A 57,671-nucleotide genomic window follows, 5' to 3' on the forward strand; every position below is an offset into this window, starting at 1 on the left:
TCGGGCGACTGCCCGGTCACGCCTCCCCGTCCCCGTCCCGTCCGCGTCCGCTCGGTCTCCGGCACCCGGCACCGCGACCACGACATCGGCCGGCACTCTTCCTTCCGCCCCGCAGCCGGCCAAGAAGTCTGCCCCGGGTTCACCACGGCCCGAGCCTGGGGCAGACCCCACCCGTCCCGCGCAGGAGGCCGGGCACCCAACCATCCGCTCAGTCCCAGCAGTTCGCCGCGGCAACGCGAGCCGACGCTGCGTCCGGCCCCGCCCCGCAACTACTCTCCGGCGCGGAAGTCGTCCCTGCGGCCGGTGACATCCGCCGCCACCTCGGTGACGGTCCTGCCCAGCGAGAACGCACGTGCCCGAAGCCTCGTCATCGCTTCCTCGGCGTCCACGCCGAGCCGCACCATCAGCATCCCGACGGCCCGGTGGACCTCCTCGTGATTGGCCTCCGCGTCCAGCCACCAGGCCAATCGGGCCTGTTCGTCCGCCGGCGACTCACCCCGGTGGAGGCTGACGAGTGTCAGACACAGGACGTCGGCCGCGCGCATGCCGAGCCGGAAGTCAGGCTCCTCCAAGGTGCTGGGTTCGGCGTTGTAGAAGTCGACCGTGCCCAGTACGTGGCTGCCCTGGCTCATCGGGAACGAGAAGGCAGAGCCGGCGCCCGCTTCGACGGCGTGGCGGGCGAAGACCGGCCACCGCCGGGTGTCCGGTCCGGCTGTGAGGTCGGCGGCGGCCACCGGCGCTCCCGACCGGGTCGCACAGTGCCATGGGCCCTCGCCCAGCGTGTACTGGATCTCCGCCAGTTGTGCGGCGACGTCGTCGCTCGCGGACAGGGTCACAAGTGACCGTCGGGCTCCGCCGGTCAGCGAAAGGGACCCGCCGGCCACCGGGAGCAGCCGCACGCATGCGGCGCAGAGCCGCGCCGGCATGCCGTCCGCGGACTCGTCCGGCGGCGGGGTGGCCGCCTCGGCCACGAAACCGCGCCACCGGCCGTCGTGGTCGTCCTCTTCCGGCTGTGCGGGCCCCTCCTCCGACTCGTCGGGGTCCATGCCGTCAGGGTCCCCGCCGGGTCGCAATGTCTTCACCTCCGCCTTCGTCGTCACTACCGATCCGCCACCTCGGGACTGTGAACAGCTGCGCCGCCGACGGCCCGAGCACTTCGCGTACTTCCGGCGCCGGAGCGGAGGAGGCCAGGCGGCGGGCCGGCTGCGTCCCCGCCGTGGCGCCGGCGAGATGGTCGTTGAGACAGATGCGGAGCTCACCCCGGACGCGGGCCCTGCCCGGCTCTCTGCAGGGACGGTTCACGGGTTCGTCGGCGGGCTCCTTCACGGGCTGTGCTCCTGTACTCGTTGCTGCACACGGCGCGCACGGCGATTCGTGCGCGCCACGTCACGGACTTCCGCGGGCCGGGGCCCTGGTGGCTTCCGGCCGCCGCACCGGACGGGTCGGTGGTCCGGTGCGGTCTATTCCTCCTGCCTGTCGACGACTTTCGGCCCCGAGTGCCCCGCATGCACAGGACACACGTGAGGGCCGGACATCTCTGCCGGCCTGTGCTCGCCGGGCAGGGCGGCCGGGCCTCCGTGCCGCATTCGTGGACTCTTCGACGAGTCGGGCCCACCCGCCGAAGCAGGCCTCGCGGGAGGTCAGTCGGGCCGGTTGCCGTCGTCCTCCTCCAGACAGAGGAGCTCGCCGACGTACTGCAACTCGTCCATGAGGCCGACGGCTTCCACGAGAAGCAGCCCGTACGGCCGGGGGTGGTCACCGCGCGGAACCGGACGGCGGCCGCGTCACGAGCCCCCGGAGGGCGCCGCGTCCCCGGTTTGAACGTCTCATACGGGGTCAACCGGATGTGAACGTCGGACGTATGGACGAGCTTCCAGGCAGAACGGACACTTAAGTCCCAGCCGTACCCGAACGGTGTGGGCGGCGGCAGGTGCCCCCTGCGACGAGCACTCTGGAGGGTGCGCAATGGACTGGCGGTACCAGGCCGCGTGCCGGGACGAAGACCCGGAGTTGTTCTTTCCGATCGGCTCGTCGGGCCCGGCGCTCATGCAGATTCAGGAGGCCAAGGCGGTCTGCAACGCCTGCCTTGTGAGAAGCCAGTGCGAGGCCTTCGGGTTCGGCGAGTACGACGGAGTGTGGGGCGGCCTTTCGCCCGCCGAGCGGCGACTGGCCAAAGAGACCGACGGGACCCGGGGCTCCCGGCGGGTGACATGACCGAGGTGCCGGGCCCCGCGGGGTCCGGGGTCCGGGGTCCGGGGTCCGGCCTGAGGGTGGCAGTCCGGTTCTCTCCCGCCACGACAGCCACCTCGCCCGGGGGAGCCCCGCCGCCCCCCGACCTGTCCGCAACTGCGGAAGCCTCTGACCGGAAGCCGGTGCGAAGAGGCCGGTGACCGGAAGCCGGTGCCAAGAGGCCGGTGACCGGAAGCCGGTGCCAAGAGGCCGGTGACCGGAAGCTGCGGCGGTCCTGCCGCGAGGGACCGCGGCCCGCCCCCGGCGGACCTCGCGCCCCCGTCCCGGTCATCCGGCGGCCACGGTAGTTATCCGCGGGACGATACGGGGTACCCAGGCGCCTTCCCCCGGCCCCAGAGGAGGCGCACGATGCCCGGAACCGATTCGGATCACCCTGTGGAGCAGCAGCCGAAGCCGCCTTTCCCCCAGCAGGACGACGAACACCCCGGCTACACCGACCGGATGAGCCCGCGCCCCGACCACGGGGAGTCCAGCTACGAGGGCAGCGGCCGCCTCACCGGCCGCAAGTGCGTGATCACGGGTGGGGACTCCGGAATCGGCCGCGCGGTGGCGTTGGCGTTCGCGCGTGAGGGCGCGGACGTGCTGCTGACGTACCTGCCGGAGGAGGAGGGCGAGGCGGAGGAGACGGTGCGCCTCGTGGAGGACGCCGGCCGCCAAGCCGTGTCCCTGGCGTGCGACATCAGGGAGGAGGACGAGTGCCGACGCGTGATCGACACGGCTGTCGGCGAGTTCGGCCGCATCGACGTCCTGGTCAACAACGCGGCGTATCAGATGTCCCAGCCGGACGGCATCGAGGCCATCACGACCGAGCAGTTCGACCGGGTCGTACGCACCAACCTCTACGGCATGTTCTGGCTGTCCAAGCTCGCCCTTCCGCACATCCCCGAGGGCGGGACCATCATCAACACCACGTCGGTGCAGGCGTACAAGCCCAGTCCGCATCTGCTGGACTACGCCATGACGAAGGGCGGGATCGTCAACTTCACCCAGGGGCTGGCGGCGATGCTCATGGAGCGGGGCATCCGTGTCAACGCGGTGGCGCCGGGCCCGGTGTGGACGCCGCTGATCCCCGCGACGCTTCCCGACACCTCGGAGTTCGGCAAGCAGGCCCCCATCGGCCGTGCGGGCCAGCCCGCCGAGATGGCACCGGCCTACGTGTTCCTCGCCTCACCGGAATCCAGCTACATCACCGCCGAGATCATCAACGCGACCGGCGGGACCCCGCTCCCGTGATGTCCCGAAGCGCGACCGTACGGATGGCGGCGGCAGGTCCCGCGGGTCCGGCGTCCGTTCGTAGGCCCCTCTCAGCGCGCTCGCCGCGCCGGACTGCTCGCACCCCGGCCAGGTCCCGTCCCTGCTGCGCGGAACCCCACGTCTTCCGCCCAAGTGCCGGCCGGTGAAAGGCTGTTGAGACATCCCACGGCCACGCCCCGCTGCACCTGCTCGGGCACCGCCAGGCAGCCGAAGCCGGCTGATCGGCCGCTGCAACCGTCCGCGGGTCTCCCCGGCCCCAACCGCATGGCGACGAAGGGGCGTTCGACGTCGGGCGGGCCCCCGGCGACGTCGGAACTCCGCGGACATTCGCAGGCGGAGTGCTTGCGCCCGGTGTGGACCGTGCCGGAGCGGCGTCGGAACGACGGGCCGTCTGCGGTTCGTGCGCGTGCCCCGGGCCGCCGGACGCCCCGCCGCCGGAAAATCCGTTCCTTCGGCCGGGGAAAGGGCGGAGACTGCTCGCATGGACGGCATGGGGGCGTTCCGGGAGGCGGTCACCGCATGGGCGGCAGGTGGCCACGGCGGCCCCGCGCGCGAGCTCGCCGCGCGACTGCCCGTCCGGACAGCCGTCCTGCTGGAGGGGCCGAGCGACGTCGCAGCGGTCAGCGCCCTGGCCGCGGCCCGCGGCAGGAACCTGGAGGCGGAAGGAGTCTGCGTCCTGCCGGTCGGCGGTGCGATGAGCGTGGGACGCTTCACCCGCATCCTCGGGCGTTCCGGCCTGCGCCTTCGCCTGACGGGCCTGTGCGACGAGGCGGAGCGCCGCTACTACGCCCGCGGCCTGGAGCAGGAGAGCGCGGCCCGGCCGGGGTTCTTCGTCTGCGCCGCGGACCTGGAGGACGAACTCATCCGCGCGCTGGGCGTGGAACGGGTGTATGAACTCGTCCGCGCGGAGGGCGACCTGCGTTCTCTGCAGATCTTCCTGCGCCAGCCCGCACAGCGCGGACGCACCTCGCAGCAGCAGCTGCGGCGCTTCCTCGGCACGAAGAAAGGACGCAAGATCCGCTACGGCCGCGTCCTCGTCGAGGCCCTCGACCCCGACCGCACACCCGCCCCACTCGACGGGCTGCTCGCCGGCCTCTGACTCCCGGGCGGTGTCGGGAGGCGTCTTCCTCGACGTCGGGAAGACGCGTGAGCTCAAGGCCGTACATGGCCACCACGCCGCGCACGGGCCGGGGTTCCAGGGGCGGGCGCTACTGCCCGACCCGGCCGTCGATGCGTTCGCGCAGCAGGTCGGCGTGCCCGCAGTGACGGGCGTACTCCTCGATCCGGTGGACCCACAACTCCCGTACAGCGGTGCCGTCCTGCCCCACCACCCGCGCGCCCAGGTCTGCGTACTCGGCCAACGCCGCGTCGGTTTCCGCCTGTTCCCGCTCGAGGTGGGCGAACGCGCCCTCGACCACCGCCTGTTCCGCGACGGCCTGCTCGAAGTCGGCGTCACGCGCCCCGTACAGCTTCGGTGCCGGGTCGTCCGGAGTGATCCAGTTGCGCCAGTCCCGCTCCACCTCGGCGAGATGACGGACCAGACCGAGCAAGGACATCGTCGACGGCGGCACCGACCTGCGCGCCAGTTCGTGCGGACCCAGCCCTTCGCACTTCATCCGCAGGGTCAGCCGGTAGTCGCTCAGGAAGTCCCGCAGCGTCGCCAACTCACCGTCGGGGGCGGCTCCGTCCTTGTTGCGGGGATCCTCGTCGGGGTCCGCCCACATGTCGGGGTGGACAGCGGCCTGACTCCAGCGTTCGGGTACGTCGCTCACCAGGTTCACGATGCTGAGCGGCGGCCCGGCGTGCAAACGATTATCCCGGCCCTCCGGTCGGCGCAGCCCGGGCCAGTTCGGGAGACGACCGGGAACGACCGATGCCGGCGGAGGCCACCGCGCTCAACCCCAACCGAAGTCACGGCAGGGCCGGTTGACGGGCCGGACCGGCCGGCTCACACACCACGGCCCCGGCATGGCCCCCGGCACGGCCGCCGCCCGGCCGCACAGCCCGGGCGGCGGCCGTCGAGCGGAACTCCGCCCGCGGCGCGCGTGTTTCAGGAGAGGGTCAGGCCGTAGGCCGCGAGAACTTCCCCGATGGGCTGGTAGAAGGTCGCCCCGCTGCCGGCCCCGACGATGAAGCCGAGCGCGGTGCCGCCGGAGAAGGCGGGGCCGCCCTCGTCGCCCGGCTCAGAGTGCGCGGTGGAGCGGAAAAGGCCGCTGACGGTGCCCTCCGGGTAGTTGACCGAGACGTTGACCGCCTGGACGGTGCCGCACTGCAGGCCGCTCACGCGTCCCACGTGGCACATCGACTGGCCGACGGTGGGCGAGGCACTGCGGGTGATGCCGACCGGTCCGCCTGCCCCGGTGTCGACCTCGCCCGGCCGCGCGACGTCGGGGTTCGTGTAGCGGATCAGCCCGTAGTCGTTGCCGGGGAAGGACGATCCGGCCGTCGAGCCGACGGGGACGGTCATCGCGGGATCGGCATACCAGGTGTCCGCACCCGTCACGCAGCGCCCCGGGACGATGGCGTAGTCGGTGCCGCCGCTGGTGGCGTTGAAGCTGACGGTGCAGACGCGCCCCGCCGCGTAGACGGAGTTGCCGCCTCGGACGGCCACCTGGTCGGCGGCGGGGCCCCTGTCCCGGTCCTGCGTGGCGGGGTCGGCCGTGCCGGGAGCGCCCACATCCGCCGCGGCGTGCGCGGCGTGCGCGGGCAGCGCCCCGAGCAGCATCACGACGAGCAGGGCAGCACCTGCGGCGAGGCGCCCGCGCAGCGCGCCGCGCCGGCCCGCGTCAGGTCTTCGGGATCTGCGTGTTCTCATGTCGAGTCCTCCTGGGCTGTTGGAGCCGATGGTCCGACGGGCAGTCCGGCCGGTCCGGGGAGCCCGGCCGGTCCGGGCAGTCCGGCCGGTCCCGGGCACTCGGGCGTGCAGCCGAACCGCCCGCTGCTGCTTGCGTGTTGGGCCCGTCATCGGCCGGTCTGTCCGAGCCTGCCCATTGTGTGAGAACGGTGACGGACGCACCAGACGGCCTCGCGCCGGCGTGACGGCTGCCGCCTCGCCGCTCGCTCAAGGGCGCGGGACCGGAGCCGTCCCCGCCCTCGCTGCGCTGCTTTCGGCGACACCGAAGGCGGCGACCTTGCGTACGGCGATGATCGCGACCGTCAGCAGGATGCCGCCCCACGACAGATCGCCCGCGAGGCGGATCAGGCCGGCCGCCATGAAGAAGTCCAGAAGGACGGGCAGGGCGGTGCGGATCGCGCGTGTGGTCACGTAGGCCGCCAGGAAGGTCACCACGCCGGCTGCGGTGACGAGCAGCGCGGCTGCCTCGATCACCGCTTTCACGCTAGGGCGCCTTCCGTTCGCCGGAACCGGCATCCGCGTGCTGCTGCTCTCTTTCCGCGTCCCGCTCGAGCTCGGCACGTTCATGAGCGATCTCACGGCCCAGGAAGTAGTTGAGCGCCGTCCGGATGGCGGCGATCGCGGCGAGCTGTCCGATCTCGGTGAATCCGGGCGACACCGCGGTACGCAGCACATCGCCCGCCAGCTGGAATTCGAGTCCCAGCACGAGGAACCTGCCCAGCGTCAGGCGGATCCGGTTGAAGCCCTTTCCGTGCTTTCCGCGACGCGTCACGGCCGTGATGAAACGGACGAACGACCAGCACGCGCCGACGAAGATGATCAGCGCGCCTGCGGCCTCCACCACGCTTACGAGGACACCGATCGCCTCACGCAGGTTCGACTCCGGCAACAGCTCCCACGAAAGGATCATTCCTGCCGGTTACCCGCCCGCCGAAGCCCCGTCCACCAGGCACCCCTCACGCCCTTCCAATGGCAGACACCGGGCAGGCACCGGGCAGGCAGCTGACGGGCCGCGACCGCGGGCCTTACCGGCCGGCGTGCCGGCGGCGCACCATCTCGCCGATCCAGACGGGCGCGAACGGAGACGTGCAGCCCGGCGGAGTCGGGTAGTCCTTGAGCACTTCCAGGCGCTCGCCGATGCCCACGGCGCGGTCGCGGAGTTCGGCGTGCTCGATCCCGATCTGAGCCAGGCAGTGGTTCATCGCCCACTGGAGGCGGTCGGGGGCGTCCTTCATCTCCGCCTCGATGATGTCGAGCAGGCCGGCGAGGTCGAGGACCTCGGGCTTCTTCGTCACGCGGTCCGTGGTCAGCGCCCAGCCGGCGCTTGCGACCACCGGGTCCGGATCGTCGGACCAGGCAAGGCGCAGCTCCTCGGAGTGCGGGTTCTTCTTCACCACGTAGTTCACGAGCCAGTCGTGCACCTTGGGAGCGCGCGCCTCGCGCAGCATGGCGTCCAACTCGCCGCGCTCTAACGCCTTCGGGCGGCAGATCAGGATCGCCAGCAGTCTCGCCGCGGTGTCGTCCGTCTCCCAGAGCCGGCAGGCGAGTTCGTGCTGCGTCTTCAGCCGCTTGGCGAGGGCGCGCAGCTTGCTGAGGTTCACACCGTGGTCGTCGCCGTGCTTCTCGTTCACTGCGCGCATCTTCGGGTTCTCGAGGGAGGCCAGCTCGGCCGTCACCTCGGCCACCGTCGTTCCGGCCCCGGTCGTCCCCGCCGCCGTCGTCCCGGTCCGCGTCGTCCCGCCCACCTCAGCCTCCCGTGCGTCGCGTGCGGGACCGAGCCTACGGCGGAACCGGCCGGCCGGCTCAGGCCGCGTCCCCCCGGTGGTAACCCGACCGTGAAGCGGCCCGTGCGTCGACGAGGTCCTTCGTTCCCGGCACGGCCGTACAGCCGGACAGCCGGCCGTGCCGGGAACGCCCTCCACCCTCCACCCTCCGGGCTCAGCGGCTTTCGCATCTTTCACGGGAGCGCCGGCCGCCACCATCCGCCGTGGGCCGCCGTCACTGATGCAGGTGTGGAGTCAGAGTCCCTCGTCGCTTTTCACGGGCGCTGCACTGTGCTGCTGCTTGACGACTACCTCGGCGGGCGGGACCTCTTCCGCGCCGCCCTCGTCGTGGGGGCCGGCGTCCGCGATCCGGTGCGGGAGCTTCGCCGCGACGATGACCGTCACCACGGCGAGGGCGGCGGCGACGCCGAAGGCCAGCTTCATCCCGCTCACCTGTGCGGGCACGGCGGTGACGCCGTCGGCGATCAGGTGGCTGGTGCGCGCGGACATCACGGTCACCACAAGGGCGGTCCCGAACGCCGCGGCGACCTGCTGCAACGTCCCCAGCATCGAGCTGCCGTGCGAGTACAGGTGCGGGGGCAGCCCGCCCAGGCCGAGCGTGAAGACCGGGGTGAACGTCGCCGCCAGGCTGACCATCAGCAGTGCGTGCAGTCCCAGCACCTGCCAGTACGGCATCGTCATCGAGACCTGGGTGAACCCGACGAGGGCGAGCAGTGTGGCGATCGAGCCGGGCAGCACCAGCGGCCGGCTGCCGAACCGGTCGAAGAGCTTCCCGACGGTCGGCCCCAGCAGGCCCATGGCCAGACCGCCCGGCATGACCAGCATGCCGGTCTGCAACGGGCTGAGTCCGCGCAGGTTCTGCAGATACAGCGGCAGCAGGATCATCGATCCGAGCATCGCCAGGAACCCGACGGACATGAGGATCAAGGACAGGCGGTAGGTGCGGTGCCCGAGGATGCGCATGTCCAGCAGAGGCACCCCGGTGCGTTGCAGCTTGAGCTGACGGATCACGAAGACCGCGATGGTCGCGACCCCGGCGACGACGATGCCGATGCCGACCCCGACCTTGCCGTCGCTGCCGCCGAAGAGGCTCAGGCCGTACACCAGACCGCCGAAGCCGAGTGCCGCCACGCCCACGCTGAACCAGTCGATGGAGCTGGTCTGCGGTTCGCTGATGTTGTCCAGCTTGCGCAGCCCGAACACGGTCACCAGAGCGGCGATCGGCAGGACGACCACGAACAGCAGCCGCCAGGAGCCGAGTTGCAGGATCAGCCCGGACACGGCAGGTCCGAGCGCGGGTGCCACCGAGATCGCCAGGGTGACGTTGCCCATCACCCGGCCGCGGTCGTGCTCGGGCACCACGATCATCAGCGAGGTCATCAGCAGGGGCAGCATCACGGCCGTGCCCGCGGCCTGCACGATCCGGCCCAGCAGCAGTACTGCGAAGGACGGCGCGACGGCCGACAGGGCGGTGCCCGCGAGGAACACGCCCATCGCTATCGCGTAGGCCTGGCGGGTGGTGACCCGCTGAAGGAACCAGCCGGTGACCGGAATCACGGCGGCCATCGTGAGCATGAACGCGGTGGACACCCACTGCGCCGACTGCTCGGTGATGCGGAACGAGGCCATCAAACGCGGAATGGCGTTGATCATGATGGTCTCGTTGAGGATCACCACGAACGTGGCCAGCACCAGCAGCCGCACCACCGGCGGTGTGCGTCCGGCCTGCTCGGCCGGACGTTCTTGTATCGCAGCTGACACGGGAGCACCTCGTTGGGGTTTCTGGTCACAGTCGCCTTGGGCAGCCAAGGGCCGTCGGGACGGACGTGGATGTGGGCACCGGTGACGACCGGCATGCCTGGCAGAACTCATCGGTCGGCCCGAGTGTTCCGCATAGTTGCGCAGATCTCCTCCGATTTCTCGTCCGCTCCACGAGCTTCCGCCGGCCCCCACCCCGTCGCTCCTGACCGCTGCGGGCGTTGTCGCGCCGCAGGCGGTGTCAACGCCGCGACCTTGATCGGCCGGGGGAGCGACGGTCGCGGTGAGCAAGGCCGGACGCCGGCTGCGATCGCCAACCGTCGCCCAACGCTGCTGCCGGCCATCGGAGTTGACGCCGACGGTGGCTATCGGTTTGCGCGCGGCGTGCGGGCTGCCGCCCGATGCGGCAGGCATCGGCCGACCGGCGCCGAGTGGTGATCGGGGGACGGCGACCGTGGGCGCGCGGTCGTGCGCCGTACCGGTGGCCGTTGGCCAACGAGGGTCGGCAGGGGGTCGGCGGGACTGCTCCGCATCCGTTGACTTGTCGCAAAGCTTGACGCACGATGCTGAGACAAGCTTTGGGACAACCCGTGGGGCAAGGCATGGGAGCTCGTCACGGTGAAGGCACTCGTCGTGGTGGAAGGAAGGTCGCGGGATGACTGAGCGGTCGGTGCGTCCGGCGGATCTTGAGCGGGCCCGCGTGTGGTTGGCCGGGCACGGTCTGACCGACGTGCGGCCGACGCCGTTGCTGGCCACGCGTCTGGCGGTCCGGAGCGGCAGCCGTCTGGCCTCCAGTGTCCTGCTGGCCGCGTTCATCGTCGCGGTCGCCCTCGTCTACAGCGTCGCCCGGTCTCCCGGCGCGGTTGACGGGTCCTGGCCGTACCGGCACTGGCCGCTGCTGGTCCTGACGGCGGTGGTGGCGGGCTTGGTGCTGGCCCAGTCGCTGCTGGACCGGCGGGTGCGGCGGGCCGACCGGCGGGTCGGCGCGACGTTGCCGCGACGGGCGGCCCACCCGGTCCGGCTCGGCTGGCGCACCGTGCTCGGCGTGCCGCGTGCCGTGTTCGCGGTCGCCACCTTCGTGGGCGCGACGGTGCTGGCGATCGGTGCCCTGACCATGCTGGATTCCACCGCGCGGTACGCGGCACTCGTCCTGCTCATCGGGCTGTGCGGGGTCGCGTTCGGTACGGCTGTCCAGCTGCGCCATGTTCTGACGCACCCGGTCGTGGCCGACGACGAGGTCTCGCTGGCCACCGACGTCATCATGCGGGTCGAGGACGCCCGCCATGTCACCACGCCAACCGTGGTGTGGTGCCTGCCGGCCGCCTCGGTGCTCGATACCGTGCCCCGCTGGTGGATCATTGCCTGGTGTGTCTTCGTCGCGCTGGGCGCCATCACGTTGGCGCTGATCACTGTGGGGACCGCGCTGGCGGCACGGCGGCGCGGCACGCCACTGGTGTCCCGGTGAACCGATGATCGTCATCGACTCGGCCTCACCCGTCCCACCGTTCGAGCAGCTCCGCGCCCAGCTCGCCCGGCAGATCCAGGACCGCACACTCGCCGTGGGCACCCGGCTGCCGACCATCCGCCGCATGGCAGCCGACCTCGGTCTGGCCGTCAACACCGTCGGGCGGACCTACCGGGAGTTGGAGGAAGCAGGGCTGATCGAAACACGCGGATCGGCCGGCTCGTTCGTCTCCGCGGCCGGCGAGCAGGGACGCGAACGGGCACGCCGGGCCGCCGCCGAGTACGCCGCCGTCGTCGCGAGCGCAGGCATCGACACCGACGAGGCCCTCCGCATCGTCCAGGCGGCGCTGGCCGACGGCAGCGCGGCATCTACCTCGTCCCGAATCGCTCAGGGATAAGGACCGGGCGCGGCGACATCCTTCCGGGCCGCCCGGGGCAAGCCAGGTCGGACGTCCCCATCTTGTTGTGAGCGGCCCGGGGCGTGCTACGTGCGGCGACGGCGCCTCGCTCGGCCTGGGCGGATTTTGGCGGCGTCGGCGGCCGGCGCCGTGTCAACGCGCGTGAATGACAGCGAAGTTCACACTCACCTGCCGGTCCGTCATCTCGCCCGTAACATCCTCACAACACAGGCCTGATGTCTTCGATCACGCTCATAAGCCCATGTGAGGACGGTGTGACGGGGAAACCGAACTCATTGGTCATCAGGTCACCTCCGGTAACGTCAACTGCCACGCCGAAACCCCGAGAGCGCGGTAGCCCCCGAGGCCTGTGCTCATCACCGGAGCGACCAAGATGACCCCCCTTCACCGAGCAGGCTGTTCGGCCCATGAGTGACTTCCTCGAACCACGCTTCCTCGCCGTGTCCCTGTTCATGCTGTTCATAGCCGCCTGCCTGTTCCTGGCGATGTGGGTCAGCCCGGATCTGCGCCTCGGCGACGGATTCTTCCGCGAGGGCAAACAACTCGGCACCGTGCCCACGGGCCTGGCGTTCGCCAGCGAGATCATGCCCACCGCCGCCGTGCTCTACCTGCTCGGCACGGTTGCCGTCAGCGGTTTCGACGGAGTGATCCTCTTTCTGTGCGCGGCCGCGTCTCCCGTGCTGATGCGGCGCTGGCTGGCCGGCGGACTGCCCGCAGTCAGAGGCCGGACGTTCGGTGAGATGGTCACCCGCCACCTGCCGCACGGGCCCGCCAAGCGCTGGGTGGGAGCCGCGTGCCTGGTGGCTGTCCTGCCCCTGCTCATCGCCCAACTCCAGCCGCTCGGCCATGCCGCCCAACTGATCGGGCTGAGCGATCCGTTCTCCCGGCGGATGTTGCTCGTACTGGCCGGCGGACTGATCCTCGCCTGTGCGGCGATCGGTGCCGCCCGCGGCGCGACCTTGCACCAGATCGGCACGGCCGCTTCGTTCCTGCTGATCGCCCCGGTGATGGCGGGCATGGTGCTGCTGCGCTTCGACGGTGACATCGGCACCCTGCTGGAGGCCGCCGAGCGGCAACAGGGGGGCACCGGGGCATATCTCGGCACCGGCGGCCTCTTCGGAGGGGGCGTCGCCGGGCACCTGGACCTGCTCAGCTACGCCGGCTGCGTGCTGCTCGGTGCGGCCTTCCTGCCGCACATCGCCGTACGCCTGGCCGGATCACCGGACGCACGCAGCGCCCGGAAGGCGTCCGGGGTGGGGGCTGCCGCTTTGTGCTTCCTCGTCAGCACCGCCCTGTTCCTCGGCTTCGGCATCGCCGCTCTGGTCGACCGCGAGGAGCTGGCCCAGGAGGGTCCGTTCGGCGGTGTGAACCTGGCATTGCTCGCCATGGCCCTGGACGGCAGCGAGGCAGGCGACGTGGGCAAGCTCCTGTTCTTCATGATGTGCGCCGTCTTCCTCACGATTCTCGCCTCCGCCTCCGTGTTGCTGCTGTCCGGATCAGCGTCGATCGTGCACGACCTGGGTCTCGGCGGCAGCGCCGAGGTGGAACCGAGCGCCCGCGACCGAGGGGCGGTGCGGGCCCGGGTCGCCATGGTGGGCCTGGGCATCGTCTCCATACTGATCTCGGCGTCGACGATCGACGTGAGCCCGCAGTTCTGGCTGGTGCTCACCTACACGGAGACGGTCTCGACGCTGCTGCCGCTGCTCGTGTTCAGCATGGGCAAGCGGTCGGTGCCGGCCGCTGCCATCAAGTACTGCGTCCTGGTGACCACCGTGATCAACCTGGTCCTGATCTCCTTCTCACCGTTGGTCTCGGGCACCACTCACGCGCTCTTCCCGCACGGGGACTGGAGCATGTGGCCGCTGACCTCGCCGAGCCTTCTGAGCGTGCCGGCCGGATTCTTGATCTGCAGGGCCTTCGCCCGCCGGCGCGAACCGACCGTCGAGGACGCAGTGGGCGGCGAGTACGGCTCCCCGGTCACCGCACCGCTTCGCCGCTGATCACCCCGGGCGGGGGTTGCGTCCGTGGAGGCGGTGTACGGGTCTCCCGGCCCGGGGTGTGCCCCCGGGCCGGTGTGGTGCCCGAACGTGGAACGGCCACCGGCCGATCCCATTCCCGCCGGGCAACGGTCCGAGCAAGTGCTGCGGGACACGCGGAGTCACCGGGATTGCCGTTCTTCCTTGCTGTACTGCAACCGCTCCGGAGGTCACCCGCAGGCGAGAGAGGCGAACTCCGTCACGGTCTCCTCCACCGAGTTCCGCCCGGCGGGCAGCAGCCGCAGCCGTACGTCAGGGGTGGGAGGGAGCCTGAGGTCCCGTTCCGGGCTCGGATCCGGCACGGCAGTCTTCACGCCGTGGCAGCCATGTCACCGTGTGAGCCCGCCGGCTGGGGATCGGTGGGCGCCCGCCGGTCAGTCGGGCTGCCCCGCGTCGGCCAGGCGCTGGGCTCGCAGCGCGGAACGCCTCAGCTTGCCGGCCGCGCTGCGCAGCGGGGTGTCGACGAACTCGATCGACCTGGGCCGCTTGTGGGGCGACAGCCTCGTGGCGAGGAAGGAGCTGATCTCCTCGGCCGTGATCGTGCCCACCTCTTCGATCTGGACGATGGCGTGGACGCGGTTCCCGCGGTCGGCGTCCGGCAGTCCGATGACCGCGCTGGACAGTACGTCAGGGTGCTCGGCGAGCGCGCTCTCGATCTCGGCGGGATAGACGTTGACACCGCCGACCAGCAGCATGTCCGAGCGGCGGTCGCGAAGGTAGAGGTAACCGTCCGCGTCGAACTCACCGATGTCGCCGAGGGTGGACCACCCGTCGGTCTCCTCCACCTCGGCGCCGATGTAGCGGAAGGTGGACGGGTTTCCCGGAACGGCCCGCATGAAGACCTCACCGGTGGTCCCGGGCTCGGTGACCGGGGTGCCGTCGAGTGAAACGACCTTGATCTCGCCCCAGGTCACGCGACCCACCGAGCCGCGGTGCCGAAGCCATTCCGGGCCCGAGATGGTGCACCCGGCCTGGGCCTCGGTCCCGGCGTAGAGCTCCCAGATCCTCTCCGCCCCCAGCCAGTCGATCCACGCCTGCTTGATGGCGGGCGGGCACGGTTCCGCGCAGTGCCACACGGACACCAGCGAGGAGAGGTCGTAGCGTTCGCGGGTGTGTTCGGGCAGCGCCAGGATGCGCCGCATCATGGTCGGCACCATGTACATCCAGGTGATCGCGTGCCGGTCCACCTCGGCCAGTACCCGCTCCGCGTCGAACTTGCCGAGGAGCGTGACGGTGCCCCCGTTGAACAGGGCCGTCATGGTCGTGGAGAAGGGCGCGTTGTGGTGGACCGGCGCCGTGACGAGTGCCTGCTCACCGCTGCTGAGGCGCCAGGCCTCCGTGTCGAAGGCGTTGAACGTTCCCGGCGAGCCCGAGAGGATGATCTTCGGCCTGCCGGTGGATCCTCCTGAGGTCGGCGCCTTCCACGACGGGGCGATCTCCGTCGGGACGTCGGCGTCCGCGCCGCCGAGCCGGCGCAGCTCCGCGACGGTGATGGACCGGAATCGCCCGCCGCCCAGGGGTACGCCGCTCTCGAGGCCGACGACGGCCGCGGGATCGGACAGTTCGAGGATCGCCTCCTCCTCGGCCGGCGCGAGTCTGGTCGAGAGCGGCTGCGGGACGGCGCCGATCTTGAGGCACGCGAAGGCCGCCACCACGACGTCCAGGCCGTTCGGCAGCATCAGGGCGACGATGCGTCCTCGCTCGACGCCGGACAGCTTCAGGCCGAGAGCCGCGGACCTGCTCGCCCGGTACAGCTCTCCCCAGGTCAGCTCCTCGTCGTCCGCGCGCACCGCGACGGCGTCCGGACGTTCCGCAGCATGAGCCCCGGGGATGTCACCGAGTGGGAAACCGACTTCGGGAGTGAACATGTGCAGTCTCTCTTCGTCGTTCATGGAGTGGCCGGGCCGGCCGACTGGTCAGCGGTAGAGGTGCGTTCCGGGAATCGCGTCGGGGTCGCGGCGCACCTCCACCGGGTTCGTCTCGGGCAGGAACCAGGCGCAGGCGAAGGTGATGACGCCCATGAGCGCGATGTAGGCCGCGACCAGCGTGGTCGTCCCCGTCTCCGCGATCACCGCGGTCATGAGGATCGGGGTGCCGCCGCTGACGACGATGGCTGAGAGCTGGTACGCGAGGGAGGCGCCGGAGTACCGGACGTTCGGCGCGAAGAGCTCGCCGAGGTAGGCGGCCGCGGGGCCGTAGGTGAGTCCCTGGAACAGGAATCCGACGGCGACCGCGACGAAGAGCAACGGCGCCGACCTCGTGCCCACCAGCGCGAAGTAGGGGAAGGCCCAGGCCGCTACCCCGAATCCGCCCACGAGGATCAGGATCCGCCGCCCGAACTTGTCCGACAGGTGGCCCGCGAAGGGAAGGACCGCTGTCATGAGTGCCGAGCTCAGCATCGTCACGATCAAGATCGAGTTCCGCTCCATGTGGAGCGTGGTCGTGCCGTAACTCAGCAGGCCGGTGATGCTGACGTAGAAGAGGCTGTTCGTCGCGGACAGGGTGCCGCAGCCCAGGAGGATGAGGCGCCAGTTCCGGCGCACGGCCTCGCTGATGGGTGCCCGCACCACGCTCGCCTGCTGCTTCCGTGCCGCCTCGTTCTTCAGTTCCCGGAAGTCGGGGGTGTCCTCGACCTTCTTCTGGATGTACAGGACCACGGGGAACATCACCACGCTGATCAGGAAGGGGATGCGCCATCCCCAGCTCAGGAAGGCATCGCCCGGCACGAGGGTGCTGGCCCCGATGAGGATCAGGTTGGCGAGGATGACCGCGACCGGGACGCTCGTCTGGCCGAACGTGCCTGCGAACCCGCGGCGTTTCGGAGTGGCCGACTCCGTGAGGAGGAGCGCGATTCCGCCCCACTGGCCCCCCGCCGCGAGCCCCTGGATGAAGCGCAGCGCCACCAGCAGGATCGGAGCGAGTACGCCGACGCTTGCGGCGCTCGGCAGGCAGCCGATGAGGAAGGTCGCGGCCGTCATTCCGACGAGGCAGGCCACGACGGTGGGCTTGCGGCCGTACTTGTCACCGAAGTGACCGGCGAGAAGGCCGCCGAGGGGCCGGGCCACGAAACCGGCCCAGAACGTGCTGAAGGACAGCAACGTGCCCATGAGGGGGGAGGAGTCGGGAAAGAAGACGTGCGGGAAGGCCAGCGCCGCCGCCATGCCGTACAGGAAGAAGTCGTACCACTCCATCGAGCTGCCGATCAGCCCGGCTGTGAGCAGCTTCCAGGAGGTACGGCGCTCGGCCGTCGGGGCGGGAGCAGAGCCGCCGCCGTGGGCGTGCGTCTGCGCGGATGAAGTCATGCGATTCCCCTAGGGGTTGGGACGAAGACGATGGGCGGGCGTCGGCTGACCGGCCTCTCCGGGTATTCAGTGGGCCCCGCCGGCGTGGGCCGGCTCACTACCGGCACGGGTCGGGCGGCGCGCCGAACGGCGGGAAGCGGCCGGGCTCGCCTCGGTGAGCACACCCGGCAGGGCCGTGCCCGGGTCGTCGACGGCTCCGCGCGCTGCGCGGGCGGCCGGAGAAAGGGCGTGGGACCGCCCGAGTCCGCCTCCGGCGCCGGTGACGCTCGCGGCCTCGCCGCGGGAATCGAACTCCACCTGGCCCGCCCTCTCCCCTGAGCTCGTCACAGCCTGTGTGACCTGCTACTTGCGATGTGCGTCACGACCGAGTGACGTGGAGGGAGACTAGAGCCGCCCAGGCGCTCCATAGGATGCAAAGCAAATACACTCCTGGCGACAGCAAGGTGTATGAAACCTCCACCCTGCTTCTCCGTAGGGGTATCGATGGCACGCATGGAATCCGGCAGGCAGGGAGCGTCCGGGTCCGCCCGCACGGACAACGACGAACTGGCCTCCTACCGGCTGCGGCGAGAGCGCGAGCTCAGCAGCCTGTACGCGACGACCCGTTCTCTGGCGGCGCTCGGCAAGGTCGACGAGGTCCTGCCCTCGATCGTCAGACACGCCCACGAGCTGATCGGCAGCGACTTCGCCTACCTGTCACTCCTGGACGCGGAGGGAAACCTCGCCCTCAGCGCCTCGGCGGGCACCATCTCGCCGGAGTTCTCGTCGGCGCGCATGCCGCCGGGGGACGGTCTGGGCGGGCGTGTGATCGAGTCCAGAGCCCCGTACTGGGTCAGCAACTACCGTGAGGCCCGCGCCCTCAGACACAATTCCGCCTTCGACCTGCTCGTGGCCGGTGAGGGGCTCATGGCCCTGCTCGGCGTGCCGCTCCTGGTGGGTGAGCGGGCGGTCGGGGTGCTCTTCGCCGCCGACCGCACCGAACGGCCCTTCGAGAACGATGAGGTCGCTCTCTTCAGCGCCTTCGCCGACCACGCCGCGATCGCCCTCAACAACGCGCGGCTCTACGAGGAGAGCCGCATCTCGGTGCAGCGGCTCCAGGAGGCGTACCGCACGATCGAGGACCAGGTCACCACGATGGAGCGGGCCGCGGCCGTTCACGAAGCGCTCACTCACGTAGTGCTGACCGGCGGCGGGCCCGGAGACCTCGCGCAGGTTCTGGTCGAGCACCTGCGGGGGATGGTGACCATCCTGGACCGCGACGACACAGTCGTCGCGAGCCGCTCCTCCGGGGGAGACGCTGCGGACAGCGGCCGGGAACCGGCCCGGGAGCTGCTCGAGGCGGCGCGAAGGACCGGGCGGTGCGCCACCGCGGAGGGGGAGGACGGGGCCGTCCACAGCGTGGCGGTCATCCAGGCGGGCGGCAGTCATCTCGGTTCGCTGTCCCTGACGCGTCATACCGCGCCGGAGCCGCCGGACATCCGCATGCTCGAGCGTTCGGCCCAGATCATGGGCCTGTTGATCCTCATGCGTGATGCCCGCGTCGAAGCAGAGGAGCGGGTCTGCGGCGAGCTGCTCACGGAACTGCTGTCACGTCCACCGGTCCACCCTGCTCAGCGCGACAGAGCACTCGCCCGCGGGGTCGACGTCGATCGCCTCGACGTGCTCGTCGTGGCCGACTGCCCGGGGAAGTCCACGAGCCACGTGGTGCGTCAGCTGCACGCCGTCTCGCCCGAGTGGTCGGGACTGGCCGGCGAGTATCTCGGACGGGCCACGATGCTGCTGCGCGCCGACGATGTGCAGGAGGCGGCAAGCGCCCTTCATCACCGGCTGCGCCACACGCTCGGCGCACCGGCGCTCGTGGTCGCCGATCGCATCTCGGGGCACGAACGTTCCCGCTCGTTCACCCTGGCACGGCGCTGCCTGGAGGTGATGCGCTCTCTGGGAGAGACCGACCGTGGCTCGACCACACAGCAGTACGCGATGTACGCGCTCGTCTTCGACCCCGAACGCTCGCACGACCTCGACCGGTTCCTCACCGACGTCCTCGGCCCGCTACTGGAGTACGACCGCCGACGCTCCACCGACCTCGTGACCACGGCATCCGCCTACTTCGCCCACTCGGGGAACCTGAGCCGGACCGCCCGCTCTCTGCACGTGCACATGAACACCCTGCTGAAGCGCCTGGACCGGATCGGGTCGCTGCTCGGCGGCGACTGGCGCTCCCCGGACGCCGCACTGCGCCTCCACTTGGCGGTCCGTCTCCATGAGTTGCGGGGGGTGCTCGAAGGGGGGAGCTCCGGCGCCCCGGGCTGAGCCCGTTCCTCTTCGCCTCTGCGGCACTCCGAGGAGACCGAGTTCAGGGCGGGCATCATCTCTTCGTCCCAGGCGGCCAGTCGGGAGAGGGGGCCGCTTCCTGCGTGGCTCGCCGGCATCACGCGCCGGAAGACCGTCGACACTCTTTCCGCACGCACCCGGATCAGCACTGGGTGGACGACGTACCGCGGCGGCCGGATCGCCGCGGCGGCCCTCCACGTCGGTCCACGACGGGAGTCCCCCGGTACGGAATCCTGGCTGACCGGGCGGAGAGACAGGGAGCTTCATGTACGACACGGACATTGCCATCGTGGGCGCGGGAGCCGCCGGCCTCTCCCTCGCCTACCGGCTGTGCGCCGCCCGCCCCGGTCTTGCTTCCCCTTCCGTGGCCCTGATCGACGCACCACCGGGGCCGGTGAGGCCGCCGGAGAGGACATGGTGCTTCTGGGAGCGAGCGGGCGGCGAATTCGACGCGGCCACGTCCGCCGTGTGGGACACGCTGCGCGTGCGCGCCGCGGACGGAACAGCCGTGACGGGGTCCCCCTCACCACTGCGGTACAAGATGCTGCGCTCCAGCTCCTTCGAGGCGATGGTGCATGAGCGTCTCGACCGGGTGCCCCAGCTGCGCCGCGTCGAGGCGGAGGTCGGTGACGTCATCGACCTGGCTCACGGGGGCGAAGTCCGTGGGGTGACCGCGCAGGGCAAGTCGCTGACGCTGCGGGCCAGATGGGTCTTCGACTCCCGCCCGCCGCGGAAGCTGCCGCCCGGCCGTACCGCCTTGCTGCAGCACTTCCGGGGCTGGTTCCTCCGCGCCGACCGGCCATTCTTCGACGTCCACGTGGCGGACCTCATGGACTTCCGGACGCCGCAGCCCGCACACGGCCTCTCCTTCGCCTACGTGCTGCCGACGAGCCCGTCCGAAGCGCTCGTCGAATACACCGAGTTCTCACCGACCGTCCTCAGCGAGGACGGGTACGAACAGGCTCTGACCACGTACGTGACGAACGTGCTCGGCCTGGACCGGTTCGAGGTGACCCGCGCCGAACAGGGCGTGATCCCCATGACGGATGCCCGCTTTCCCCGCCGGGCGGGCCGGTCGGTCTTCCGTATCGGAACCGCCGGTGGAGCGACGCGCCCCTCCACCGGCTACACGTTCACCGGCATCCAGCGGCAGACCCGGGCCGTGGCGGCCGCCTGCCACCGGGGCAGAACGCCGTTGCCTCCACCGGTCCACTCGGTTCGCTCCCTTGCCATGGACGCGATACTGCTGCGCGCTCTCGACACCGGGCGGGTCGACGGAGCGCGGTTCTTCACCGACCTGTTCCGGCGGGTGCCGATGGAGCGCCTGCTGCGGTTCCTCGACGGAGGCACCCGGTGGCGCGAGGACTTCGCGATCGGTCTGCGCACACCCGTGGGTCCCATGCTCCGCACGGCCGCCGAACTGCCGTGGCTGCCGAGGCGTGATCACCGCCCGGTACGCAGCACCGCCAGGTGAGGCGAGCCGGACTCCGGTTACTGGCTTCCGGCCCTGGCTTCCGGCAGTTGGCTTCCGGCAGTTGGCTTCCGGCATTGAACGAAGGAGACGACACGATGTCCGTACTGCGGGACGAGGCACTGGCCGCCGCGTTCGACCACGCTGCCCGCACCTACGACGGCCTCGTGGCCGTCAACCCCGGCTACCACGCGCACCTGCGGCGGTCCGCGCGCCGGCTGCGGCTGCCTGGCGGGGGCGCCGGGCTGCGAGTGCTGGATCTGGGATGCGGCACCGGCGCGTCCACGGCGGCTCTCGTGCACGTGGCACCGCTGGCGGAGATCGTCGCTGTGGACGCCTCGGACGGAATGCTGGAAAGGGCCGCGGCAAAGCGCTGGCCGGCCGGTGTCACGTTCGTCCGCGCGACCGCGGAGCAGCTTGCGCAGGCGGGTGTGGAAGGGCCGTTCGACGCGGTCCTGGCCGCGTACCTGTTCCGCAATCTCGAGGACCCTGACGCGGTGCTCGGTGCGGTACGCGGCCTTCTCACCGCTGAAGGCCGCCTGGCCGTGCACGAGTACGCGCTCAGCGGTCGCCGGGTCGACCGTGCCGTGTGGTCCGCCGTCTGCAACGGGGTGGTGCGGCCCGTCGGCACCCTGGCCGGCGACGGCCGTCTCTACCGGCACCTCCACCGCAGTGTCGTGGACTTCGATACGGCCGGCGAGCTGGGCGAACGCGTGCGGCGAGCAGGATTCGCGCGCGTGCGCGTCCTGCCGATGCCGGGCTGGCAGACGGGGATCGTGCACACGGTGGTCGCTTCCGCGGTCGCCTCCCCAGCCCCAGCCCCAGCCCCAGCCGCAGCCCCAGCCGCAGCCCCAGCCGCAGCCTCCCCCGCCGCAGCCGAACCCGCCGCGAAGGAGACCAAGCCGTGAGCCGTCCCGAAGCCGGCCGGGGCACGGGCGGTTCGCACCGCCGGGGCCGTGACCGGCGTGCCCGGGTGCTGCCAGGGCACACGGGCACGCCCCGCATCACGGGCGCGGCGCCCACGGCAGCCGTGATCGGTGGCGGTATCGCGGGCCTTGCCGCGGCGACCGCGCTCGCCGAGCGAGGCGTCAGGGTCACCGTCTACGAGCGGGAGCTCCGACTCGGAGGCCGGCTGCGGGGCTGGCCCGTGGAGCTCGCCGACGGCTCCGCCGTGACCATGAGCCGTGGGTTCCACGCCTTCTTCCGCCAGTACTACAACCTGCGCGGCCTGCTGCGCCGCGTCGATCCGCAGCTGAGCATGCTCACCGGCCTGCCGGACTATCCGCTCCAGCACAGCAGGGGTTTCCGGGACGGCTTCGCGCGGGTGCCGCGTACGCCTCCGTGGAGCGCACTCGGATTCGTGGCGCTCAGCCCCAGCTTCGGTTGGAGAGACCTGGCGAGGATGCGGCCCCGTGCGGCGCTCCCGATGTTCGACGTACGGGTGCCGGACGTCTACGAGCGGCTGGACACCGTCAGCGCATGGGACCTGCTGTCGCAGATCCGGTTCCCGGAGGCCGCCCGCCATCTGGCGTTCGAGGTGTTCTCGCGCAGCTTCTTCGCCGATCCCCGGCAGCTGTCCGCGGCGGAGCTGGCCCTGATGTTCCACATCTACTTCCTGGGGTCCAGCGAAGGCCTGCTGTTCGACGTGCCGGACGAACCGTTCCCCGCCGCGCTGTGGGAGCCCCTCGCCCGCTATCTGGCCGCCCATGGTGCCGACATCCGTACGGGACGGACCGTCGAGAGCGTGCAGCCGGCGGCTCGGGGAGGCTCGTACGTCATCACGCGGGAATCCGCGGAGCACCACGACGGTGTCGTTCTGGCCCTGGACACCGGCGGCCTGCGGCACGTCGTCGCGCAGTCGCCGAAGCTGGCCGACGAGGAGTGGCGGGCACGCGTGCTGCGGCTGCGCACCGCGCCGCCCTTCCTCGTCACGCGGCTCTGGCTGGACCGCAGGGTGGATCCTGACCGCCCGGGGTTCCTGGGAACGAGCGGATACGGCTCGCTGGACAACGTCAGCGTCCTGGAACGCTGGGAGGGCGAAGCTGCTCGCTGGTCCGCCCGTACCGGCGGCTCGGTGCTGGAGCTGCACGCGTACGCGGTCGACCAGGGAACCGACCGGAAGGCTGAACAAGAAGAACTCCTGACCCAGTTGCACCGCGTCTACCCGGAGACACGTGATGCGAAGACCGTCGACGAACGGCACGAGTGGCGGGCCGACTGCCCGCTGTTCCCCGTGGGCGGTTACCTCGAAAGGCCCACCGTCCGCACTTCCGACCCGTCCGTGACGGTCGCGGGCGACCTGGTGCGTACGGATCTCCCCGTCGCGCTGATGGAGCGGGCGGCGACGACGGGCTTCCTGGCGGCGAACGCCCTGCTCGAACGGTGGGGCGTACGCGGGCAGACACTCTGGACCGTGCCGGACAGAGGAAGGGTGCTGCCGCTGCGTGCCCTGAACCGCCTGGTCCCCTCCTGACAGCACGTCAGCCGGGGAAGCGCCCTGTGCTGCGCAGCGCCCACCGCCTCTCCGCGTAGGCGATGTCGTCCCGCCACAGGCGCCCGGCCGCCGCCTGCATGAGGGGGCGGAGCACCGGAGCCGCGGCTTTGGCGACCGCGAATCCGCGCCGCTCGGACGAGGCGACCACAGCCTCGACGACAGCGGTGCGCGGCCGTCCGCCGTCATCCGTTCCCAGCGGCGTCGCATGCGTCTCGACGACGGAGCCCGCGCCCTCGCCGTGGGTGATGCGCATGACGACGGTGCGCGGTCCGGGGGCCGTGAAGACGGCCCGCACCGGTACCACGGCGCGGCCGGCCACCTTGAAGGAGACGTCCACGGCGAAGGAGTCGTCGTCCGGTGCGGTGCTCGACGAGTCGTCACCCGGCCGGCCGACGACGGTGAGATCGACGAAGGAATAGGGGTGGAGCCACGCGCCGTGCCAGGGGTCGAGGCGATTGGCGATCACGTCTTCGGGTTCACAGCGTCCCGTGACCGTGCAGACCGCCGCCATGTGCCGGTCACGGTGCGGACGTTCGGGGACGACGGGCCTCTCCAGAGGCTGTTCGCCGCCGGCCTCGTCGAGCCGCACCCAGGCCAGCACCCCGTCGTCGAACGCGGGAAAGGGTTCCCAGCCCGCTGTGGCGTCGCCGTCGAGCGCGAGGCCGTGCCAGTGGCAGATGAGGGCGCCGCAGCGAACCGGGCTGTCCTTGAGCGGCGCACCGAGATGCGGACAGGCTCCCGGACCCGCACGCAGGCGCCCGGTGGCGTCGCGCCAGGCGACCACTTCGGTGCCGGCGACCGTTCGGCCCAGCGGGCGGCCGGGCCTGATCTCGCGGGTGGCGCCGAGCACGTACCAGTTGCCGGAAGGGCGGGTCTGTGACCGCTTGAGTGCCTCGGCGATGATGCGGGGCTTCGCATCGCGCCAAGTCGGACGCTGGCGGTCCCAGGGGAGGGGGCGCCGGCGGAGCCGCAGCGGATAGCGTCCTGGATCGGCGGATCGGCCGGGGTTCATACTCTCTCCTTCCCGGAACGCCGGACGCGGGTGTTCGCGTACCTGTGCGGGACGGGGTACGTGCGCGTCCGCGCCGGCGTCGCCGCCGGGTCGGGGACGCCGCGTCGCATCCGGGCGGCGGCCAGCCTGATCAGACCGTCGCAGGCGACGGCGCCCCGGCGGCGGCGGGGGACGACCGCCCGGCGGTGCAGCACGGAGTATCCGTCGTCGTCGATCGCGTCGAGGATGGCGCCGTACAGCACGAGCGCGGTGCGGATGCACGGGCGGGAAACGGGCTCGAGCATGTGCACGCCCGGTACTGCCTCGCGGTACACGCCGCGCGTGAGCGAGGCGGCTGCCCGCAGGGCGGATGTGATCCGCCGGTCGCGGACCCCCGTGCTGCGGCTCCATTGGAGGAGTTCGCGGTCGACGCCGTGGGCGGACAGCAGATCGGACGGCAGGTAGATCCGGCCGCGGTCGAGGTCCTCTCCGACGTCGCGCAGGAAGTTGGTCAGCTGGAAGGCCACCCCGAGCGCGGCCGCGTGCGGCTCGGCTTCCTCGCGGGATACGACGGTGCCGAGCACCGGCACCATCTGCAGGCCGATGACGGCGGCGGATCCGTGCATGTAGCGGCGGAGAGCGGGGTAGTCCGCGTACTCGGTGACGACCAGGTCCTGGCGCATCGACGTCATGAAGTCGGTGAAGTGCTGAGGATCGATGTCGTACCGGGCCGCCGTGTCGACGACAGCGGCGACCACCGGTTCCGTGCTGGCCCCTTCGCGCACCCCGGCATGAAGTTGTTCCTGAAGTCGGTGCAGGACCGCGGCCCGTTCGTCCGGTGTGGCGGAGGTGTCCATGTCGTCGACGATGTCGTCCGCCCACCGTGCGAAGCCGTACAGAGCATGCACGGCCGGTCTGCGCTCGACCGGCAGGAGCCGGGTGGCCAGGAAGTACGTCTTTCCGTGGCGGGCGTTCAGCAGCCGGCAGTGGGTGTAGGCGGCGCGCAGGGCGGGGTCGTTGATGCCCGCGGCGTCGAGCTCACGGACGGTCATGCCGACGCGGCCTTCGTGACGTTGCGCCGTGTCCTGGACGGTACGGACGAAGGGCGCTTCCAGCCGGTGACACGTGCCGCGGCGAGTTTCCCCGAGATGAGGACCGTCGGCACGCCCACGCCCGGTGTGGTCCCACAGCCGGCCAGTACGGCGTTCCGGGTACCGCGCACGAGGTTGCGGGGGCGGAAGGGACCGGTCTGGGCGAAGGTGTGGGCTGTGGAGAAGGGAGTGCCGGCGGCGTGTCCTTGAGCGGTCCAGTCCGCGGGTGTCACCAGGCACTCCTCCTCGATGGCGGATCCGATCCCTTCGAGACCTCGCCGTTCGAGCTCGGTGAGGATGCTGTGGCGGTATCGGGGCGCGAGGTCCGCCCACTCCCGTGCGCTGGGGCCGATGTCGGTGTTGGGGCAGGGCGCCAGGACGTAGTGCAGGTGCCGGCCGGGCGGTGCCAGGCCGGGGTCGGTCGCCGTGGGGCGGGTGATGAGCAGCGAGGGATCGGACATCAGGGTTCCAGCGCGGGTCAGCTCGTGGAATGTGCCCTTCCAGGCAGAGCCGAACGAGATGGTGTGATGGGCCAGTTCCGGCCAGGTGCGGTTCGTGCCGACGTGAAGGATCACGGCCGAAGGGGAGTGCCGGAGCGGGAGGGCACGGCGCGGCCGGTGCGTGAGCAGGCGGTAGGCGACGGGCAGATCAGGGGTGAGCACGACGGCGTCGCAGGGGATGCGCCCCTGATCGGTGATGACGGCCGTGACGCGGTCGCCCGAGCGCTCCAGCCGGGTCACCTCGTGGCCGAAGCGGAATTCGGCTCCGGCGTCCGAGGCGGCGTCCGCCATGGTCCGCGGCAGGGCGTGCATCCCGCCTCGCGGGAAGTAGACGCCGGCGACGGTGTCCATGTAGGCGATGACCGCGTACGCGGCCAGGGCCCGGGCCGGCGGCACTCCCGCGTACAGGGCCTGGAAGGAGAAGACGCGTCGCAGCCGTTCGTCGGAGATGAACCGGCCGACGCGGGTGTCCAGGCGGCCGAAGCCGCCGAGCGCCGCGAGCCGGGCCAGATCAGGTGTCAGGAGTTGTAGCGGAGAGTCGAAGTTGGTGTCGATGAACCGGCGCATCTGGACCTTGTAGAGACGTTCCAGCCACCTCCTCAGCTGCCGGTAGCCCAGTGCCTCTCCGGCGCCGGCGAAGCTTTCGATCTCGGCTTCCATCGCCTGGGCGGAGGTGTGGACGTCGAGCCTGCTGCCGTCGGCGAACTGCGCCCGGTAGGCGGGATGCAGCGGAATGAGTTCCATGCGGTCGCTGAGCCTGTCACCGACCGCGGCGAACGCTTCCTCCGCGATGTCGGGCATGGTCAGCACCGTGGGCCCGGTATCCATCCGGTAGCCCTTCTGTTCGAGCAGCCCGGACCGGCCGCCCGGCTGTTCGTCCCGCTCGACCAGGGTCACCCTTCGCCCGGCACCCAGCAGATGCAGCGCGGCGGAGAGGCCGGCGAGCCCGGCCCCGACGACCACGACATGGTCGGTGGGTCCCTCCAGGGTCTTCATCGGTTCCTCCCGTCAACGGGAAGGCCGAGCGGTTCCGGGGCGAGCGGCTCCGGGTCGTCGCCTTCACGTCCGGCAACGGGTCCGCCCGCCGCCCGGCCGGGGGGCGCCGCGTGGAGAGGTACGCCGGCAACCGTGCCGAAGAGTTCGAGCAGCTGCTTCTCGGCGTGCGGGGTGAGCGCAGCACTGCGGAGGTGCCGGACACTCTGCTCGAGTACCTGCTGGATCTTGTCCTCGACGATGCTTCGGGCTCCGGTCGCCACCAGTGCGCTGCGCACACGGTCCAAGTCCCCCTCTGTCAGTCCGCTGTCGCCGACAGCGGTGTCCAGGAGGGCGAGCGCGTCGTCCTTTCCCGTTGCCGCGGCGCGTGCTCGGGCTACCGCGACGAGGTAAGTGACCTTGCCTTTGCGGACGTCGTCGCCGGAGGGCTTTCCCGTGAGGCGGGGATCGCCGAACACTCCGAAGAGGTCGTCGCGGAGCTGAAAGGCGATACCGGCACAGCGGCCCGCGGAGCACAGTGCGCGAGTGGTTCGCTCACCCGCTCCGGCGAGGGCCGCGCCGAATGCCAGTGGCCGCTCCACCGAGTACAGGGCGCTCTTGAGGGAGGCGACGCGTTCGGCCACGGCTGTCGAACGGCACCCGGTCACCTGTCCTTGCAGGTCGAGGTACTGGCCGGCGACCATCTCGGTCCGCATGGCCTCCCAGATGCCGCGCACGGTCCGAGCCGTACCCGGGCTCAGATGCGTCGCCGCCACCACGTCATCGGCCCAGGCCAGGGCGAGGTCACCGACGAGGATTGCGGCGGCCCTGCCGAACGACTCGTGCGGGCTGCCGGTCTCCCTCCCCCCGTACTGGGTGTCGAGGTCCGTGTGTACTGCGGCGTGGCCCCGGCGGAGTGACGAGCCGTCCATCACGTCGTCATGCACCAGAGCGCACGTCTGGATGAGTTCGAGCCCTGCCGCCAGACGCAGTGCCGCCTCGGACTGTTCGGCGGTCAACCCCCGTCCGCAACCCCTCAGTCCCCACCAGAGGAACTGCGAGCGTGTGCGCTTGCCGCCGCCCTGGGTGAAGCGGGCGACGCGTCCGGCCACGTCCTCGGCGAAAGTGGCGTCGATAGCTCCGGCCTCGTCGAGCCGCTCGCGCAGGAGCCGGTCCAGCATGCGTCCCACGGCTGCGGGGACATCGGCGTCGACGAAGGCCCATTCGTCCTCAGCCGGATGACTGCATTGCGGCTTCCGTGCCCGGTGACCGGTCGGATGCGGCCGGACTTCCGGGTGCTCGTGCCCGGCACCCGGCCCGTGCAGGCCACCCGTGAAGGGGAGTGCCTCAGCTCCGCTACGGCGCATCGCACTTCCTCTCGTCGCGTTCGATCGGCTTGAGGTTCCGGCTCATTCCGTTCGGATGCGCCGTTCGGATGCAGCTCCGGGCATTTCAACTGCAGAAGATCCGGAACGGGTGGTGACGCTCTGCACTCAGTCCATCACGTTCGAAGCCCTGCGGCCTGACCGCCACGGTCGGCGTATCGGGCGTCTTCCCGACCCGCCCGTTCCTCTCCTTCGCCGCTAGGAGCACATGACCACCGGTCAGTGCGGCCGATGTCGCGCTCCAAGGGGCGCGAGACGAACGACGGGTGGCGCTGTCGCCGAGGGTTACGAGTCGGTGCGTGACGGCGAGCGGGCCGACCATGCCGGTGGGTGGCGTGATCCCGGTGTGGCGATCACGCCGGATCGGGCGGTCCTCGCACATCGGCTGTTCACGGGGATCTCCCGGCGTCATCCGGCTTGCTGCACCGGGGAGTTGGCCGTGAGCAGTGGCAGGCCCGGCGTCGAAGGCCGTCGCCGTGCTGCGCCAGGCGGGGCCGGGCAGCGGGCCGCAGGGGCCGGCGTCGCCCGCCAACTGGTCCGCGTCGACCGGCTGGTGGCCGTCGTCCAATGGCGGCACGAAGCCGCACGCCTCCTGCCGCCACCACCCCGGCCAGGCCGTCACACCCGCTTCTGACCGTGGTCGACCTGCTCGCGGCACGGAGCGGCACGAGCGGCGTCCCCGTCCGCGCGCCGGTGCAGATGTCTCCCGCTCGGCGCGGCATACGCGCGCAACAGCCGTACCACCTGCGCAGTCATCGACATGTCAACGGGATGTGATCACCGGTGGCTAGCGTCAGCTGCGTTGCTTGCCCGGCACGTTCACTACCCGAGGGGGACTTCACTCAATGGCGAAAACGAGCAAGGTGGCACGGTCTGTCCGCGCTGCCGCCCTGGCGGCGGTGCTGGCCGCCGGAACCGCCGTCGCCTTCCCGTCCGCTGCGTACGCGGCCGGCGCGGAGCACTACTACATCGAAATCGGCGGCACCGGTCCCACGGTGGACCAGGACGGTTGTCCCACCACCAACACCTCGTACGACACCGCGAACAAGGCTCTCGGCCTCGGCTCCTCAGCGATCAAGGTGTGCTACCCGGCAAGCGCCGGCCCGATCATCGGCCCCACCGGCGGACTCGTCGAGCCGCCCGCGAAGGTCAACCCTGAAGCCCTCACCGCACCGACCTACGACGCCAGCGTGCGACTGGGCGTCGAGAGAGGGCTGCAGGCGGCGAAGGACACCCACAAGGCGCATCCCGACGCCCGGATCACGATCACCGGTTACTCCCAGGGCGCCCAGGCGGCGGACGAGGTGCTCCAGCAGATCGCGAGCGGCGGCACCGGCATCCCGCTCTCCCAGGTCGACGGCGTGCTGTACGCCGACCCGATGCAGCCCGACACCGGTCTGGGGGCTCACCTCCCCAAGGGGCTGGGCATCCCCGGGGTGGCCACCTCCCCCGGCGCCGGCCCGGCGGAGTTCAACGGAATCCCGGTCACGCGGTACTGCATCGTCGGAGACCCGGTGTGCGATCTGCGGTCCGTCACGAACGCGCCCGGCTACTTCAACCTGCACCCGAAGTATCCGGAAGCCGTCATCCCCAAGAACCTCACCCGAACCGGCCAGCACGGCGTCCGGTGGCTGAACGCGAACGGCGATCCCGTGTAGTCACCTGACGGAACGGGGGCGGAGAGGCAGCGGGGCAGGGGGAACAGGCCCGGCCGGACCACGCTCCGTCCGGGCCGGGCCCGCTCCACTCCGCCCCGCTCCACTTCGCGCCGCCCCGCCCGGACGCTATGACTCGTACTCGTCGTCGTCCGGCCGGCGTCGCGGCCGCCGGCCGCCGAGGTCGTCCAGCGCGCGGGAGATTCTCGCCCGGGTGGCGTCGGTGTCGGGGAGCGCGGTGCCCCGTTCGAAGAAGTCGCGGGACGCGGACAGGTCTTCGGCCACGGCGTCGTGCCAGGTCAGCCGGTGCCGTATCCGGATCTCCCGGGCGGTGCCGGTCTCCTCGTCCAGGACTGCGCGTGACCGGAGGCGGAGTTCGGCGGCCGCCCCCGAATTGCCCATGGCCGCCTCGGCCGTGGACAGCCTGTCGAGGACGGCGGAGTACAGGGGAACATCACCGAGGCGCCTGGCCAGGTCCTCGGCCTTCCCGAGGGTGCCGACGGCCTCGGCGGGCCGCCCGAGGTCGAGTTGGAGACCGCCGAGGCGGAGGAGGGTCTTGCCCAGGAGTCTGGGGCTGCCCGCCTTCTCGGCCAGGGCGATCGCCTTCAGGTAGCGGTCGTGTGCCTTGTCGTGCTCTCCGAGCTGGTGGTGCACGTCGCCGGCGCGAGTCATGATCGAACCCGTGAGCCAGTGGTCGTGTGTCAACCCGCCCGCGAGTCGCAGGACTTCGGCGAAATGGGTCATGGACTCGGCGATCCGCCCCTCCAGATTGGCGAACGTTCCGAGACCGGCAGCGGCCCTGGCCTGCTCATGGGGGTCATCGGCCCGGCGGCTGATGTCCAGCGCTTCCGTGAACCAGGTGCCGGCCTGCCGGTAACGGCCCTGGACCCCGTACAGGATGCCCAGGCCCGTGCGCAGCGCGGAGTCCATCCGCCGGTCGGTGGCCCGACCGAGCATCGGCAGCAGCATCTCCAGCGAGGTTCGGCACTCGTGGAACCGGCCCTGTCTGGTGAGGTAGTCGACCAGGCCCTCGGCGATCCAGCAGGCCTCGTCCAGCCGCCCCACGGCCACCGCCTGACCGATCACGTCGACCAGTTCACCGCCCGCGTCGTTCAGCCAGATCGTGGCCTCCTCCCAGTCCGCGAAGGGTCCTGTGCCCTGCGGGCCGGTCGGGCAGGACGAAGTGCCCCAGTCGCTGGCGCAGCGGGCGGCGGCCACGTACAGCCGGAACACACCCTCCCGGGCTGTCGCGGCCTCGTCGGGCGACGCGGTGGCCACGCGCCGCGCGTAGTCCGCCACCAAGTCGTGCATGCGATAGCGGTCGGCCGTCACCCGCTGCACCAGGCTCGCGTCGGCCAGGCTCTCCAGGGCGCGCTCGGCGTCGGGCGGCGTACAGCCGAGAAGGGCGGCCAGGGTCAGCCGGTCCAGCCGTATGGTGGGCGACAGTCCCAGGGCACGGAATGCACGCTGCTCACCGGCCGGAAGCTGACCGTAGGAGATCCGGAACGCGGCTTCGACGCTGCGGTCCTCCACCGCCAGTTCGTCGAGCCGGCGTTCGCCGTCGGTCAACCGCGCCGCCAGGGCCTCCACCGCCCACGACGGGCGGTCCTGTATCCGTGCCCCGACGATGCGCAACGCCAGCGGAAGCCGGCCGCACAGCGTGGCCAGTTCGCGTACGGCCGCACGCTCGTGATCGGCCCCGTCCTCGCTGTCGGACCCGCCCGCAAGGCCGGACCCGTCGCGGCCTTCCGCACCGCGGACGATCCGGGTCAGGAGCCCCGTCGCCTCGTCGATGCCGAGAGGGGACAGCGAGACCCTGCGGTCCACGTCCAGCCCTGTCAGGCGCCGGCGGCTCGTCACCATGACCAGGGTGCCGCGGCCGGCGGGCAGCAGGGGGCGCACCTGGTCGGCGCGGGAGGCGTCGTCGAGTACGAGGAGCAGCCGAAGGGAAGCGGTCGCCGCCCGCCACGACGCTGCCAGCTCGTCCAGGTCCTCGGAGCCCTCCCCCTCGTCGGCGCCCACGGCCCGCAGCAGCCGGCGTAGCACGCGTTGCTGCGCCGCCGGCTCACGGTCCTCGCGGTGCGCGTGCAGCTCGACGAAGAGGCAGCCGTCGGGGTACCGGTTCCGCAGGGCTCGCGCCGCGCGCACCACCAGGGCGGTTTTCCCGACTCCGGCCATGCCGTCCACCGCCCGGACCGTGACGTCCCGGGTGTCGGCGGGCGCGACGAGAATTTGATGCTGCCGGTCCCGGCCCGTGAAGTCGGCTGTTTCGACGGGCAGTTCATCCCGCCCTTGACGGCGCCGGCGAGCGTGGTCCTGACGCAGAGGCGCGGCCGGCCGTTGAGTCCCGCGTCCGGTCGGCTGCCCTTGCCGTACCGCGTTCTCGTCGAGCAGGGAAGCGTCGTCGCCCCGGAGGACTGCCGCGTGTACGCGCCGGAGTCCGGCGCCGGGCTCCACCCCTTGCTCGTCCACCAGGCGGTGGCGCACCGCGGCGTAGACGTCCAGCGCGTCGGCCTGCCGGCCGGCGGCGTAGAGGGCGCGCATGAGCAACGTGGCCAGCGCCTCGTTGCAGGGGTGGGCCGTGGTCAGGGAGAACAGCTCCCCCACGGCCTCGGCGTGCCGTCCGGAACGGAGCTGGCAGTCCACCTTGTCCTGCACCGACAAGAGCCGCTGCTCCGCCAGCCGCAGCCGCTCGCCTTCCGCGAAGGGTCCTGGGATTCCCGCCAGGGGCTCGCCGTGGAACAGGCCCAATGCGCGGGACCACGCGTCCACCGCGGCGTCCAGATCCCCGGAATCCCTCGCCGCACGCCCTTCGGCGGCGGTCTCCTCCCACCGTGCGACGTCCACACACGCGCTGCTCGGAGCGAAGCGGTAGCCGCCGCGAACGGTGTCGATCACGGAAAGGGCCGGGTTCTCTCCGTGAGCATCCAGTCTTCGTCGTAATCGGTGCACATAGACCGGGATCACTCTGGTGCCCGTGCCGGGGGGCTCCGTACCCCACACCCCGTCGAGGAGTTGCTGCGGGCTGACCGTCCTGCCCGGCCGAAGCAGCAGAGCGACCAGGAGAGCCTGTTCGCGAACCGGCCCGAGCTCCTGGGGCGCGTCGCCACGCCACGCTTGGGGCGGGCCGAGCAGAGCGAAGCGAAGCCGCTGATCTGCTTCCGTGGACAGCTCGCGCGGAATCGGCACGCGGCAACCCTATCCACCGCCCCACCCTGCGACGACCCCCACAGGACCTGCGCACATCGCGTACGACCGCACCGCACCGCCACCGGAGACGAGTCCGTCTCTGCTGTGACGGCCGCTCAGATCATGCGTCGCAGCGCGGTCTCCACGGCATCGATCAGCGGATCCCCATCGGTTCCTGGGTGCCGTGCGAGACCGAGTTCGACGTCCGGCAGAGCGGGCAGAGCGTCCGCGTCGTGGCAGACCATGGCCGGTTCGAGGTTCGTGGGCATGAGCGCTGCGACGCCGAGCCCGGCCCGTACCGCGGCGAGTACAGCGACCAGGCTGTTGCTCTCGAACGCCACGCGCCAGCGCCGGTCGGCACCTTCCAGCGCTGCCAGCACCGACGTACGCCACGAGCACGCGTTCGAGAACAGCACCACTGGCAGCGGATCGGCCATCACGTCCACACCCTGGCCGACGGCCCAGTCCAGCGGGCGGCGTACCGTCCAGCGCGGCGGCCCGGGAACGTCCGGCACCTCGTCGAGCACGAGGTGGACGCGGCCCGCGTCGTAGGCCTCCCGCATCGCGGCCCTGGAACAGCTGAGCACCTCCAGGGTCGCCCCCGGGTGCAGCCGGGCGAGGTCGGCGAGGGCCTGCGGAAGCTGGGACGCGGCAAGATCTTCGAGCAGCCCGACGCCGCAGCGGCCGGTGAGCGCGCGCCCGGTTTCGGTGAGTGCCTGCGCGGAGAGCGAGAGGATGCGCTCGGCGTAAGGCAGGAGCTCCGCACCCGCCCGGGTCGGCGAGACGCCGGACGACGACCGGTGAAGCAGCGGACGGCCGACAGCTCTCTCGAGCTTGCGCACCTGCTGGCTGAGCGCGGGCTGGGTGTGTCCGAGCGCGGTCGCGGCGCGGCTGATGCTCCCGGCCCGCACGACGGTGACGAATGACCGCAGCAACGCGGTTTCAAGATCCCTGGCCATAAATATTCATTATGCCAGCTCCAGCAAATTAACCACTTCCTATGTCATGACGGATGACCTAGCGTCACGCAGGTGACCGGATACCGACAGGTACTCGGCGTGCCAGGGATGGCATCGCTGTTGGGTATCTCGCTGCTCGCCCGTACCGCGATCACTGCTGACGTGATGGCTCTGACGATGTACGTCGTTCTGGGCCTGGACATGAGCTACACCGCGGCCGGTGGTGTCGCCGCGGCTCTGACCGCCGGACTGGCACTGGGCGGGCCGCTGCTCGGCCGCATGATCGACGGGCGGGGCCTGCGTCCTGTGCTGCTGGTGACCGTCGTCGTGCAGCTCGTGTTCTGGATGAGCGTGCCGATCCTGCCGTACGGGGCCCTGCTCGGCGCCGCCCTTGCGGCGGGTCTGCTGATGGTGCCGGCCCAGCCGGTGACCAGGCAGGCCATCGCCGCGATGACGACGGCGGGACAGTGCCGGGCCGCGTTCGCGCTGGAATCGGTGCAGGGCGAGCTGTCGTACATGGTCGGCCCGGCGGTAGTGATCCTTTGTGCCGCGAAGATGTCCCCCGGTGCGGTGGCATTGGGGGTCGGCGCCGCGATCGTGGCCGGCGGAATCGGGATCGCCTTGCTCGACCCACCGTTGCGTGCCGAGAACGAGGCGGCTGCCGGCGTGGCCCGCCGGCCCCCGCGCCGCGAGTGGCTGGGCGTCGGCATGATCGCCGTGCTGACGATGGCGTTCGGTACCACGACGCTGCTCAGCGGCGTCGACCTCGCCATCGTCGCCGCACTCGAAGAAGCAGGTCAGGTCTCCTGGGCCGCCGTGGTCGTAGCCGTGTTCGGCATGGCCTCCGTCGCCGGTGGGCTGATCTACGGCGCGCTGCCCCGGCAGCTGCCCACCTGGCTGTTGCTCGGCCTGCTGGGGCTCGTGACGATTCCCGCCGGACTCGCCCATGACTGGCCGTGGTTGTGCGTGGCCGTTGTCGGCAGTGGGCTTCTCACCGCGCCGACCCTTTCCGCGGTGGCCGACGCGGTGAGCCGACTGGCGCCGGCCGGCGTGCGGGGTGAGGCCACAGGACTGCAATCCTCGGCGCAGAGCGCGGGTTTCGCGCTCGGGTCCCCGATGGTCGGGGTGGCGATCGACGCCTCCGTGCCGGCGGGCGGCTTCGCGGCGGCCGGGCTGGCCGGCCTCGCGACCGCGTTGACCGGATGCCTGCTGTCGCGCCGCCCACCCGCCCGGACACGGTCTCCGCTCGGCGAACCCGGCCTCGCCGGAGCACCGGATGTCGAACCGTGCGGAGCCGACGCCCGGCCCGGCGCATGAGCTCGGACCCGTGCCCACGGCCGCGCCGCTCTCGCCGGGGCTGTGACCTTGGCCCCCGTCATGGAGCCCGGGGCTGTGACCTGGGCCCCCGTCGTGGAGCGGGTGACGGCAATCGGACCCGCGCCCCTGATCGGGGATCACCGGACGGTTGGGCTCAACAGGCGTGCTGAGCCTCGTACATGGCTGCTGCGGCCCTGCCGGGAGCGTCCCTTCGTGACCGGGGTCGACCGGGGTTCCCCGCCTGTTCCGGCACGCATCCGGCACGCATCCGGAACGGCGATCACCCCAGGGCGTCAGTGGATCACGGGGCCCGGTGTCAGGGCTGCCAGGCCGGCTTGCTGCTTCCACGGGTGCTGAAATGCCGTGGCCCGCACCGCCGCACGGGGTCAGAATGGCCGGATGCGCCGCATTGTCGTCATTGACGCTCCGTCCAACCTCGGCCTCCGGCCGCCCGTCGAAGGCACCGTGCCCGGGTGCTACAAGCTGGCGGGCGCGCTGCGCGAGCAGCGGCTGCTGCAGCGGCTCGGGGCGTACGAGGGCGGAGTCGTTGTTCCGCCCCGCTACGACCGTGGTGGCTGGAGGGAGGGCGACGGCGTGTTCAACGCCGAGGCGATCGCCACGTACACCCGCAAGCTCGCAGACCGCATCGAACACCACGTCCGGGCAGGGGACTTCCCGGTCGTCCTGGGCGGGGACTGCTCCATCCAACTCGGCGCCTCACTCGCCCTCCGCCGCGTCGGGCGGTACGGACTCGCCGCCATCGACGGATCCGCGGACTTCCGGCACCCCGGGAACTCCGACCGCATCGGTGCCGCAGGCGGTGAGGAGCTGGCGATCGCGACCGGCCGCGGTCAGGCGGACCTGACGGACCTCGAAGGGCTGCAGCCGTACGTCAGGGACGAGGACGTACGGGTCTTCGGCATCCGGGACTACGACGAAGAGCGGCGCGAACTCGCCGAATTGAAGATCACGAACGCGACGGTCGGGGAGATCCGGGAGTGGGGCGCCGAGGAACTGTCGCGCGCGGTTCTGCAGACTCTCGAAGTGCCCGTGACCGAGGGGTTCTGGGTGCATCTGGACGCGGACGTGCTGGACCCGTCCGTCATGCCCGCCGTCGACAGCCCCGACCCCGGCGGCCTCCTGCCCGACGAACTCGCCCCGCTGCTGCGGACCTTGGTGCGGTCGGAACGCTGCGTCGGCTTGAACCTCACCATCTACGACCCCGATCTCGACCCCGACGGCTCCTGCGCGGCCCTCCTCGCCGACCTCCTCCAGACGGCCTTCCCCCAACCCTGACCAGCTTCGGTCCGGTCGCAGTCGACCGTGGCTGTCCGGCCGTGCCGGCACGCATCCGGCTCGGTCGCCCAGGTCGTTCTGCAAGAACGCACCAGAGGCGTCGTACGGGGTCGCGGCAGAGCGTCGGAGCGTCGGAGCGCCTTCAGCCGGCGGCCCAGGCGTCCTCGACAGGAACGGGATGACCGAGGATGTCGGACGCGGCGCGGTGGCCGGAGCGGAGCGCCGCGTTGACCGTGGCCGGGTCGTCGGTCCACGTCGCCTCGCCCGCGAGGTGCAGTACGCCGCCCACGGGTGTGGCGAGAAGGTCATGGTCTTCGGGCGCCGATCCCACGGTCATGTACGCGTACGACCCTCGCGAGCAGGGGTCCTCCTGCCACGAGGTCACGTGCACGCAGGTGGGGTCCTCGACGCGGTCGCCGTACAGCCGGCGCAGTTCGCGGAGGACCGAGTCGACGATCTCTTCCTGCTCCCATCCTCGCGTCTCCTGCGCGGCCGGGCCGGCGGCGAACGTGAGGAGCGTCGGCACGCCATGGACGGCGGTGAGGTCGTACCAGGAGTGCCACCAGACCCCGCTCGGCCCCTGCTGACGGACTCCGTACACCTCGTCGTCCCAGAACTTCGAGCGGAAACGGAGGAAGACCTTCTCGAAGGCGTTCATCTCCAGGCGTGCCAACGCACCGGCCACCGGCTCGGGCAGCGGGGGTTCGATGATGAAATCCGCGGACTTCAGCACCCCGACCGGGACGGTGACCACGACACGGTTCGCCGTGAACACGCCGCGATCGGTGGTGACTTCGACTCCGTCCGCTGACCAGCTCACCGAGGTGACGACGTGCTGGAGCCGAACGTCGAGCCCCGTCGCGAGGTGCGTCGCGAGGGCGTCGTAGCCGTCGGGGAAGACCACCTCGTCGCCGTCGATCGAATCGTCGTCGAGCCCGTGCGCGTCGAGCTCGTCGATCCGGACTCCGTACTGCTCCTCGGTCCGATGGCGCAGGTACTCCCGGACCCGCTCGGCGCGTTCCGCCCCCCAACCCTGGGCGGCCAGGGCCGACTCGACCGCCTCGCCGTACGAGCGCCCCGGCGCGAGGGCGGCCACGACGCGGGCGAGCTCGGCATCCACCGCGCCGATGTCGGCCACGAAGCGCTCCACTTCGTCGTCGGTCAGACGAGCCCCCGAGGGACCGTAGTACGCGATGGGCCGGCTGTACGGCTGGTACCCGCCGACCGTGAACTCCACGGTCCGCAGCCCGAATGCGGCTGCCGCTGCGGCGACCGGGCTGTCGGTGACCCCGTGGATCCAGGACGCGCCGAGATCGGTGACGACCCCGCCGTCCCGGTCGCTCCACACACGTCCGCCGACGCGGTCGCGAGCCTCGAGCAGGACGACCCGCTGACCGCTCCGGGAAAGCAGCCGTGCCGCGGTCAATCCCGCGATACCCGCACCCACGACGATCGTGTCCGCTCGATCCATCGCATGCGCCCCCTTCCCGGCGCGCTACGCGCGGCGCGCCCGGTCAGCGTAGTCGGCGGTGCAGCTTCTCAGTCAGTCCCACGTATCGCCGTCAGCACCCTTTCCTCCTTCAGTGCAAGTCGATGACACGGCCCTCGCGGGACTGGCAGACGATCAGTCCGGTGAAGGAACCTCGCCGTGCTCACGGTCCGGCGAAGAAGGCTCGCCGTGTTCAGTTGCCCGGTGCCGTCGGGCCAGTCCGGGCAGGCAGCCGTGGCACGGAGCATCGGGCGTCAACACTCCGTCGTGTCTCCATCCCCGGGGCCCGGTGTGTCCGCCGGACGGCTGGGCAGGCGGTCTCTATTCTCCCGAGCGGCTGTCGCAGCCGAGCAACCCAGCCGTGATCCCGATGGGAGAGCAGTGATGATCCGTATGAGCCTGCAGGACATGGCGACTGTTGTCGGCGGCAGACTCCACAACGTGCCTGACCCCCATGCCCTGATCACGGCGCCTCCCACCCCGGAACCGGAAGCGAGCAGCCAGGGGCTGTTCGTTCCGGTGGTCGTGGAACGCCCTGACGGTTCGCGGGAGGACACCCACCCGCTCGCCGCCCTGGCCGTCAGGTCGGGCGCGGTGGCGGTGCTCACCGGGAAGCCGGCCGAGGAGCCCGCCATCGTCGTGCCGGATGTGCACGCGGCTCTCAAGGCCCTGGCCGTGCATGTGCTCGCCCGTCTCCCGAAGACCACGGTGATCGGTTTGACGGGTTCGTCGGGCAAGACCAGCACAAAGGACATGACGGCTCACGTGCTCGGACACGCGGGACCGACAGCGGCAACTCCGCACAACTTCAACGACCGGATCGGGCTGCCACTGGCCATCGCCGCGGCCGACGCCACCGCCCGCTACCTGGTGCTGGAGTTGGGTCATCACGGCCCCGGCGACATCCGGTACCTCGCGGACATCGCGCGGCCCGTGGTGGGCGCGGTCCTCAACGTCGGAGCCGCCCACATCGGCAACTTCGGCAGCCTGAGGGCCGTCGCCCAGGCCAAAGGTGAGCTGGTCGAGTCGCTGCCCGCCGATGGACTCGCCATCCTCAACGCCGACGACCCCCTGGTGCGCGGCATGGCCGCCCGTACCAAGGCTTCCGTGGTCCTCGTCGGCTGTACGCCGGAGGCGGAGGTCCGAGCCGAGCAGGTGCGTCTGGACACGTCAGGTCATGTGCACTTCACCCTCCGCACCCCCGAAGGGGCGGCACCCGTCAACCTTCAGCTGGTCGGTGAGCACTTTGTCACCAATGCGCTCACCGCCGCCGCCGTCGCACGCCACGCCGGCCTGCCGGTCGACCGGATCGCCGCGGCGCTCGGGGAGTTGAAGGCTGTGTCACCACGCCGCATGGAAGTCTTCGAACGGCCGGACGGTGTCACCGTCATCGACGACACCCACAACACGACGCCCGAATCGGTGCGAGCGTCCCTGACGGCTCTGGCCGCGCTCGCGAACGGCCGGGACACCATCGCGGTGCTCGGCACGATGCACAAGCTCGGCGACGCCACCAAGGAGGCGCACTTCGAAATCGGCCGGCTGATCGCCGAACTCCGCATCAGCGGACTGGTCGTCGTCGGAGGGGAGGACGCTCCCTGGCTGGAAGAAGGAGCACGGTGGCTGGATGAAGCGGCGCGGTCCCACGGTGCGGACAGCGTCCTTGTCCCCGGGGTGCGGCAGGCCCGGGCGGTGCTGAAGTCGCTCGCGGAGCCCGGCGACGTGGTTCTGCTCAAGGGTCCGAGGTTCAGCCGGATGCAACAGCTTGCCGAGGAAGTGCGGAACGACTCCTCGCCCGCTGATGTCCGCGGCCCGGACCTCAAGGGGCGAGAACCGCTGACGCCAGCACCTCGGTGACATCGATCAGATGGGTGCGGCAGGCCGCTGTCGGGGCAAGCATCGACAGCTCTGTGCAGGCCAGCACCGCGCTGTCCGGGTCACCGTCGCTGTCGATCTTCAGCTGCTCGACCCAGTGAGTGAACTCCTCCCGCAGTTCGGGAATCGGATCGCCCCGTTTTACCCTCGCGATGAAATCGCTGATGTCGCCCTGGTGTTCCGGATCGGGGTAACGGGCCACCGTGCCGACGGCCAGATACGGTTCGAACAGGCCCAGGCTCACTGTCGCTTCAGTCGCCAGGAAAAGGGGACGCCGGTAGCGGTTCCGTTCGAGCGCAGCCGCGGTCTCGGCCAAGAGGTCGCAGATGGGCACGCTGACAGCTTGCGTGAGTTGGGGCCAGTAGGCGTGCGTCGTTGCGGACGGGATGGCGATCACCTCGGCCCCCGCGCGTTCCAATTGCTCCACCGTGTGCAGCAGCAGGGGAAGCGGACTGGCTCCCCCTCCGAGCAGATGTGCCGTGCGGCTCGGCAGTTGCTCGGCCACGAGCACGGTCGCCGGGTACGCGTCATCCGTGGTGGCGCCGCTGAGGCGGAGCACCTCACCGCAGAAATGCAGTGACGCGTACGGGCCGACGCCCCCCACGATGCCGATGCGTCGTTTCACAGGTCCCTTCCGCCTCACCACCGATGAGGGTTGCAGCCCGTTCACTGTGGTGACGACCCGGTTCGGCATTCTCGATCGCACCTCCCCTCCCGGAGCCGGACCAGCCGATTGATGACCGAATGTGATTCCGGCTCAGGTCCTTTCAGCATGTCTCGGCGCAATGGCCGTCGACAGAGCGTGAATCGGGGCGCTCGAAGCGAAGGTCGCCACTGCCTGTGCCCGCAGGAACCTCCAGGGCCACTCGCGCTCCGGCCAGTGGAGATCACGCCCGTACACGTGCACGAGCCGGTCATGCCGACGAGCGGCAAAGTTGGACACCGAGGGTGAGACCGCAGTAAAACTGCGTGAATGCGGGGCCCTTGGCGTCGCGTGAACGCGGGGCCCTTGCCGCTCGCTGGATTTCGCTGGATTTCGACACCCCAACTCGCCGAGAAGCCCTGTCCTGCCCTCAAGCACGGACCACTGCGAGCTCATTCGCTCAGGCCCCCTGTTCGGCAACGCGTGCCCATTGGTCGTTACGACAATGAGTTCTTGATGCAGTCAGTCGCATGAATCGGGGCGAAGTGAAGAATCCGGAGAAGCGCCACTACTCCTTGGTCTGCCCGCTGTGCCGACAGAGCTGGGCGGACGACGGGCTGATGCTCTCCTGTACCGGTAATCACTCGCCGGCATTGCTGCAGACCTCTTACGAGGAAGAGGAATTCAAGCCGCTCGCCGACGTCGACGGGGTCTTCCGGTACCGGTCATGGCTGCCGGTCACCCGCACTTTCGCCGGGGCCGGAGGTACGACGGTGCTGCGCAGCGAGCGCATCTCCCGCTTTCTCGGCCTGCCCCGACTGTGGCTCGCCTTCAACGGTTACTGGCCGGAGAAGGGGGGCTTCCTGGAGACCTGCACATTCAAGGAGCTGGAGGCCTATGCGGTCCTCGGCCGAATGCCGCAGGAATCGCCCGTACTCGTCGTGGCCTCCGCCGGCAACACCGCCGCGGCTTTCGCCGCCGTCTGCTCCCGGTACGCCAGACCCTGCCTCCTGATCATCCCGGACAGGGGGCTCAGTCGGATGAGGCTGCGGGAAGCACTTCGTCCGGATGTACGCCTCGTCGTGGCGGAGGGCGCCGACTACGCGGACGCCATCGCCCTGGCCGAAGCGGTCGGGAACCGGCCGGGCTTCACCTTGGAGGGCGGCGTTCGCAACGTCGCGCGTCGCGACGGTCTCGCCACCGTGATGTACCGGGCGTCGGAGGAGATGGGCGAGCTGCCCGAGCACTACTTCCAGGCAGTGGGCAGCGCCGCGGGGGCGATCGCCGCACACGAGGCCGCCAAGCGCCTGCGAAAAGGGACGGCTTCCCGGAGGACTGCGCTGCCCCGGCTGTTTCTCTCGCAGAATGCCGACTTCGCCCCCATCCACAGGGCCTGGCAGGGCCGTACCGGCGCCGTGATGCCCCACGACGGCAGGCATGCTTTCGCCGACGAACTGACGAACCGGTGCCCTCCCTACGAGGTGCATTCCGGCGTTCACGACACTCTGACCGAGAGTGCCGGAGAGGTGCTCACCGTCGACAGGGCGTCGGCGGTGGCGGCAATGAAGGTCTTCAGGGATCTGGAGTCGATCGATCTCGAACCGGCTGCCGCAGTTGCCGCGGCCTCGCTCTTCACCGCGGTCAAGGCAGGGAAGGTGCCGCGCGATTCCTCCGTGCTGCTGAACGTCACGGGTGGGGGGCGGGCTCGGCTTTCCCAGGACTTCGCTCTCCAACAGGCCGAGCCCCACCTGCGGGTGAGAGCGGACGGACCTCGCGACGAAGCGCTCGGTCTGATCGAGGGGCTCTTCGCCCCTCCCGACGCCGCCCGCCCCCGCGAGCCTTCGGTGCAGCCGACGGCACCTGTCTGAGTTCCCGCCCCCGGCTGTCTGCGGCACGCGAAACGTCCGGTCGTGACTCACCGAAGGGCGCTGAGCCGGCCACACTCCGGCCGAGCGGGGATGATGGATATGGAGCGGCCCGACGTCGCCGGGCGCGTCCGGCGTTTCCAGACTGTGGCTGATGCCTGCTGCGCGCTCCTTGCAAGGGAGACAGTAACTCTCGACGGCCCGGAAGTACGGGCCTGCCAGGCCCGGTTGACCATCCCACGCCCGGTACAGTCCCCCGCCCGTTCCGGCACGCGTACGGCACATCCTGCGGGTCAGCGCAGCTCCCCCTTCAGCATGCCCATCGTGTACTGGTCGAACCACTGCCCGTCCCGATGGAACCCCTGACGCAGTCGGCCCTCCTCCACGAAGCCGACCTTCCGGTATATGTGGTTCGCCGCATGGTTCTCCGTGACCACCGTCAGGGAGATCTTGTGCAGTCGACCAACCCGAATTCGGTCGTTACCGGCGGGCGCCAGAAAGCCTCTTTGAGGATGTCTACCTCGCATTCTCCACCGGAGTTGGAGTCGGTGACGATCAGTCGGCCGAGAGTGGGTCGGCTTCCCGATTACGCACGCCGCAGCCGCGGCCTTACAGACCGGTACGAACGGAGGTTGCGATGTCTTCCATGCTGTCGGGGTTCTCGGCGGCGACGTCGAGATCTTTGCTGAGCCGGTCGACCAGATCATCGGCCTGGACGTCGTAACCGCCTGTGAGGCGAGAGGGACCGACTCCGATTGCGTCCCCACATCCCGTGCCTCGGCTGGGATTCCACCAAGTCCGTGATCAACCTGAGCCAGGAATCACCGTGCAGATCTGGCTGACCGCTGACCCCTATCGAAGCGTCAACGCCCCTCTGGGGCAGCCGTCGGTTGTCGTCCACGTTCGGTCGATCCTTGGACGAGGCCGCTTCCCCACCCCGAAGGTCAGGCAGGGAAGCAGCCCGTCACCTCAGCTCCCCGGAACGGAAGTGGAATCGATCTTCCAGCGCATGTTCGTCGGCGCGTGGGTTCCCGCGAAGTGCTTAAGGGTCACGTATGCATCAGCCGCCCCGTAGTTCTGCCCCTGAGTGGTGATCGCCCACTGCTGGAAATTGCGCGAACTGGGGGTGATCGTGTAGGTCTCCGATTTCTGCTGCTCCCTCACCGTCCAGGACTGGGATGTTCCGCCGTTGCATTCCTTCACCTGCAGTGCACCGTTGTTCTTCGCATTGTCCGGAGTGGTCAGGCAGAAGGATTTTGTGCTCTTGATCTGCTCGGTCTCGATGGTGTACCTGGCACCGCCTCGGTGTTGGAGGCGCCAGATCGAACCGGAACCGTCGTTGAGCAGCGGCCAGTGGTAATACACCGTGACGTACTGTTCCGCCTCGGTCTGGCCGTCGGTCGTGAGGTAGAAGCCGGTCGAGGCGTTGCTGATCACGACGGGCGTCTCGGCGGGAGGGTACGAGGCGGTGGCAGCAGCGGCCGAGGACTGGGTGAGTGTGAGCAGCGAGGCACCTGCCACCAGAATAGCGGCACTCGTCGCGAGTTTTGACATCTTTCTCCTTTTCAGGATTCCTCGAGATGGGCTACGGGTGGAGAGGAATGCCGTGACCCAGGAATTTCCGGACCCTCTCACACCCGCGCGAATACCGTCAGGTCTCGGAGAACACGTTGGCACACAAGCACTTGCAAAGAACAGGCAGGTATCTTCGATGCATACCAAAGAGCGAAAGAGCGCCGAGTGATCAAATGATGAATGGTTCAACCGCTCGCGAGCATCCCCAGCCCAAGTCGACGACACAGCCCCATAGGGAACCCTGAAGCCAAGATCTGCCGGCACGCCCGCAATTCTCGCGTCGCGAACGCATTCGTCGCGTTCAACCTCGGAAGGCTGTGGCTGAAAGGCACCGTCACGTGCGCTGAGACCGGCTCGTTGGCCAGGCCAGAAGCGTTCAAGGCCGCAGCCACGACGTGCGCATCCGTGTGCCGTCGCGCCGGAAGACATGAGGGAGTCCTTTATGAGCCTGACCGACACCCAGACCCCCGTCGACCCCCCGGAGGCCAACGGGGCGAAGTATCCCTTCCACATCACCAAGGAAGAGGAGCGGAAGCTGCGCCTCGAAGGCGCCCAGGCCACACCGTCGTTGGTGATCGGGCAAGCCACCTCCTTCGACGAGTACGCCCGCCAGCTGATGATCCCGCCGACCGTCATGGACCTGGCGCGCAAGGCCGAGGATCTGCGCCTGTCAGCGTGGGAGGTCGAGGCGATGCGCAAACATCTCACCCCCGCCGCCACACCCGGCGACAAAGTGGGCCTGCTGCGCGAAATCCTGGTGGAGAAGTACAAGAACGACCGTACGCACCCGCCGTACATCCGCGTCGCCTGCACTGGTAGGGGCGACTTCGACTATTTGGCCACCGAAAGCGGCCACCTCCACCCCGACGACCACCACCCGAAGGGCGACATCGGCTCGCCCGTGGTCCTGGAGATCTGGCCGGCGCAGCACTACTCGCCCATCCACTCCCACGGCCAGACCACGGGCATCGTCTTCTGTCTCGCCGGCCAACTCGACGTCATGGTCTACGAACACCTCGACTGGAACGCCACCAAGCAAGGCCTGCTCACCCTCACCCCCGGCCAGTGCGCCTGGCTCTCCAAGGACAATTACGCCGTGCACCGGGTCTACTGCCCGATGGACGGCGGCGGAGGCATCACCGGTCCCGGCTACATGAACTCAAGCGCCGAATTCGGCGCCAGCTTCCACGTCTACCTCAACCCGGACGAGACAGCCGTTGAGACCCACGACAGCAAAAGCCACTCCCGCGACGCCTTCAACTACATCGGCGAGGACGACAAGCAGCAACACGCCTTCGCCACCGAGTCCGACCTCTCCTGGAGCGTCCTCCGCCGCGTCCTGGCCAACACCCCGCTGACCTGAGCCCGAGCCAAACACCGCAGCGGGGCAGACTGCTGAGGTCGGTGTAGCGCCTTTGAGCTGTAGCTGGCGAAGCCGGTGACGGAGCGGAGTGGCGCGCCTGGGCCACCTCCCACCACTGGCGGTTACCGCGGAGGCCCTGCGAACGATGGGCCAGCAGTGACCTGTTGTCCTCAAGGCCGGACGTCCACCCTCGAGCGCGCAGAAGCCTCGGACAGTTTGAACCAACCTGCACGCGGTCACGGTGTGCGGAGACCGAAGCCGCATGGGAAACACAGCGGCCCAGGCCGGAAGCACTCTGTCCCTGACCCGGGCCTACGTCGTGAAACGGGTGACGGGAATCGAACCCGCGCTCTGAGCTTGGGAATCACTGGCCAACACTGATCGGGATCCACGCCGACCTGCACGTACCGACGCTGAGCGTACGGCGAACTGGCCAAGGGGTGACCGGTGTTGAGCCCGACTGCCTCGTCTTCTGGCACCCATCTGGCGCGAAGGCCTTGTTGCGGTCTCCACAGGGTCCTCATGAGGGTGTGGAAACTGACCGACCCTCGAGGCCCAAGCTCAATGGCTCTTGGGCGGTGTCGTCTTAAGCGACTCTTCCGCTCGGCAGCTCAAGTGAGGAGGCCGCACGCGACAAGTGCCTTGCGGACCACTTCCGTTTCTTCCTGGTCGGCTTCGACCAGGGGCAGGCGCAGGCCGCCCACCCGGTGGCCCAGCAGGTTGAGAGCGGCTTTGATCGGAATGGGATTGGTCGTCACGCTGAGCGCCTGGTAGAGAGGCTGCAACGCGGCGTCGATCTCTGCGCGCCGGTGGGGTTCGTCGACCATGCGCCGCATCAGGTGTCCGGCGACGTGGCTGGCGACGAGGATTCCCCCGCAGCCGTTCATCCCGAGGGTGCGGGCGAAGACGTCGTCGTTGCCCGCATACAAGCCAAGCCCGTCCACCGGAGCGAGGTTGGCGTTGTTGGCCTGTTTGACGTAGTCGATGTGCTCGATCTGGGCCAACTCGGCGAGCAAATCGTTCGGCATGTCGATACCGGCGCGCGTCGGGACGTTGTACAGCACGACGGGTTTCCCGGCGGCCTTGGCGATCTCCGTGTAGTGCCGCACCAAGCCACGGCGGTTCGGCCGGTTGTAATACGGCGCCACCGACAGCACCGCGTCAGCGCCCAGCTCAACGGCCCGTTCGGTCATTGCGCAAGCCTGAGCCGTGTTGTTCGAACCGGTGGAGGCGATCACGCTCGTACCGGCCGGCCGTTCGGCACAGGCGAGTTCGATCAGCCGGAGATGTTCGGTGTTGGTGAGAGTGGAGGGCTCTCCCGTTGTCGCGGCCACCACGACACCGTCGGACCCGTTCGCGAGCACATGACGCAGCAGCGACACGAAAGCCTGCTCGTCCACCTTGAGACCGCTGTTGAAGGGGGTGACGATCGCCGTCAGCACAGACCCCAGCGGCGCACGACGCATTTCAGTCATTGAACCAACCCCTCGGACACTTCGTTGTACGGCAGAGCCTCTCCCACCGGCACAAGAGGGGCAACCAACTCGACGGTCCATCCGAAGGAGCCAGCCGGAAGGACCATCCCCGGTCATCGAGCAGCCCTGGCGAATTTCGCCGCGAGGATCAGCGACCGGCACGTATGGGTCTGGCCAGACCATGGTTTTGAGCGAGGGACAGGAGCACCGAGTTCGCCGAAGTTATTCCGTTGACCGAGGATGGCCAAGGCACGAGAGTGTCGCTCTGGTCGGGAATAACGGCATACGTGGGGCGGTGAGCGGTGGCTGGCTCGGACATGGCCCGTGACCTGCAAGTCAAGGAGACCCTGTCCCAACCGCCGCTGTGGACAGCGGAATTCCGGCTGTTCTTCACCGCCCGCACCACCTCTCTGCTGGGCGACGCGATGCTCCCCGTCGCGATCACGGCCGCCGTGATCCGGGCGGGATACGGGGCGAGTGGGGTGGGATATGCGCTCGCCGCGCTCGTAGCGCCGTTCGCAGCGCTGATCATCTTTGGCGGGGTGCTGTCCGACCGCTATGGCGCCCGACGCCTGATGGTCGTCTCGGACACCGCCCGGCTGTGTTCTCAGGGAGTGCTCGCGCTGCTGTTCCTGTTGGGTACGCCGCAGTTGTGGCAGATCCTGGTGCTGCTGGCCCTGGTCGGGGCGGGCAGCGCACTCTTCCAGCCGGGAGTTGCCAGCATCACCCCGCGCACAGCCCAGGATGTACAGAAGGCCAACGCCACCCTCCGCATCTCGGAGTCCGTCACCACCGTCATCGGCCCCGCGCTGGCCGGCCTGCTGCTGGCGGTCTTCTCACCTGCGGCGGTGGTCGCCCTCGACGCCCTGAGCTATGCGGCCAGCGGCGCCTGCCTCCTCCTGCTCCGCTCAGTCCCGATGGGCCCGGACGCCCGGGACGGCGAATCGTCGTTCCGGGCCGATCTCGTGGAGGGATGGCGGGAGTTCCGGGCCAGGACCTGGTTGTGGAGCGTCATCGTCGTCTTCATGCTCTGGCAGCTGGCCGGCGCCGGTCCCACCATGACTCTCGGCAACAGCACGCTCGTCACCGACTATGGAGCATCGGTGTTCGGCCTGGTCATGTCGTCCCTCGGGGCGGGAAGTGTGCTGGGCGGGATCATCGCGATCAGGCTCCGCCCGCGGTATCCGCTCCGGGCCGGCGCCCTCTCCATGATCCTTTGGGCGCTCATGCCGTTGGGGGTCGCTCTCGGCCTTCCCGCGCCGCTCATCGCCGGGTGCTATGGGGTGAGCGGCGTGGGCATGGCGTTCTGGATCGTCATGTTCCACACGAGCGTGCAGACGCACATCCCACAGGAAGTCCTCGGCCGGGTACACGCCTACGACGCGGCCGGCTCGCTGGTGATGAAGCCAATCGGGCAGGCGGTGGCGGGGCCGCTCGCGGTCGTCGCGGGGACGGCGCCGCTGCTGTCCGTGTCCGCGTCCATGGCGCTCGTCGCCTGCGCCTTGCTGCTGGCCATCCCTCCCGTGCGCAACCTGAAGCGCGTACAGCGCTAGCTGCCCGCACCCTCCGATCAGCTGCAAGGCTCCCGCCGCCGTCAGAGGGCCTGGGCGGGATCCAGTGCGTATCGCCAACGTAAGCTTGGTGGGTCGAAACAATCCGCACAGCAAACAAGCCCCGGCCTCTGGCCCGGGGCTTTGTGCTGGAGCGGGTGACGGGAATCGAACCCGCGCTCCGAGCTTGGGAATCACCGTGTTTTCGGGGGCAGTCGGGGTGCTGGCCTGGGGAACCGCACCTTCGGGATCCGCAGTCGGCAGTCTCAACAGACCGCCGATGACCGGGGCTTACCGGTCCTACGGGCGGGTGGGTGCGGTTCGCAGTGAAGTTCATGGCTCAGGCGGTCAGTCTCCGTTCGGCTTCGCCAGAATCTTTATCTGATCGGGGGAGAGCGCCTTGTTGAAGACTTGGACGTCTTTGATGCTGCCGGGAAACCAATGGGTGGCTTTACCGTCGGCACCACGGGCGCGGCCGATGAACAGCTTGTCGGCGGGGGTTCCGACGGCGGGAGTAGCCGCCTTGTGGGACCGCTGTTCGACCCCGTTGACGTAGAGGTGCAGCTCGTCGCCCTTACGCACGCCGACGAGGTGGGTCCAGGTCGAGATCTCGGGATGGTCGCGGGACGTCGCACCGCCATCCCTGTCTGCGAAGGCCCAGCGGCCGGCTGCGGGCGAATACCGCAGGAAGAAGTTGTTGGTGTCGCCGGCGGACTGGCTGACAGCGGTGGCGAACGAGCCGAGTGTCTTGCTGAGGTACACCCACGCGGAGACGCTGAATTCCTTGCCCGGCCCGGTACTGACAACCCTGTCCGGGATGACGATGTCACTCCGGCCGTCGAACAGCGGGGCCCCACCGTCCCCTTCTCCCCAGCGCACCCCGTACGCCTTTCCGTCGTTGCTGCCGATGCTGTCGGCCTCTTTCGACCGTTCGTCGAGCGGCCAGGCCCCGATCGGATCGAGCCCCTGCTCGCGAGTGAGGTAGATCCCGGCGGGGACACCAGCGGCGACGGCGAGGCCGAATGCGGAAAGCAGTGCGGCGCGGCGAGTGGGGCCGCGTCGCGGCTCCGGACCTGGCTCGGCCGGGGGCGTTGTAGTCGCCGGAGCATCGAGGGAGGACTCAGGGGTGTTTCTGGTGACGGTGTCGGGGTCTGCTATCGCCTGATCGGAGATGCGGACGCGGTCGGCGGCGGGCAGCCAGGCCTCGTTGTCGAGGAGTGTCGTGACTCCCGGGTCGAAGCCGGCGCGTACGAGGATGTCCTTGGGGGCGGGGCGCTCTTCGGGGGTCTTGGCCAGGCAGTCGGCGATGAGACTGCGCAGGTCGGGCGGACTGACGGCTTCGAGGTCGGGTTCCGTGTAGACGGCTCGGTAGCCCATCGCGTGGGCCGGGCCCTCCCCGAACGGATTGATGCCGGTCGCCGCATAGGCCAGAACCGTGCCAAGGGAGAAGACATCGCTGGCCGGGGTGATCTCTGCGCCGTTGACCTGTTCGGGAGACATGAAGCCCGGGGAGCCGATCATCATGCCCGTTCTGGTGATCCTGCTGGCCTCGTTGATACGTGCGATACCGAAGTCGATGACCCGCGGTCCGTCCTCGGCGAGCAGCACGTTGGAGGGCTTGAGATCGCGGTGCACAAGGCCCGCGTCGTGGATCGAGGTCAGGGCTTCGGCCAGTGCCGCCGCAAGGGCCAGCACCGTCGCCGGAGGGAACGGCCCGAGGTCGGAAACGGCTTGCTGCAGTGATGGTCCGGGAACATAGCTGCTCGCCAGCCACGGAGTAGGCGCGTAGGGGTCCGAATCGACCACCGGGGCGGTGTATGCCCCGCTCACCAGCCGGTTGGCCAGAACCTCCCGGCGGAACCGGGAATGGAACTCCGACTGCTGGACCAACTCGGGATGCACCACCTTGACCGCGACCCGCCGCCCACCCGGGGACATCCCGAGGAAGACCTGGCCCATGCCACCTGCGCCCAGGCGGCTCAATAACCGGTAATCGCCGACGGAACGTGGATCCCCCGGCTCCAAGGCCCTCACTACAAAACCTCCTGGCATCGCGCGCCCCTGATCAGGCTTCCACGTCCTGACCGTACAAGCAGCCTAACGTTGGCCGTATGGCTGGTTCGAGGCGCCGAAGAGCTTGACTGCTGCTCTCCAACAAGCGTTGCTGCGCTGCCTGTTCGGGGAGGTCGCGATGGAGCAGGCTGCGGACGCGCACTCCTCCGCGTGCGTCCGGTAGCGTCCGTGCGGGTCGCGGCCTGGCGGGTCCGTACGGCCGCGACACAGGGTCATCAGCCGGACGGAAGGTACTGGGCGAAGCCGGACGGATGGTGTCGAGCACGGCGGCACGCTCGGCGACCTTCAGGTTGTCTCCGTCACGGTAGTAGTAGTAGTGGTCGAGACAGGACTCCGGGGTGAAGTGCCGGCCGAGGACGTACGGGCCCAGGTCGAGCCCCGACTCGAAGTCGATGCCCTCGTCCGCGCCGTACTCCAGCAGTCCGTCGGCAACGCGCCAGTGAGTGCCGTCGTACCAGCACAACCCGGTCGCCGTCAGGAGTGCCGCACCGGTCTCGGGGTCGGTCAGGGTGAGGTTCTCGTACGCCGGAGTGCAGTCCCCGGCGTACCGCAACAGGTCGTCGGGACGCCCCGGTAGTGGGTCAGCTGGAGTGCGAAGTCGTCGACCGGGCCGGGGATGTTCAGCGGGCCCTCGTGCTCGAACGCGATCAGCAGTGCCGGCCGTCGTCGGGTGAAGTACCACTGGACGGACTGGCCACCACTGTCGTTACACGCGAACCGCGTCGCGCCGTCCACCCGGTAGGAAACGCTCTTCTGCGAGAAGGACGCGGACCACCCGACGGTGCCGTGACCCCCGCGGCGCGCTGCCGCAACTCGGCAAGCGGCGTCGCGTCCAGCTCCGCGAGCAGGTGCGCTCCGTCCTGCGTACCCTGTCGCGCCATGACGGCAGTCAACCGGCGCCTCGGTGGTCAAGCAACCGGAAGCGCGATGCTCTCCAACACCGCGAGATGCTGGACGCGGCCGTTGCTACTCAGGCGGCAGCCAATCGGCGTGAGACCGACGGGGAACAGTAGGAGTCTCGTGAGCTGAGTACGCGGTCGGTGGAGTCTCAATGGATGAGTTAAGGCCGGCGGCAGTGCGATCAGACGTCGAAAAAGTGATGCGTCAGTTCTGTGAGCTCCGGATGGACGAAGGGCCAACAGCATGACCTGCGGGTTAGCTGTTGGCCTCTGTCGTCGTCTGCCACCGTTGGGCTACCTCGCACGGTTCCACAACGGCCCGAACCTCCGTCCACCGGCCTCTCGTTGCGAACTATGGGCACGACGTCGGTGAGGTCATCTCGGCCGGTCCACTGGATGCCTGGAGCCATCAAGGTGCGGCTACGTCGCCGTAGTTGCTGTATTTCGATGCCGTACAGCGCACCGCACGATCACCGTGTTAGGAGTGATGTAGGGAGACTGCCGGACCTGCGAGGGTGCGTGCTGGCGTGACGAGGGTCAACTCGTCCCCATGCACCTCGTTTTCCCGTGAGCCCCCCGTCCGATGTGGCACGAGAGTGGCACGGGGCTGGCGTAGTGAGGCAGCCGACCCATGCCGCACCCCGGGTCGCGGCCTTTACCGTGCGGATGACCTCACCACCAACTGACTGACGGTACGGCTTTCTGGTCCGTAGCTCTAGATGGATCGGGCGGCTGCGGTCATTCAGGGCAGAGTTGAGTCTTCGCCGTCCGCGATCAGTCCCACCCTTGTTGGTGAAGGGCTGCTGTCAGTACCAGATCGCGATCGGCCGCCCGCAGCGCTCGCGTTGCGGTGGGTCGGGCAAGCAGAACGCGTCCTGTTCGGCGATGCGATGTGCGCTCCACGCCGCAGCCGCCGCATCCAGGACGTCATCCGGAGGTACTCGACCCGCGAGCCCCAGATCATCGGGGAGGAGAATGCCGGCTTTCCGGAGCAGAGCACGCCGGGTCATCTGGCCTTCCCAGCTGGTCTTCTTATGAGGGAGCGGCGCCTTCCCGTTGAGTGCCCAGAACGACACCTCAGGGTGGACCTCGAACAAGCGGCTGCCGTCGCTCTCCAGACATTCGTTGGCGGCCCTCAGCTTGGCTGCCAGTCCCCAGGTCTGCTGACTCAGCCCGCTCCCGGTCAGTTCCTGGCACCGCAGGTTGGCAGCCTCGTAGTGAGTCTCGAGCCACACTTGTTGCGGTGGCACACGGAACACGGAGTTCGCTCGGGGCCCCAGGACGGCCTTTGCCTCCATGTCCGCCTTCCGCCATCCTTCACTCACGAGCCCGAGGGGCATGTCCACTGCGACAACTTCGGCTCTGGGAGTGGCATCGAGGATGTCTCGTAGGTCATTGCTGAATTGCGCGTCGGTATAGGCACCGTCGGAGAGTTCGACGGCGACCCACCCCTGTTTGCATGCGTCCACCCCGAGGATCACCATGCGGTCAGTATCGCGTCTGGGGCCCATCGGCTCACCCGTCATGCGGCAGGTACCGGGTTCCGGGTACTTGCCGTGCCTCGCCCTGGCCGGCCACGGCTGGGCGGGTGCGGAACGGCGCGGAGCCACCGAGCACGTAACGGCACGAGACCAATCGAGAAGCCTGCACAATAAACAGGCCCGGGCCTGTGACCTGGGCCTTCGTTGTGGAGCGGGTGACGGGAATCGAACCCGCGCTCTGAGCTTGGGAATCATCGTGCGGATAGGGCCAGTTGGCGTTCTCACCTGTGCTGACGGTCTGTCCGTCCGCCGGGACTGATTCCGCCGATGGCCCGCGTTGACCGCTGTTTACCGCCCCTTCTGGTGCATATCTGGTGCGGCAGCCGTGCGGTGAACGCGAGCGCTTGACTGCACCATTCCACGCGGAACCGCAGGCAGCGGTTTTGAAACCGTGAGTTCCTATGTCACCAATGCGCCCGGCTGAACGAGCAGGGTGATCACTGGGTGTGGTCGGCGGTGATCGTTCCTCTCCGCCGGAGTGGAGCCTTGGGCCGATATTCCCTGGCCGATGCGTCGACCATGCCGGTACGGTCTGGGGCGTGCGATGAGTCTCCAGCGGCGCATGCCGCGCCGTCTACGAGGTCGAATCAGCCGCCGTATCGGGCGGTTCCTTCGTTGTTCCTGGAGACGCTCACCCATGACGCACCACACCACGCCATCCCCATGTCCTGCGGCCGGTCACGGCACTGGCTCGGACGTCACCTCGCCCTCCTCGTCGGGCACCAAGCACCCCGCAGTACCCCTCAGTGAAACGATCGCTGCCGCCCTGTCCCTGCACTGGGACCTGGGCAACGCCGAGGTCACTCCTCTTATGGGGGGCATGAACTCCGCGACCTGGCACGTGAAGCGCCATGGTGAGGAGTGGGTGGCGAAGGCCGTCCCTGACGGACCGCCCGCAGAGCAGTTCCGCTATGGACTGCACCTGGCCTCGCGTGTCGAGGAGACCGGTATCCCTTGTGGTGCGCCGGTGACGTCGAAGGACGGCCGACGGACAGTCGGTACCGTCGGCCACGAGTTGGCGCTGTTGCGATGGGTTCCGGGAAGAGAGTTGGACGGTGGCAACGAGGACGACATGGTGCTCATGGGCGTCACCCTCGCCCGCGCCCACCAGGTCCTCGGCACCGAGCCAGTCACCGAGGAACAGGCGTGGTCGCGTTTCGACCTTTTAGACGGAATCGAAGACACTGCCGTCCTTCATGCGCGTCCGTGGATTCGGCCCGCGGTCGAAAGGGTTGTCACGCGGCTGCGTCGGCTCCGTCCGGAGACGCTGACGTGGGGCCCCGTTCACGGCGACCCGGCTCCCGAGCACTTCCGGCTCGATCCTGACACCGGCCTGTGCGGTCTCATCGACTGGGGCGCCTCAAGTCCCTGGGCCCGGATGTACGACTTGGCCACGGTTGTGATGGACGCCGGCGGCCCAGACGCTGCCCGCCCCCTGATCCGGGCATACCTTGAGCACGGGGCGCTCTCCCCTGACGAAGTCGGCCAAGCTCTGCTTCCGCTGCTGGACTTCCGGTACGCCATCAACACCTTGTTCTACGCCGGACGAATCTTGCGCGACGATCTGACCGGCGTCGCGGACCGCGCGGGCAACGAGGAGCGCATGGAGCAAGCACGGCGGTGGCTTGTCCGCTAAGGGAAGATCCAGTCATCAGCTGATCTTGCCTGTTGGCGTCAGCCGTACGTGTCAAAGACCCCCAACCATGATCGGTTGGGGGTCTTAACGCTGGTGGGGCTAGGAGGACTTGAACCTCTGGCCTCATCCTTATCAGGTCGGTCAACTATGGGTTCCGGTGCTGGCGACTACCCCTTCTACTGCTGGTAGGAGGGTTGTTGACGTCCGGTCGCAGCTGCCGAGATCTGCCTCTGTTGTTGTCAGCTGGTGTTGTCACTGATGTCATCCCGGCCGCGCTGTTCCACGTGGAACCACAGCTTGCGCTAGGGACTCCATGCCTTCTGATCCGTAGCTCTAGCAAGGATGGTCGTGTGCGGTCATTCGGGACATGCGACAGGCCTTGCGGTCTGGGTGCAGCCGCTGACGGTCGGTGCAGTTGCTGTACTTCGCTGCTGTACAGCGAAGAGCCGGAACCCCATAAGGTCCCGGTTGAGTCTTCTCAGCGCGGCCGTGGCTGCGCATGACGGCGGAGTGCGGATCTTTGCGGCGCCTACCGTGCGTAACGGGGGATTGCCGGAACGTGTTTAACAGAGGATCATGCCTTCAGTGACGGTCCAGCCACGCGTCAAAGGAGATGCATGGTTCCAAGTTGGAGCGAAAGTGGCTTCTTGCCGCCGGGCAGGTACAGGTTGGACGCTGACGGCGCAGAACAACTCCTTGTTGCCGATGAGCGGTTCAACGGCTCGGAGACGCGAGAGCGACTTTGGGCTGGACTAGAGACCTACCTGAGTCGTTTTTTTGATCTTGAAGAACAGCATGAGGTGGCCTTAGGTGGCCAAGAGCTGGTCCATGCCATCTGGCTTGGTGGGAGCTTCGTCAGCACCAAGCTGAACCCCAAGAACATAGACCTCACTGTCTTAGTCGATGAGACTGCTGCGGCCTGCATACGAGGTCGTGCCGGAGCGAAGTGGCTACTCAAGGCGTTCAGCCGGCAGGCGAGGCTGGACGAGCTGGGAGTGTCGCCTCTTCGGATTGGGTATCGACCGGTTGTCTCAGTCTTTCGGCCTGCGCTGTTGGCCCCTGAGGACCAGGGGTACCTTCGAGACAGGGGCGCATGGGACGACTGGTGGCAGCGGTGTCGACTCGCGGGGGAAGATGAGGGAGAGCCGACGCCTGAGACTGTAGCGCCGCGGCGAGGCTACTTGGAGGTGACGCTGTGACCACTAGCTGGCGACAGCGTGCCCTGGAGCGGAACCGGGAAGCCAACCGTCGCTTCTTTGCTGATCTAGGCGAAGATTCCCAGGACCCGGTACGTCACGCAGAAGAACTTAGACGACTCTGGCTAGAGGCTGCCCGGCACTACGACCCAAGTGCGAGCCTCGAAGAAGAATTGACTGTTTGCCTCAAGGGGGAATCGGCAGACAGAGGGGCACTAGACTTTAGAATTGGGGATTCCCTCCTCAGACCCCTACGAGATGGTGTAAGTGCGGCGGCCAGAAAGGACGTCGAACTTGAGCTAACGGGGGTATCTTCAGGAAGTACCGTCCTGCATGTGCGACCAAAAGCGCCAGATGTTATCAACACGGATGAACAAGGCGAGTTCGCGCATGTAGACACCTCGGTTGCTGATCCAGCCATTAGAGATCTCTTGAAGCTTATCGACGCAGCAGAGAACGAACGTGATGTGCGTCGCTGGGAACGCATGGTGCCTGGCCTAGACGGCGTAGTAGAGGCGCTTGACAAGTTCGATCTCTCCGTAGAGATGCGCTGGCGAAGCCTGGACGGAGCGGTACGTTCTTCTTCCCTATCGAGCCGCGGCAAAGAATATGTGCGGCGGCTCCGAAACGTTGAAACGCACAAATCCCAAATCGCCGTTACTGGTCGGATCACTGAACTCCGCGAGTCGGGCGTAGTTAAGGTCAAGACTGGTATAAGCAGAAAATCTTCCGCCTATGAAGTAAGGGTGGATTCTGAAACCCTGATCGACATGCATTTGGAACTCGGAATGACGGTCTCGTTCGTGGTGCAGGTCATCAAGAAGAAGGACAAAGTTGGGCGTGAGAGGTCAACCGAGTACCACTTCATCCGGATGGGGGATGGTCAGGAAACCCTGCTCGGTGAGTAAGGCCAGGCGGAGCCTCAATAGGTTCCTGAAGACCGGCCGTCAACGCGATGAGAAGTCGAAGAAGTGATGCGGCAGCTCTGTGAGCTGCGGACGGACGAGAGGCCAACAGCATGACCTGCGGGTTGCTGTTGGCCTCTGTCGTCGCCTGTCACCGTTGCACTACGTCGCACGGGCCAGAGACGGCCCAGGGGCCTGGTTCCAGGATGGCGAACCCTACTGGCGTTGCCGTCAGACTGCCGTCAGCGGAGCAGGTCGTTGCTTGCCCCAGCATAGGACGTCCATTCGTGACTATTGGGGTTCTCGCCGAGTGCCGGGGATTTCGGGAGGCACTTGCACATCAGCACTCACCTGGCCACCCAAGGTCATCACATTCAAGGTCGCAGAGTTCTCGTTGGCGATTGCACTCTCCACCCTGGCGACTAAGGTCGTGAAGGCTTCCCTCTGGGAGAGGCCTAGATAGGGTCCCACCTTGGTCTCGAAGTAGATTCGCTCGTGGCCGAGAATCTGCTCGGTTGACCTGTAGTTCTTCCACTGTTCGCGGTAGCGGTACACGCTCTCTAGCGAGACAGAGCCGAGAACGATCAAGCTTAGGACAGTCGCGGTGAGTCTAGCGAATGGCAGGTCCAGGTTGACTAACACTGGTACCAAGCCACCCCCCACGACGGAAAGCGTCCGCATCCGAAGGTGCATGGCTTTCGTCTTGACGGCCTTTCCGTCGTACCACTTCTGATATTGAAGCAGCCTGCCTTCGACGTAGTGCTGAGCCGTGGCTACGGGCCTAGGCGTAGCGGGGGTCTCCTCGAGCGAC

The 57,671-nt window shown here is 69.1% G+C and carries 46 protein-coding genes and 1 pseudogene (1 of these 47 cut by a window edge); 21 read left to right on the plus strand and 26 right to left on the minus strand.

The window, feature by feature from the left end; translation table 11 throughout:
• Positions 1–269 precede the first annotated feature (269 nt).
• Positions 270–1,100 carry a GAF and ANTAR domain-containing protein gene (locus EV375_RS19725; RefSeq protein WP_130300608.1) on the minus strand — a complete coding sequence of 277 codons (831 nt, stop codon included), beginning with the start codon at positions 1,098–1,100 and terminating at the stop codon, positions 270–272.
• Between the two features lie 865 nt (positions 1,101–1,965).
• Between EV375_RS19725 and EV375_RS19730 the strand changes: the two genes are divergently transcribed.
• The 3 genes from EV375_RS19730 (at position 1,966) to EV375_RS19740 (ending at position 4,603) form a co-directional block, all read left to right on the plus strand.
• On the plus strand, positions 1,966–2,214 hold the full coding sequence (locus EV375_RS19730; protein ID WP_130300609.1) for a WhiB family transcriptional regulator: 249 nt from the start codon (positions 1,966–1,968) through the stop codon (positions 2,212–2,214).
• A 384-nt stretch (positions 2,215–2,598) separates the two neighbouring features.
• Positions 2,599–3,483 carry an SDR family oxidoreductase gene (locus EV375_RS19735; protein ID WP_130300610.1) on the plus strand — a complete coding sequence of 295 codons (885 nt, stop codon included), beginning with the start codon at positions 2,599–2,601 and terminating at the stop codon, positions 3,481–3,483.
• Between the two features lie 502 nt (positions 3,484–3,985).
• Positions 3,986–4,603, plus strand: a complete 618-nt coding sequence (locus EV375_RS19740) for a TOPRIM nucleotidyl transferase/hydrolase domain-containing protein (protein WP_130300611.1) — start codon at positions 3,986–3,988, stop codon at positions 4,601–4,603.
• A 109-nt stretch (positions 4,604–4,712) separates the two neighbouring features.
• Here EV375_RS19740 and EV375_RS19745 read toward each other — a convergent pair whose 3' ends face one another.
• From EV375_RS19745 to EV375_RS19775, 6 genes are all read right to left on the minus strand, one after another.
• Complete coding sequence (locus tag EV375_RS19745) at positions 4,713–5,276, minus strand: DinB family protein (RefSeq protein ID WP_130300612.1); 564 nt, start codon at positions 5,274–5,276, stop codon at positions 4,713–4,715.
• A 278-nt stretch (positions 5,277–5,554) separates the two neighbouring features.
• The gene (locus EV375_RS19750) at positions 5,555–6,319 is read right to left on the minus strand and encodes a S1 family serine peptidase (RefSeq protein ID WP_130300613.1); all 765 of its coding nucleotides are present in this window, start codon (positions 6,317–6,319) and stop codon (positions 5,555–5,557) included.
• Positions 6,320–6,565: 246 nt separating this feature from the next.
• The gene (locus tag EV375_RS19760) at positions 6,566–6,832 is read right to left on the minus strand and encodes a hypothetical protein (protein ID WP_486588587.1); all 267 of its coding nucleotides are present in this window, start codon (positions 6,830–6,832) and stop codon (positions 6,566–6,568) included.
• A gap of 10 nt (positions 6,833–6,842) precedes the next feature.
• The gene (locus tag EV375_RS19765) at positions 6,843–7,268 is read right to left on the minus strand and encodes a DUF1622 domain-containing protein (RefSeq protein ID WP_130300616.1); all 426 of its coding nucleotides are present in this window, start codon (positions 7,266–7,268) and stop codon (positions 6,843–6,845) included.
• A 115-nt stretch (positions 7,269–7,383) separates the two neighbouring features.
• On the minus strand, positions 7,384–8,103 hold the full coding sequence (locus EV375_RS19770; RefSeq protein ID WP_486588588.1) for a DNA alkylation repair protein: 720 nt from the start codon (positions 8,101–8,103) through the stop codon (positions 7,384–7,386).
• A gap of 273 nt (positions 8,104–8,376) precedes the next feature.
• Positions 8,377–9,903: an MDR family MFS transporter gene (locus tag EV375_RS19775; RefSeq protein ID WP_130300617.1), complete on the minus strand. Its 1,527-nt coding sequence runs from the start codon at positions 9,901–9,903 to the stop codon at positions 8,377–8,379.
• Positions 9,904–10,555: 652 nt separating this feature from the next.
• Here EV375_RS19775 and EV375_RS19780 point away from each other — a divergent pair.
• The 3 genes from EV375_RS19780 (at position 10,556) to EV375_RS19790 (ending at position 13,783) form a co-directional block, all read left to right on the plus strand.
• A complete protein-coding gene (locus EV375_RS19780) occupies positions 10,556–11,365 on the plus strand; it encodes a hypothetical protein (protein WP_130300618.1) in 810 nt (269 codons plus the stop codon).
• A gap of 4 nt (positions 11,366–11,369) precedes the next feature.
• Positions 11,370–11,762 carry a GntR family transcriptional regulator gene (locus EV375_RS19785; RefSeq protein WP_130300619.1) on the plus strand — a complete coding sequence of 131 codons (393 nt, stop codon included), beginning with the start codon at positions 11,370–11,372 and terminating at the stop codon, positions 11,760–11,762.
• 428 nt (positions 11,763–12,190) lie between these two features.
• A complete protein-coding gene (locus tag EV375_RS19790; RefSeq protein WP_130300620.1) occupies positions 12,191–13,783 on the plus strand; it encodes a sodium:solute symporter family transporter in 1,593 nt (530 codons plus the stop codon).
• A 206-nt stretch (positions 13,784–13,989) separates the two neighbouring features.
• Here EV375_RS19790 and EV375_RS29805 read toward each other — a convergent pair whose 3' ends face one another.
• The 3 genes from EV375_RS29805 to EV375_RS19800 form a co-directional block, all read right to left on the minus strand.
• A complete protein-coding gene (locus EV375_RS29805; RefSeq protein WP_486588589.1) occupies positions 13,990–14,121 on the minus strand; it encodes a hypothetical protein in 132 nt (43 codons plus the stop codon).
• A gap of 72 nt (positions 14,122–14,193) precedes the next feature.
• A complete protein-coding gene (locus EV375_RS19795; protein WP_130300621.1) occupies positions 14,194–15,687 on the minus strand; it encodes an AMP-binding protein in 1,494 nt (497 codons plus the stop codon).
• Positions 15,688–15,735: 48 nt separating this feature from the next.
• Positions 15,736–17,121: an MFS transporter gene (locus EV375_RS19800; protein WP_130300622.1), complete on the minus strand. Its 1,386-nt coding sequence runs from the start codon at positions 17,119–17,121 to the stop codon at positions 15,736–15,738.
• 483 nt (positions 17,122–17,604) lie between these two features.
• Between EV375_RS19800 and EV375_RS19805 the strand changes: the two genes are divergently transcribed.
• From EV375_RS19805 to EV375_RS19825, 4 genes are all read left to right on the plus strand, one after another.
• Positions 17,605–19,434, plus strand: coding sequence for a GAF domain-containing protein (locus EV375_RS19805; protein ID WP_130300623.1), 1,830 nt, complete (start codon positions 17,605–17,607; stop codon positions 19,432–19,434).
• A 286-nt stretch (positions 19,435–19,720) separates the two neighbouring features.
• On the plus strand, positions 19,721–20,929 hold the full coding sequence (locus EV375_RS19815; RefSeq protein WP_130300624.1) for a lycopene cyclase family protein: 1,209 nt from the start codon (positions 19,721–19,723) through the stop codon (positions 20,927–20,929).
• Positions 20,930–21,024: 95 nt separating this feature from the next.
• Positions 21,025–21,834, plus strand: coding sequence for a class I SAM-dependent methyltransferase (locus EV375_RS19820; RefSeq protein WP_130300625.1), 810 nt, complete (start codon positions 21,025–21,027; stop codon positions 21,832–21,834).
• Positions 21,831–23,399 (plus strand): FAD-dependent oxidoreductase, encoded by a 1,569-nt coding sequence (locus EV375_RS19825; protein WP_130300626.1) that lies wholly within the window; start codon positions 21,831–21,833, stop codon positions 23,397–23,399. The genes EV375_RS19820 and EV375_RS19825 overlap by 4 nt, the downstream gene beginning before the upstream one ends.
• A gap of 7 nt (positions 23,400–23,406) precedes the next feature.
• Here the strand turns inward: EV375_RS19825 and EV375_RS19830 are convergent, their stop codons facing one another.
• From EV375_RS19830 to EV375_RS19845, 4 genes are read right to left on the minus strand one after another with little or no spacing between them, the layout of a single operon-like run.
• Positions 23,407–24,432 carry a Rieske (2Fe-2S) protein gene (locus tag EV375_RS19830; RefSeq protein ID WP_130300627.1) on the minus strand — a complete coding sequence of 342 codons (1,026 nt, stop codon included), beginning with the start codon at positions 24,430–24,432 and terminating at the stop codon, positions 23,407–23,409.
• Positions 24,429–25,463, minus strand: coding sequence for a phytoene/squalene synthase family protein (locus EV375_RS19835; RefSeq protein WP_130300628.1), 1,035 nt, complete (start codon positions 25,461–25,463; stop codon positions 24,429–24,431). Before EV375_RS19835 ends, EV375_RS19830 begins: the two co-directional genes overlap by 4 nt.
• On the minus strand, positions 25,460–26,998 hold the full coding sequence (locus tag EV375_RS19840; protein WP_130300629.1) for a phytoene desaturase: 1,539 nt from the start codon (positions 26,996–26,998) through the stop codon (positions 25,460–25,462). Before EV375_RS19840 ends, EV375_RS19835 begins: the two co-directional genes overlap by 4 nt.
• On the minus strand, positions 26,995–28,155 hold the full coding sequence (locus EV375_RS19845) for a polyprenyl synthetase family protein (protein WP_486588590.1): 1,161 nt from the start codon (positions 28,153–28,155) through the stop codon (positions 26,995–26,997). Before EV375_RS19845 ends, EV375_RS19840 begins: the two co-directional genes overlap by 4 nt.
• 643 nt (positions 28,156–28,798) lie before the next feature.
• Between EV375_RS19845 and EV375_RS19850 the strand changes: the two genes are divergently transcribed.
• On the plus strand, positions 28,799–28,993 hold the full coding sequence (locus EV375_RS19850; protein WP_130300631.1) for a hypothetical protein: 195 nt from the start codon (positions 28,799–28,801) through the stop codon (positions 28,991–28,993).
• A 211-nt stretch (positions 28,994–29,204) separates the two neighbouring features.
• Positions 29,205–30,017, plus strand: coding sequence for a cutinase family protein (locus tag EV375_RS19855; RefSeq protein ID WP_130300632.1), 813 nt, complete (start codon positions 29,205–29,207; stop codon positions 30,015–30,017).
• A gap of 126 nt (positions 30,018–30,143) precedes the next feature.
• Here the strand turns inward: EV375_RS19855 and EV375_RS19860 are convergent, their stop codons facing one another.
• Positions 30,144–33,203 carry a BTAD domain-containing putative transcriptional regulator gene (locus EV375_RS19860; RefSeq protein ID WP_130300633.1) on the minus strand — a complete coding sequence of 1,020 codons (3,060 nt, stop codon included), beginning with the start codon at positions 33,201–33,203 and terminating at the stop codon, positions 30,144–30,146.
• Between the two features lie 116 nt (positions 33,204–33,319).
• Positions 33,320–34,162 (minus strand): LysR family transcriptional regulator, encoded by an 843-nt coding sequence (locus EV375_RS19865; RefSeq protein WP_130300634.1) that lies wholly within the window; start codon positions 34,160–34,162, stop codon positions 33,320–33,322.
• Positions 34,163–34,234: 72 nt separating this feature from the next.
• On the opposite strand from EV375_RS19865, the gene EV375_RS19870 reads away from it, so the two are divergent.
• Together EV375_RS19870 and EV375_RS19875 are read left to right on the plus strand one after the other, a co-directional pair.
• On the plus strand, positions 34,235–35,479 hold the full coding sequence (locus EV375_RS19870) for an MFS transporter (RefSeq protein WP_207228187.1): 1,245 nt from the start codon (positions 34,235–34,237) through the stop codon (positions 35,477–35,479).
• A gap of 399 nt (positions 35,480–35,878) precedes the next feature.
• A complete protein-coding gene (locus tag EV375_RS19875; protein WP_130300635.1) occupies positions 35,879–36,775 on the plus strand; it encodes an arginase family protein in 897 nt (298 codons plus the stop codon).
• 142 nt (positions 36,776–36,917) lie between these two features.
• Here the strand turns inward: EV375_RS19875 and EV375_RS19880 are convergent, their stop codons facing one another.
• Positions 36,918–38,246, minus strand: coding sequence for an NAD(P)/FAD-dependent oxidoreductase (locus tag EV375_RS19880; protein WP_130300636.1), 1,329 nt, complete (start codon positions 38,244–38,246; stop codon positions 36,918–36,920).
• 402 nt (positions 38,247–38,648) lie between these two features.
• On the opposite strand from EV375_RS19880, the gene EV375_RS19885 reads away from it, so the two are divergent.
• A complete protein-coding gene (locus tag EV375_RS19885) occupies positions 38,649–40,121 on the plus strand; it encodes a UDP-N-acetylmuramoyl-tripeptide--D-alanyl-D-alanine ligase (RefSeq protein WP_130300637.1) in 1,473 nt (490 codons plus the stop codon).
• Here EV375_RS19885 and EV375_RS19890 read toward each other — a convergent pair.
• Positions 40,084–40,764: an amino acid racemase gene (locus EV375_RS19890; protein WP_207228189.1), complete on the minus strand. Its 681-nt coding sequence runs from the start codon at positions 40,762–40,764 to the stop codon at positions 40,084–40,086. The genes EV375_RS19885 and EV375_RS19890 overlap by 38 nt on opposite strands.
• A 548-nt stretch (positions 40,765–41,312) precedes the next feature.
• On the opposite strand from EV375_RS19890, the gene EV375_RS19895 reads away from it, so the two are divergent.
• A complete protein-coding gene (locus tag EV375_RS19895; RefSeq protein WP_130300639.1) occupies positions 41,313–42,650 on the plus strand; it encodes a cysteate synthase in 1,338 nt (445 codons plus the stop codon).
• 290 nt (positions 42,651–42,940) lie between these two features.
• On the opposite strand, the gene EV375_RS19905 is transcribed toward EV375_RS19895, so the two are convergent.
• The 3 genes and pseudogenes from EV375_RS19905 to EV375_RS19915 all read right to left on the minus strand — a co-directional run bounded on the left by EV375_RS19905 (position 42,941) and on the right by EV375_RS19915 (position 44,201).
• Positions 42,941–43,084, minus strand: coding sequence for a GNAT family N-acetyltransferase (locus EV375_RS19905; RefSeq protein WP_486588591.1), 144 nt, complete (start codon positions 43,082–43,084; stop codon positions 42,941–42,943).
• Positions 43,085–43,107: 23 nt separating this feature from the next.
• Positions 43,108–43,403: pseudogene (locus EV375_RS29810) on the minus strand (hypothetical protein); the annotation flags it as partial.
• Positions 43,404–43,616: 213 nt separating this feature from the next.
• Complete coding sequence (locus EV375_RS19915; protein ID WP_130300640.1) at positions 43,617–44,201, minus strand: RICIN domain-containing protein; 585 nt, start codon at positions 44,199–44,201, stop codon at positions 43,617–43,619.
• Between the two features lie 463 nt (positions 44,202–44,664).
• On the opposite strand from EV375_RS19915, the gene EV375_RS19920 reads away from it, so the two are divergent.
• Complete coding sequence (locus EV375_RS19920) at positions 44,665–45,585, plus strand: cupin domain-containing protein (protein WP_130300641.1); 921 nt, start codon at positions 44,665–44,667, stop codon at positions 45,583–45,585.
• 611 nt (positions 45,586–46,196) lie between these two features.
• On the opposite strand, the gene dapA is transcribed toward EV375_RS19920, so the two are convergent.
• The gene (gene dapA / locus EV375_RS19925) at positions 46,197–47,060 is read right to left on the minus strand and encodes a 4-hydroxy-tetrahydrodipicolinate synthase (RefSeq protein ID WP_207228191.1); all 864 of its coding nucleotides are present in this window, start codon (positions 47,058–47,060) and stop codon (positions 46,197–46,199) included.
• Between the two features lie 317 nt (positions 47,061–47,377).
• Between dapA and EV375_RS19930 the strand changes: the two genes are divergently transcribed.
• Positions 47,378–48,613 carry an MFS transporter gene (locus EV375_RS19930; RefSeq protein ID WP_130301978.1) on the plus strand — a complete coding sequence of 412 codons (1,236 nt, stop codon included), beginning with the start codon at positions 47,378–47,380 and terminating at the stop codon, positions 48,611–48,613.
• Positions 48,614–48,958: 345 nt separating this feature from the next.
• Here EV375_RS19930 and EV375_RS19935 read toward each other — a convergent pair whose 3' ends face one another.
• From EV375_RS19935 to EV375_RS19945, 3 genes are all read right to left on the minus strand, one after another.
• Entirely contained in the window at positions 48,959–50,644 is a 1,686-nt protein-coding gene (locus EV375_RS19935; RefSeq protein ID WP_130300642.1) for a protein kinase domain-containing protein, read from the minus strand.
• A 31-nt stretch (positions 50,645–50,675) separates the two neighbouring features.
• Positions 50,676–51,236 (minus strand): hypothetical protein, encoded by a 561-nt coding sequence (locus EV375_RS19940; RefSeq protein WP_130300643.1) that lies wholly within the window; start codon positions 51,234–51,236, stop codon positions 50,676–50,678.
• 1,152 nt (positions 51,237–52,388) lie between these two features.
• Entirely contained in the window at positions 52,389–53,066 is a 678-nt protein-coding gene (locus tag EV375_RS19945) for a DUF429 domain-containing protein (RefSeq protein WP_130300644.1), read from the minus strand.
• An 868-nt stretch (positions 53,067–53,934) separates the two neighbouring features.
• Between EV375_RS19945 and EV375_RS19950 the strand changes: the two genes are divergently transcribed.
• The 3 genes from EV375_RS19950 (at position 53,935) to EV375_RS19960 (ending at position 56,863) form a co-directional block, all read left to right on the plus strand.
• Positions 53,935–54,759: a phosphotransferase enzyme family protein gene (locus tag EV375_RS19950; RefSeq protein ID WP_486588761.1), complete on the plus strand. Its 825-nt coding sequence runs from the start codon at positions 53,935–53,937 to the stop codon at positions 54,757–54,759.
• A gap of 617 nt (positions 54,760–55,376) precedes the next feature.
• Positions 55,377–55,958 carry a DUF6932 family protein gene (locus EV375_RS19955; protein ID WP_130300646.1) on the plus strand — a complete coding sequence of 194 codons (582 nt, stop codon included), beginning with the start codon at positions 55,377–55,379 and terminating at the stop codon, positions 55,956–55,958.
• Entirely contained in the window at positions 55,955–56,863 is a 909-nt protein-coding gene (locus EV375_RS19960; protein ID WP_130300647.1) for a hypothetical protein, read from the plus strand. The genes EV375_RS19955 and EV375_RS19960 overlap by 4 nt, the downstream gene beginning before the upstream one ends.
• Before the next feature lie 288 nt (positions 56,864–57,151).
• Here the strand turns inward: EV375_RS19960 and EV375_RS19965 are convergent, their stop codons facing one another.
• Positions 57,152–57,671, minus strand: the 3' portion of a protein-coding gene (locus EV375_RS19965; protein ID WP_130300648.1) for a DUF4231 domain-containing protein. Its footprint extends 23 nt past the window's final position; only the last 520 of its 543 coding nucleotides appear in the window; the start codon falls outside the window, past its right edge — the gene reads right to left on this strand; the stop codon is at positions 57,152–57,154.

This window comes from Streptomyces sp. CNZ301 (genome assembly GCF_004217425.1).

Bases quoted from the DNA above. Each gene is read 5' to 3' on its own strand.
- EV375_RS19730 (WP_130300609.1), top strand. From the start codon at position 1,966: ATGGACTGGCGGTACCAGGCCGCGTGCCGGGACGAAGACCCGGAGTTG.
- EV375_RS19735 (WP_130300610.1), top strand. From the start codon at position 2,599: ATGCCCGGAACCGATTCGGATCACCCTGTGGAGCAGCAGCCGAAGCCG.
- EV375_RS19740 (WP_130300611.1), top strand. From the start codon at position 3,986: ATGGACGGCATGGGGGCGTTCCGGGAGGCGGTCACCGCATGGGCGGCA.
- EV375_RS19750 (WP_130300613.1), bottom strand. From the start codon at position 6,319: ATGAGAACACGCAGATCCCGAAGACCTGACGCGGGCCGGCGCGGCGCG.
- EV375_RS19765 (WP_130300616.1), bottom strand. From the start codon at position 7,268: ATGATCCTTTCGTGGGAGCTGTTGCCGGAGTCGAACCTGCGTGAGGCG.
- EV375_RS19780 (WP_130300618.1), top strand. From the start codon at position 10,556: ATGACTGAGCGGTCGGTGCGTCCGGCGGATCTTGAGCGGGCCCGCGTG.
- EV375_RS19785 (WP_130300619.1), top strand. From the start codon at position 11,370: ATGATCGTCATCGACTCGGCCTCACCCGTCCCACCGTTCGAGCAGCTC.
- EV375_RS19790 (WP_130300620.1), top strand. From the start codon at position 12,191: ATGAGTGACTTCCTCGAACCACGCTTCCTCGCCGTGTCCCTGTTCATG.
- EV375_RS19795 (WP_130300621.1), bottom strand. From the start codon at position 15,687: ATGTTCACTCCCGAAGTCGGTTTCCCACTCGGTGACATCCCCGGGGCT.
- EV375_RS19800 (WP_130300622.1), bottom strand. From the start codon at position 17,121: ATGACTTCATCCGCGCAGACGCACGCCCACGGCGGCGGCTCTGCTCCC.
- EV375_RS19805 (WP_130300623.1), top strand. From the start codon at position 17,605: ATGGCACGCATGGAATCCGGCAGGCAGGGAGCGTCCGGGTCCGCCCGC.
- EV375_RS19815 (WP_130300624.1), top strand. From the start codon at position 19,721: ATGTACGACACGGACATTGCCATCGTGGGCGCGGGAGCCGCCGGCCTC.
- EV375_RS19820 (WP_130300625.1), top strand. From the start codon at position 21,025: ATGTCCGTACTGCGGGACGAGGCACTGGCCGCCGCGTTCGACCACGCT.
- EV375_RS19830 (WP_130300627.1), bottom strand. From the start codon at position 24,432: ATGAACCCCGGCCGATCCGCCGATCCAGGACGCTATCCGCTGCGGCTC.
- EV375_RS19835 (WP_130300628.1), bottom strand. From the start codon at position 25,463: ATGACCGTCCGTGAGCTCGACGCCGCGGGCATCAACGACCCCGCCCTG.
- EV375_RS19840 (WP_130300629.1), bottom strand. From the start codon at position 26,998: ATGAAGACCCTGGAGGGACCCACCGACCATGTCGTGGTCGTCGGGGCC.
- EV375_RS19845 (WP_486588590.1), bottom strand. From the start codon at position 28,155: ATGCTGGACCGGCTCCTGCGCGAGCGGCTCGACGAGGCCGGAGCTATC.
- EV375_RS19855 (WP_130300632.1), top strand. From the start codon at position 29,205: ATGGCGAAAACGAGCAAGGTGGCACGGTCTGTCCGCGCTGCCGCCCTG.
- EV375_RS19865 (WP_130300634.1), bottom strand. From the start codon at position 34,162: ATGGCCAGGGATCTTGAAACCGCGTTGCTGCGGTCATTCGTCACCGTC.
- EV375_RS19875 (WP_130300635.1), top strand. From the start codon at position 35,879: ATGCGCCGCATTGTCGTCATTGACGCTCCGTCCAACCTCGGCCTCCGG.
- EV375_RS19880 (WP_130300636.1), bottom strand. From the start codon at position 38,246: ATGGATCGAGCGGACACGATCGTCGTGGGTGCGGGTATCGCGGGATTG.
- EV375_RS19885 (WP_130300637.1), top strand. From the start codon at position 38,649: ATGATCCGTATGAGCCTGCAGGACATGGCGACTGTTGTCGGCGGCAGA.
- EV375_RS19895 (WP_130300639.1), top strand. From the start codon at position 41,313: ATGAATCGGGGCGAAGTGAAGAATCCGGAGAAGCGCCACTACTCCTTG.
- EV375_RS19915 (WP_130300640.1), bottom strand. From the start codon at position 44,201: ATGTCAAAACTCGCGACGAGTGCCGCTATTCTGGTGGCAGGTGCCTCG.
- EV375_RS19920 (WP_130300641.1), top strand. From the start codon at position 44,665: ATGAGCCTGACCGACACCCAGACCCCCGTCGACCCCCCGGAGGCCAAC.
- dapA (WP_207228191.1), bottom strand. From the start codon at position 47,060: ATGACTGAAATGCGTCGTGCGCCGCTGGGGTCTGTGCTGACGGCGATC.
- EV375_RS19930 (WP_130301978.1), top strand. From the start codon at position 47,378: ATGGCCCGTGACCTGCAAGTCAAGGAGACCCTGTCCCAACCGCCGCTG.
- EV375_RS19945 (WP_130300644.1), bottom strand. From the start codon at position 53,066: ATGGTGATCCTCGGGGTGGACGCATGCAAACAGGGGTGGGTCGCCGTC.
- EV375_RS19950 (WP_486588761.1), top strand. From the start codon at position 53,935: ATGGGGGGCATGAACTCCGCGACCTGGCACGTGAAGCGCCATGGTGAG.
- EV375_RS19955 (WP_130300646.1), top strand. From the start codon at position 55,377: ATGGTTCCAAGTTGGAGCGAAAGTGGCTTCTTGCCGCCGGGCAGGTAC.